Source organism: Mesorhizobium sp. LEGMi-168a, from assembly GCF_058312955.1.
Genome location: NZ_JBZEGV010000040.1, coordinates 1 through 46,008, shown reverse-complemented (window position 1 = coordinate 46,008; position 46,008 = coordinate 1). Strand labels below are relative to the sequence as shown.

The 46,008-nt window shown below is 64.8% G+C and carries 37 protein-coding genes, 1 pseudogene and 1 riboswitch; of the genes and pseudogenes, 20 read left to right on the top strand and 18 right to left on the bottom strand.

The genetic code is table 11. The features are described 5' to 3' along the window. The first annotated feature begins 265 nt into the window (after positions 1-265). Positions 266-1,441 carry a phosphoserine transaminase gene (locus tag AC4FWB_RS31250; RefSeq protein WP_491030077.1) on the top strand — a complete coding sequence of 392 codons (1,176 nt, stop codon included), beginning with the start codon at positions 266-268 and terminating at the stop codon, positions 1,439-1,441. A gap of 70 nt (positions 1,442-1,511) precedes the next feature. Then, positions 1,512-3,113: a phosphoglycerate dehydrogenase gene (serA, locus tag AC4FWB_RS31245; RefSeq protein WP_491030076.1), complete on the top strand. Its 1,602-nt coding sequence runs from the start codon at positions 1,512-1,514 to the stop codon at positions 3,111-3,113. Positions 3,114-3,216: 103 nt separating this feature from the next. Here the strand turns inward: serA and AC4FWB_RS31240 are convergent, their stop codons facing one another. Continuing rightward, the gene (locus AC4FWB_RS31240) at positions 3,217-3,633 is read right to left on the bottom strand and encodes an SH3 domain-containing protein (protein WP_491030075.1); all 417 of its coding nucleotides are present in this window, start codon (positions 3,631-3,633) and stop codon (positions 3,217-3,219) included. A 417-nt stretch (positions 3,634-4,050) separates the two neighbouring features. On the opposite strand from AC4FWB_RS31240, the gene AC4FWB_RS31235 reads away from it, so the two are divergent. Together AC4FWB_RS31235 and AC4FWB_RS31230 are read left to right on the top strand one after the other, a co-directional pair. Beyond that, positions 4,051-5,349: an adenylosuccinate synthase gene (locus AC4FWB_RS31235; RefSeq protein ID WP_491030074.1), complete on the top strand. Its 1,299-nt coding sequence runs from the start codon at positions 4,051-4,053 to the stop codon at positions 5,347-5,349. A 65-nt stretch (positions 5,350-5,414) separates the two neighbouring features. Continuing rightward, positions 5,415-7,190, top strand: a complete 1,776-nt coding sequence (locus AC4FWB_RS31230; RefSeq protein ID WP_491030073.1) for a hypothetical protein — start codon at positions 5,415-5,417, stop codon at positions 7,188-7,190. Positions 7,191-7,194: 4 nt separating this feature from the next. Here AC4FWB_RS31230 and AC4FWB_RS31225 read toward each other — a convergent pair whose 3' ends face one another. From AC4FWB_RS31225 to AC4FWB_RS31210, 4 genes are all read right to left on the bottom strand, one after another. Then, positions 7,195-7,497, bottom strand: a complete 303-nt coding sequence (locus AC4FWB_RS31225; protein ID WP_491030072.1) for a CcdB family protein — start codon at positions 7,495-7,497, stop codon at positions 7,195-7,197. Next, entirely contained in the window at positions 7,497-7,739 is a 243-nt protein-coding gene (locus AC4FWB_RS31220; RefSeq protein ID WP_491030071.1) for a type II toxin-antitoxin system CcdA family antitoxin, read from the bottom strand. The genes AC4FWB_RS31225 and AC4FWB_RS31220 overlap by 1 nt, the downstream gene beginning before the upstream one ends. Positions 7,740-7,813: 74 nt before the next feature. Further along, complete coding sequence (locus tag AC4FWB_RS31215; protein ID WP_491030069.1) at positions 7,814-9,628, bottom strand: ABC-F family ATP-binding cassette domain-containing protein; 1,815 nt, start codon at positions 9,626-9,628, stop codon at positions 7,814-7,816. A 1-nt stretch (position 9,629) separates the two neighbouring features. Continuing rightward, a complete protein-coding gene (locus AC4FWB_RS31210) occupies positions 9,630-10,274 on the bottom strand; it encodes a thiamine diphosphokinase (RefSeq protein ID WP_491030068.1) in 645 nt (214 codons plus the stop codon). Between the two features lie 146 nt (positions 10,275-10,420). After that, a riboswitch (TPP riboswitch) is annotated at positions 10,421-10,535 on the top strand. A 41-nt stretch (positions 10,536-10,576) separates the two neighbouring features. Between AC4FWB_RS31210 and thiB the strand changes: the two genes are divergently transcribed. From thiB to AC4FWB_RS31190, 4 genes are all read left to right on the top strand, one after another. After that, positions 10,577-11,587, top strand: coding sequence for a thiamine ABC transporter substrate binding subunit (gene thiB, locus AC4FWB_RS31205; protein WP_491030067.1), 1,011 nt, complete (start codon positions 10,577-10,579; stop codon positions 11,585-11,587). 238 nt (positions 11,588-11,825) lie between these two features. Further along, the gene (thiP, locus tag AC4FWB_RS31200; RefSeq protein ID WP_491030066.1) at positions 11,826-13,448 is read left to right on the top strand and encodes a thiamine/thiamine pyrophosphate ABC transporter permease; all 1,623 of its coding nucleotides are present in this window, start codon (positions 11,826-11,828) and stop codon (positions 13,446-13,448) included. After that, a complete protein-coding gene (gene thiQ, locus AC4FWB_RS31195) occupies positions 13,445-14,230 on the top strand; it encodes a thiamine ABC transporter ATP-binding protein (RefSeq protein WP_491030065.1) in 786 nt (261 codons plus the stop codon). Before thiP ends, thiQ begins: the two co-directional genes overlap by 4 nt. 216 nt (positions 14,231-14,446) lie before the next feature. Continuing rightward, positions 14,447-15,853, top strand: coding sequence for a M48 family metalloprotease (locus AC4FWB_RS31190; protein ID WP_491030079.1), 1,407 nt, complete (start codon positions 14,447-14,449; stop codon positions 15,851-15,853). Positions 15,854-15,944: 91 nt separating this feature from the next. On the opposite strand, the gene AC4FWB_RS31185 is transcribed toward AC4FWB_RS31190, so the two are convergent. Then, the gene (locus AC4FWB_RS31185; protein WP_491030064.1) at positions 15,945-18,002 is read right to left on the bottom strand and encodes a caspase family protein; all 2,058 of its coding nucleotides are present in this window, start codon (positions 18,000-18,002) and stop codon (positions 15,945-15,947) included. Positions 18,003-18,171: 169 nt separating this feature from the next. Then, positions 18,172-19,035 carry an RNA polymerase factor sigma-32 gene (locus tag AC4FWB_RS31180; protein ID WP_491030063.1) on the bottom strand — a complete coding sequence of 288 codons (864 nt, stop codon included), beginning with the start codon at positions 19,033-19,035 and terminating at the stop codon, positions 18,172-18,174. A gap of 306 nt (positions 19,036-19,341) precedes the next feature. On the opposite strand from AC4FWB_RS31180, the gene AC4FWB_RS31175 reads away from it, so the two are divergent. The 3 genes from AC4FWB_RS31175 to AC4FWB_RS31165 all read left to right on the top strand — a co-directional run bounded on the left by AC4FWB_RS31175 (position 19,342) and on the right by AC4FWB_RS31165 (position 21,692). Further along, on the top strand, positions 19,342-20,115 hold the full coding sequence (locus tag AC4FWB_RS31175; RefSeq protein WP_491030062.1) for an amino acid ABC transporter substrate-binding protein: 774 nt from the start codon (positions 19,342-19,344) through the stop codon (positions 20,113-20,115). A gap of 123 nt (positions 20,116-20,238) precedes the next feature. Continuing rightward, positions 20,239-20,919, top strand: a complete 681-nt coding sequence (locus tag AC4FWB_RS31170; RefSeq protein ID WP_491030061.1) for an ABC transporter permease subunit — start codon at positions 20,239-20,241, stop codon at positions 20,917-20,919. Beyond that, positions 20,916-21,692 (top strand): amino acid ABC transporter ATP-binding protein, encoded by a 777-nt coding sequence (locus tag AC4FWB_RS31165; RefSeq protein WP_491030060.1) that lies wholly within the window; start codon positions 20,916-20,918, stop codon positions 21,690-21,692. The genes AC4FWB_RS31170 and AC4FWB_RS31165 overlap by 4 nt, the downstream gene beginning before the upstream one ends. Positions 21,693-21,767: 75 nt before the next feature. Here AC4FWB_RS31165 and AC4FWB_RS31160 read toward each other — a convergent pair whose 3' ends face one another. The 6 genes from AC4FWB_RS31160 to AC4FWB_RS31135 form a co-directional block, all read right to left on the bottom strand. After that, the gene (locus AC4FWB_RS31160) at positions 21,768-22,349 is read right to left on the bottom strand and encodes a CarD family transcriptional regulator (RefSeq protein ID WP_040974338.1); all 582 of its coding nucleotides are present in this window, start codon (positions 22,347-22,349) and stop codon (positions 21,768-21,770) included. Positions 22,350-22,725: 376 nt separating this feature from the next. Then, the gene (gene fdxA / locus AC4FWB_RS31155; RefSeq protein ID WP_491030059.1) at positions 22,726-23,064 is read right to left on the bottom strand and encodes a ferredoxin FdxA; all 339 of its coding nucleotides are present in this window, start codon (positions 23,062-23,064) and stop codon (positions 22,726-22,728) included. Positions 23,065-23,214: 150 nt separating this feature from the next. Then, positions 23,215-23,601 (bottom strand): RNA-binding S4 domain-containing protein, encoded by a 387-nt coding sequence (locus AC4FWB_RS31150; RefSeq protein WP_292342648.1) that lies wholly within the window; start codon positions 23,599-23,601, stop codon positions 23,215-23,217. A 15-nt stretch (positions 23,602-23,616) separates the two neighbouring features. After that, positions 23,617-27,048 (bottom strand): helicase-related protein, encoded by a 3,432-nt coding sequence (locus tag AC4FWB_RS31145; RefSeq protein WP_491030078.1) that lies wholly within the window; start codon positions 27,046-27,048, stop codon positions 23,617-23,619. A 707-nt stretch (positions 27,049-27,755) separates the two neighbouring features. Then, complete coding sequence (phbB, locus tag AC4FWB_RS31140) at positions 27,756-28,481, bottom strand: acetoacetyl-CoA reductase (RefSeq protein WP_491030057.1); 726 nt, start codon at positions 28,479-28,481, stop codon at positions 27,756-27,758. 120 nt (positions 28,482-28,601) lie between these two features. Next, complete coding sequence (locus tag AC4FWB_RS31135; RefSeq protein ID WP_491030056.1) at positions 28,602-29,789, bottom strand: acetyl-CoA C-acetyltransferase; 1,188 nt, start codon at positions 29,787-29,789, stop codon at positions 28,602-28,604. A 306-nt stretch (positions 29,790-30,095) separates the two neighbouring features. Between AC4FWB_RS31135 and phaR the strand changes: the two genes are divergently transcribed. Beyond that, a complete protein-coding gene (gene phaR / locus AC4FWB_RS31130; RefSeq protein WP_491030055.1) occupies positions 30,096-30,689 on the top strand; it encodes a polyhydroxyalkanoate synthesis repressor PhaR in 594 nt (197 codons plus the stop codon). Positions 30,690-30,701: 12 nt separating this feature from the next. On the opposite strand, the gene AC4FWB_RS31125 is transcribed toward phaR, so the two are convergent. Continuing rightward, positions 30,702-31,847, bottom strand: coding sequence for a citrate/2-methylcitrate synthase (locus AC4FWB_RS31125; protein ID WP_491030054.1), 1,146 nt, complete (start codon positions 31,845-31,847; stop codon positions 30,702-30,704). 95 nt (positions 31,848-31,942) lie between these two features. Between AC4FWB_RS31125 and AC4FWB_RS31120 the strand changes: the two genes are divergently transcribed. Further along, positions 31,943-33,028 carry a citrate synthase/methylcitrate synthase gene (locus AC4FWB_RS31120; protein ID WP_491030053.1) on the top strand — a complete coding sequence of 362 codons (1,086 nt, stop codon included), beginning with the start codon at positions 31,943-31,945 and terminating at the stop codon, positions 33,026-33,028. A gap of 201 nt (positions 33,029-33,229) precedes the next feature. Then, positions 33,230-34,363, top strand: coding sequence for a patatin-like phospholipase family protein (locus AC4FWB_RS31115; protein WP_491030052.1), 1,134 nt, complete (start codon positions 33,230-33,232; stop codon positions 34,361-34,363). Positions 34,364-34,377: 14 nt separating this feature from the next. Here the strand turns inward: AC4FWB_RS31115 and AC4FWB_RS31110 are convergent, their stop codons facing one another. Together AC4FWB_RS31110 and AC4FWB_RS31105 are read right to left on the bottom strand one after the other, a co-directional pair. Beyond that, positions 34,378-35,610 carry an MFS transporter gene (locus AC4FWB_RS31110; RefSeq protein ID WP_491030051.1) on the bottom strand — a complete coding sequence of 411 codons (1,233 nt, stop codon included), beginning with the start codon at positions 35,608-35,610 and terminating at the stop codon, positions 34,378-34,380. Between the two features lie 19 nt (positions 35,611-35,629). After that, entirely contained in the window at positions 35,630-36,295 is a 666-nt protein-coding gene (locus tag AC4FWB_RS31105; RefSeq protein WP_491030050.1) for a peroxiredoxin-like family protein, read from the bottom strand. 109 nt (positions 36,296-36,404) lie between these two features. Here AC4FWB_RS31105 and AC4FWB_RS31100 point away from each other — a divergent pair, with 109 nt between their 5' ends. The 5 genes from AC4FWB_RS31100 to AC4FWB_RS31080 all read left to right on the top strand — a co-directional run bounded on the left by AC4FWB_RS31100 (position 36,405) and on the right by AC4FWB_RS31080 (position 43,881). Further along, positions 36,405-37,295 (top strand): LysR family transcriptional regulator, encoded by an 891-nt coding sequence (locus AC4FWB_RS31100; protein WP_491030049.1) that lies wholly within the window; start codon positions 36,405-36,407, stop codon positions 37,293-37,295. A 126-nt stretch (positions 37,296-37,421) separates the two neighbouring features. Next, positions 37,422-38,843, top strand: coding sequence for a coniferyl aldehyde dehydrogenase (locus AC4FWB_RS31095; RefSeq protein WP_491030048.1), 1,422 nt, complete (start codon positions 37,422-37,424; stop codon positions 38,841-38,843). 367 nt (positions 38,844-39,210) lie between these two features. Further along, positions 39,211-40,383 carry an efflux RND transporter periplasmic adaptor subunit gene (locus AC4FWB_RS31090; RefSeq protein ID WP_491030047.1) on the top strand — a complete coding sequence of 391 codons (1,173 nt, stop codon included), beginning with the start codon at positions 39,211-39,213 and terminating at the stop codon, positions 40,381-40,383. 65 nt (positions 40,384-40,448) lie between these two features. Beyond that, positions 40,449-43,625: an efflux RND transporter permease subunit gene (locus AC4FWB_RS31085; RefSeq protein ID WP_491030046.1), complete on the top strand. Its 3,177-nt coding sequence runs from the start codon at positions 40,449-40,451 to the stop codon at positions 43,623-43,625. Between the two features lie 97 nt (positions 43,626-43,722). Continuing rightward, positions 43,723-43,881 carry a DUF3309 family protein gene (locus tag AC4FWB_RS31080; protein WP_491030045.1) on the top strand — a complete coding sequence of 53 codons (159 nt, stop codon included), beginning with the start codon at positions 43,723-43,725 and terminating at the stop codon, positions 43,879-43,881. A gap of 55 nt (positions 43,882-43,936) precedes the next feature. Here the strand turns inward: AC4FWB_RS31080 and AC4FWB_RS31075 are convergent, their stop codons facing one another. Beyond that, the gene (locus AC4FWB_RS31075) at positions 43,937-44,896 is read right to left on the bottom strand and encodes an SDR family oxidoreductase (RefSeq protein ID WP_491030044.1); all 960 of its coding nucleotides are present in this window, start codon (positions 44,894-44,896) and stop codon (positions 43,937-43,939) included. A 96-nt stretch (positions 44,897-44,992) separates the two neighbouring features. Here AC4FWB_RS31075 and AC4FWB_RS31070 point away from each other — a divergent pair, with 96 nt between their 5' ends. Next, the gene (locus tag AC4FWB_RS31070; protein WP_491030043.1) at positions 44,993-45,886 is read left to right on the top strand and encodes a LysR family transcriptional regulator; all 894 of its coding nucleotides are present in this window, start codon (positions 44,993-44,995) and stop codon (positions 45,884-45,886) included. Here AC4FWB_RS31070 and AC4FWB_RS31065 read toward each other — a convergent pair. After that, positions 45,883-46,008, bottom strand: a pseudogene (locus AC4FWB_RS31065) (IS481 family transposase); the annotation flags it as partial. The gene AC4FWB_RS31070 and the pseudogene AC4FWB_RS31065 overlap by 4 nt on opposite strands.

Sequence of the window (46,008 nt, the reverse complement as noted above, 5' to 3'; positions counted from 1 at the left end):
TTCGACAGGCTGGGCCTGCCCCAGCTTGCCAGTTGACCTCAACCCAACGAACCGCCCGGTGCGGACCCGCATGCCGGGTGGTGTGGCAGGGGACGTGGAGATAACCTCCACGCCCCTATGCCGATTCACCGTGTAGTGAAAAACCTGACGAATATCCCGCCAGCGACAAAAACTTTGCTCTTGACGCCGGAAGGCTGAAAGCATATCGCCGTCCGTGGGCCACCCCTCCCCAACGAGGGGCCACTATCTGGAAGGATAGACCACGATGACGACGCTTACCAAGCCCGGACTCCGTCCGGCAAATCCCAATTTCTCCTCAGGTCCCTGCGCAAAACGTCCCGGCTGGTCGGCCGAGGCGCTGAAAGCTGCCGCGCTCGGACGCTCGCATCGCGCCAAGATCGGCAAGAGCAAGCTCGAGCAGGCGATCGAGCTGACGCGCGAGATCCTCAAGGTTCCCGCCGACTACCGGATCGGCATCGTGCCGGCATCCGACACCGGCGCGGTCGAGATGGCGCTTTGGTCGCTGCTCGGCGAGCGCGGCGTCGACATGGTCGCCTGGGAAAGCTTTGGTTCCGGCTGGGTGACCGATGTCGTCAAGCAGCTCAAGCTCGCCGACATACGCAAGTTCGAGGCCGGCTACGGCGAGCTGCCCGACCTGACAAAGATCGATTTCGACCGCGACGTGGTCTTCACCTGGAACGGTACGACCTCCGGCGTGCGCGTGCCGAACGGCGATTTCATTCCGGCCGCGCGCCGCGGCCTCACCATTTGCGACGCCACCTCGGCCGCCTTCGCGCAAAGGCTCGATTTCGAAAAACTGGATGTCGTGACCTTCTCCTGGCAGAAGGTGCTGGGCGGCGAGGGCGCGCATGGCATGCTGATCCTGTCGCCGCGCGCCGTCGAGCGGCTGGAAACCTACAAGCCGGCCTGGCCGCTGCCGAAGATCTTCCGCCTGACCTCAGGCGGCAAGCTGATCGAGGGCATCTTCAAGGGCGAGACCATCAACACGCCGTCGATGCTGTGCGTCGAGGACTATCTCGATGCGCTTCGCTGGGCGAAGTCGATCGGCGGCCTGGAGGCGCTGATCGCCCGCGCCGACGCCAACGCCGCGGTGCTCGACCGGTTCGTGGACAATTCGCCATGGCTCGGCCATCTGGCCGCCGATCCGGCGACACGCTCGAACACCTCGGTCTGCCTGTCCTTCACCGATCCCGATGTCGCGGCGCTCGATGCCGACGGTCAGGCGGCTTTCGCCAAAGGCATCGTCTCGGCGCTCGACAAGGAAGGCGTCGCCTACGACATCGGCTCCTATCGCGATGCGCCGCCCGGCCTGCGCATCTGGTGCGGCGCGACCGTCGAGACCTCCGATCTCGAAGCGCTGCTGCCATGGCTCGACTGGGCCTTTGCCTCGCAAAAGGCGTCGCTGAGAGCAGCGGCCTGAGATCATTTCACGGCGGCCTTCGGGCCGCCGATCCCCAAACGGATCATGTCCATTTTTGAAGGAGGCCGCCATGGCGCCCCGCGTTCTCGTTTCGGATAAACTTTCAACCACCGCCGTGCAGATCTTCAAGGATCGCGGCATCGAGGTCGACTACCTGCCCGATCTCGGCAAGGACAAGGAAAAGCTCGCCGAGGTCATCGGCCAGTATGACGGCCTCGCCATCCGCTCGGCGACCAAGGTCACCGAAAAGCTGATCAATGCTGCCACCAGGCTGAAGGTCGTCGGCCGCGCCGGCATCGGCGTCGACAATGTCGACATCCCGGCAGCAAGCCGCAGGGGCATCATCGTGATGAACACGCCCTTCGGCAATTCGATCACCACTGCAGAGCACGCCGTCGCGATGATCTTCGCGCTGGCCCGCCAGATCCCGGAGGCCAACGCCTCGACGCATGCCGGCAAGTGGGAGAAGAACCGCTTCATGGGTATCGAGATCACCGGCAAGACGCTGGGCATCGTCGGCTGCGGCAATATCGGCTCGATCGTCGCGACGCGCGGCGTCGGCCTGAAGATGCATGTCGTGGCTTTCGATCCGTTCCTGTCGGACAGCCGGGCGGAGGAACTCGGCGTCGAGAAAGTGGAACTCGACGAGCTCTTCGCCCGCGCCGATTTCATCACCTTGCACACGCCGCTGACCGACAAGACGCGCAACATCATCGACGCGGCTGCGATCGCCAAGATGAAGGACGGTGTGCGCATCATCAATTGCGCGCGCGGCGGGCTGGTCGTCGAGGCCGACCTGGTCGCGGCGCTGAAGAGCGGTAAGGTGGCTGGCGCCGGCATCGACGTGTTCGAGGTCGAGCCGGCGGAAAACAATGCGCTGTTCGGCATGGAGAATGTCGTGGCAACCCCGCATCTCGGCGCCTCGACCACCGAGGCGCAGGAGAATGTCGCCCTGCAGGTCGCCGAGCAGATGTCGGACTACCTGATCAAGGGCGCCGTCTCCAACGCCATCAACATGCCCTCGATCACCGCCGAGGAAGCGCCGAGGCTGAAACCTTTCGTCAAGCTCGCTGAGGTGCTCGGCGCCTTTGTCGGCCAGGTCACCGAGGATCCGATCAAGGAGGTCGAGATCCTGTTCGACGGCTCGACCGCGACGATGAACACGCGCGCGCTGGTAAGCGCCACGCTCGCCGGCCTGATCCGGCCGCAGGTGTCGGACGTCAACATGGTGTCGGCGCCGATCATGGTGAAGGAGCGCGGCATCATCGTCGCCGAGGTCAAGCGCGACAAATCGGGCGTCTTCGACGGCTACATCAAGCTCACCGTCACGACCGAGCACATGACGCGCTCGATCGCCGGCACCTGCTTCTCCGACCACAAGCCGCGCTTCATCCAGATCAAGGGTATCAACCTCGATGCCGAGGTCGGCCAGCACATGCTCTACACGACCAACGCGGATGCGCCCGGCATCATCGGCCTGCTCGGCACCGTCTGCGGCGAGAACGGCGTCAACATCGCCAACTTTCAGCTCGGCCGCAACCGGCCGGGCGGCGATGCGATCGCGCTGCTCTATCTCGACGCGCCGTTCCCGGAGAAAGTGCTGGATCAACTGCGCGCGCACGAGTCGATCGACTCGGCCAAGCCGCTGCACTTCGACGTCGGCGGCGCTTGAGAGTTGCGCCTGAACAAGTCTACCTAAGTGAAAAGCCCCGTGCGCGGTCGCGCACGGGGCTTTTATCAGGCCAGGTCCGTCGGGATGATTTTCCGCGCCGGCCTTACTTGCAGGGGAAGCCGGGCGCGATCTTGCACTGCGGCTTGTGAGGCTTGGGCGGGCGCGGCCGATGCGGTTTGTGCGGCCAATGCGGCCTGTGCGGGCGGTAATGCGGCGGGCGGATGACGATGTGCGGCTGCACGATGACCGGCCGCACGACATGGGAGCGGTCGAGATAGTTCGAGCTTGCCCAGCCATGGATTCCGCCAGCGCGGATGGAGCACCAGCTTCCCTCGCAATGGTATAGCGTCACCCTCTGGCCCGCCGGCAAGGTCGCGATCCTTGCATAGTGAGCGCCGGGGCCGCTTCGCACGTTGAGCGTGGTGGTAGCATGAGCGACGGTGGCCGCGGACGCCGAGACGGAGACGGCCAGCAGGCCGACAAAGGCGACGGCCAGCGCGATCAGCATCCTGAAATTCATGGTCCTCTCCATTTCTATTGAAGTCAGTCGATAGGCTTTGTGAAACTGGCCGCTGAAAGGTGAAAAAGTCAATCGGTCGGTGACTGTGACGTTTATCCAAATATCGGCATCCTTAATACCTTCGCCGCTATCTGCTTCTGCTTGAAATATCCGTTAAGGTGAGCGGTGCAGCGATGGCTTCGCTTTGGTTAGCGAAACGGGCGCCGGAAGGCTGATAGCCATTTGGTTACCCCGAGTCCCACTGGTCACCCCAAGTTTTGGTCCGCCAAACGATGCGAAAGCCGGAATTTGTTGTGCCTGGTCTGTTGCGCGCTGGGGTGGTTTCGGCGGCAAAGAAAGGGTCGCATCGGCCCGCACATGAGGTTATAGAGGCCTGTCGTTTCAAGCCGCCAAGGCGGCATCTCAAGGGAAAAGAACATGGCCAATGTGGTGGTCGTCGGCTCGCAATGGGGCGACGAAGGCAAGGGCAAGATCGTCGACTGGCTGTCGGAACGCGCCGACGTGGTCGTGCGCTTCCAGGGCGGCCACAATGCGGGTCATACGCTGGTCGTCGACGGCAAGGTCTACAAGCTGTCGCTTCTGCCGTCCGGCGTGGTCAGGCAGGGCAAGCTGTCGATCATCGGCAACGGCGTCGTCTTCGATCCGCATGCCTTCGTCGCGGAAGTCAAGAAGCTCAAGGAGCAGGGCGTGGACGTGACGCCCGAAAGCCTGAAAATAGCCGAAAACACCGCGCTTATCCTGTCGCTGCACCGGGAGCTGGACGGATTCCGCGAAGACGCCGCCTCGAATTCCGGAACCAAGATTGGCACGACCCGGCGCGGCATCGGCCCCGCCTACGAGGACAAGGTGGGCCGGCGCGCTGTGCGGGTGATGGATTTGGCGGATTTGGAAACGCTTCCCCTGAAGGTCGACAGGCTGCTGACGCACCACAATGCGCTGCGCCGCGGGCTCGGCCATGCGGAGGCGACGCATGAGGCGATCATGCAGGAGCTGACCTCGGTGGCCGGCGAGATCCTGCCTTACATGGACCGCGTCTGGAAGGTGCTCTACGACAAAAGGCGCGCCGGCGAGCGCATCCTGTTCGAGGGCGCGCAGGGCACGCTGCTCGACATCGATCATGGCACCTATCCCTTCGTCACGTCGTCCAACACAGTGGCGGGGCAGGCGGCCGCCGGCTCCGGAACCGGCCCCGGCGCGATCGGCTATGTGCTCGGCATCACCAAGGCCTATACGACGCGCGTCGGCGAAGGCCCGTTCCCGACCGAGCAGAAGAATGAGATCGGCGAGTTCCTCGGCACGCGCGGCCACGAATTCGGCGTCGTCACCGGGCGCAAGCGCCGCTGCGGCTGGTTCGACGCCGTGCTGGTGCGCCAGGCCGTCGCCGTCAACGGCATCAAGGGCATCGCGCTCACCAAGCTCGACGTGCTCGACGGGCTGGACGAGATCAAGGTCTGCACCGGCTATCGCCTCGATGGCGAGATGATCGACTATCTGCCGGCCAGCCAGGGCGCCCAGGCGCGCGTCGAGCCGGTCTATGAGACGCTCGAAGGCTGGAAAGGGACGACGGCCGGGGCCAGGAGCTGGAACGACCTGCCGGCCCAAGCGGTCAAATATGTCCGCTACATCGAGGAGCTGATCGGCGCCCCGGTTGCGCTGCTTTCCACCAGCCCGGAACGGGACGACACGATACTTGTGACCGACCCGTTTCAAGACTAGTTTCACAGCCCTTCCCGGCGTAACGGCTGATTTGCGCCGGGGAAAGAATGCAGGTCAACTGACGCATGGCAGATTTCGTTAGTGTTCTGAAAAAGCAGCTTGAGAAGCATGGCGAGCCCTCGCCCGAGCTTCGCAAGCGGATCTACGAGAACGTTCGTGCGGCACTGGTGAAGAAGCTCGCGGAGTATTCTCCGCCGTTGGCTCCCGATATCGTCAGCAAACAGAAACGCTCGCTGGAAGACGCGATTTCCAGCGTCGAGCGGGAGTATGCCCCGCCCGCTCCGGCGCCCAAGCCCGTCCCGGCGGAAGATCCGCTGGCGGAGCTGGAGCACATCTTCTCGTCGATCGACCGCAACAAGAACCAGCCGAGCCATGTCCGGCAGCCGCCGGTGGCGAAGCCCGAACCTGCCAAGCCTGAGCCGTTCAAGCCGGCGCCAGCGCCGGTGAAGACCGAACCGAGCTGGCAAAGCGCATCAAAGACGGAACCAAGCTGGCAAGGGGCAACGGAGACGGAGCCCGGCGGCTGGCACAAAGTGCCTTCGGCACCAACCCCGATGCCTTCGCCGCGAGAGGACGATGTCGGCCTGCCCGGCATGAACGCCGCTGAGCCGGAGGACGGCAGCGATGTCTTCGCCAATGACGAGCAGCCGGCGGCAGACACTTTCCAGCGGCTGCGGCCGCCGCCGCGCAAGCGCAGCTATGGCGGGTTGATCGCGACCGTTGTCGCCTTGCTGGTGCTGGCCGGGGGCGGTTACGGCATCTGGCTGAACAAGGATGCGTTCAGCTCGATGCTCGGCCTGAAAGGCGGTGGCAGCAAGACCGTCTCGACCGAGCCCCTGGTCAAGCCCGCTCCGGCAAAGCCGGCCACCGAGACGGCAGCAGCGCCGCCCGCTGCGGGCAACAACGCGGCGCCTGCCAATGAGCCAGCCGAAACAGCGAAATTCACCCAGCGCCTGACGCCTGAGGGCAAGGAGACCGATCCCGGTCCGGCCGGTGGGCAGAGCACCATCGGCGAGGGCGAATCCGTCGCCGCGCTGACCACGCCGCCGCCGGCAGCGCCTGTGACGAGTACTCCGCCGGCCCCTGCCGGCACGCCACCGGCTGCGCAAGCGCCGGCCGCGACCCCGCCTGCAGCGGGAACGCCGCCTGCCGAGGCCGCCGCCAATCCGCCTGCGCCGGCTGCAGGGACCACCCCTCCCGCCGCGGTGACCACGCCGCCTGCGGCGGGCACAGCCCCGCCCGCGGCAGGGACCACGCCGGCGCCTGCGACGGCGCAGGCGACCGTGCCGGTCGGCCAGAAGGCGATCTTCTATGAGGAGCGCACCAGCACGCAGCAAGGCACGGCGGAGCCCGGCAGCATCGTCTGGTCGCTGGTGCAGGAATCGCCGGGCGGCGACCTGCCGCCGGAGCCGGCGATCCGCGCCGAGGCGACAATCCCCGGCAAGGACATCCAACTGCGCATGACGATCCGGCGCAACACCGACCAGACGCTGCCGGCCAGCCACATCATCGAGATGATCTTCCTGACGCCGGAAGGGTTTGACGGCGGCGGTGTCGACAACATCCTGCGCATCGCCATGAAGAGCTCGGAGCAGGACGCCGGCAGCCCGCTGATCGGCATCCCGGCCAAGATCGCAGACGGCTTCTTCCTTGTCGCCCTCAACGACACCAAGGCCGACGAGGATGCCAACCTGACGCTGCTCAGGGGGCAGGACTGGATCGACGTGCCGGTGGTCTACAAGACCGGACGCCGCGCCCTGCTCACCATGGAAAAGGGCATCCCCGGCGAGAAAGTCTTCGACGAGGCGCTGAAGGCCTGGGCTGCGAAGACTTCAGGGTAGTACTTTAGAAGCCTTGGAATAACATATCGAGGGCGGCGACGATTTCGTCGTGGTGGTTGGTGAGGCTGGTTCTGTTCTCAGCGAGCTCTGTCGCGGCTACGGTGGCGATGAGATGGGTGGCCATGACCAGCTTCCGCCCGTTAATTTCGAAGACTGGGTGCAGCTTCCGCATTGGCGGAGGCGCTGACGAGAGCGGCAGAAGCGGAACGACCACTCGTGTCTTGAAGTTGTCGAGCAGATCGGACTGAACGTCGAGAAGGTAGCCGCCTTCTATGCCGCCGGCAGCGAAGACGTCATAGCGCGCCATCAGAACTGCCGATGTTCTTTGAGTGGAACGCCATGCTTTTCGACATAGTCATTCCAGGCGTCCATCGTGGCCCGGTTTTCAAGCTTCCACAGGCGCGTCTTCTCGGCAGATACGGCTTCGGCGATGCCGGCTTCGGCAGCGCGCGACATGTTCACATTGAGCCCTTTTGCTTCCTTCATGAGCTGTGAATCGATCGACAGATTTGCCGGCTGACGGACCGCATTTGCGGCTATCTTGCGCATGATGGCCTCCGCAACATGCGTATACTATATGCGCATTTCTTTAGTGGGACAATCAGCAGACACGTTCGGCGCGCCTAGCCCTCCATCTCTTCGCGTAGCATCTCCAGTTCCAGCCACTCCTCCTCGAGTGCCGCCAGCGTGGTGCGCTCCTTGTCCAGCGCGGCGATGGTCTTCTGGAACGAGACGGGATCGCGCTCATAGAAGGACGGGTCGGCGATGTTGTTCTCCAGCCTCTGGATCGAGGCCGTCACCGCCTCAATCTTCTTCGGCAGGGACTCCAGCGCGAACTTCTGCTTGAACGAGAGTTTCTTCGCCGGGCCTTTCGGCGCCGCCTGATCGGTCTTCGGCGCTGCGTCAGTCGTCTCGGCCTTCGACCTTGCCTTGCGTTCCTCAAGCCTGGAGCCGCCGCGCTGCGCCAGCATATCGGAGTAGCCGCCGGCATATTCGATCCAGCGTCCGCCGCCGTCTGGCGCGATCACGCTGGTGACGGTGCGGTCGAGGAAATCGCGGTCGTGGCTGACCAGGATCACCGTTCCGGCAAAGCCTGCGACCAGCTCCTGCAGCAGTTCCAGCGTTTCCATGTCGAGGTCGTTGGTCGGTTCGTCGAGCACAAGCAGGTTCGCCGGCCGCGCCAGCACGCGGGCCAGCAGAAGACGCGCGCGTTCACCGCCCGAAAGCTCGCGCACCGGCGTGCGCGCCTGCTCCGGCTTGAACAGGAAATCCTTCATGTAGGAGACGACGTGGCGCTGCTCGCCATTGACGACGAGGTTCTCGCCGCGACCGTCGGTGAGATAATGCGCCAGCGTCTCCTGCGGGTCGACGGCCTCGCGCTTCTGGTCGAGCGTCGCGATCTCCAGATTGACGCCGAGCCGCACGGTGCCCGCGTCGGGCGTCAACTCGCCGGTCAGCATCTTGAGCAGCGTCGTCTTGCCGGCGCCGTTGGGGCCGACCAGGCCGACGCGATCGCCGCGCTGGATGCGGGTCGAAAAGCCTTTGACCACGGTGAGGTCGCCAAAACTCTTCTCGATGGCCTTGGCCTCGATCACCAGCTTGCCGGATTCGGCGGCATCGCTCGCCACCATGGTGGCGGTGCCTTCGGCGCCGCGATGGCTGCGAAAGCGCTGGCGCATCGCTTGCAATTCGCCGAGGCGGCGCATGTTGCGCTTGCGCCTGGCGGTCACGCCATAGCGCAGCCAATGCTCCTCGCGCACGATCTGGCGGCCGAGCTTGTGCTGCTCGCGCTCTTCCTCCTCCAGCACCTGGTCGCGCCATTCCTCGAAATGCGCGAAACCCTTGTCCAGCCGCCGCGTCTGGCCGCGGTCGAGCCAGACCGTGGCGCGCGAGACGCGCTCGAGAAAGCGGCGGTCGTGCGAGATCAGAATGACCGCCGAGGATGTGCGGGCAAGCTCCTCCTCCAGCCATTCGATGACCGAGAGGTCGAGATGGTTGGTCGGCTCGTCGAGCAGCAGGATGTCGGGTTCGGGCGCCATCACGCGGGCAAGGGCGGCGCGCCGCGCCTCACCGCCGGAGAGGTCGTTCGGCCGTTCGTCGCCGGTAAGGCCGAGATGGTCTATCAGATAGGTGGCGCGATGCGGGTCGTCGGCCGGACCAAGGCCCGCCTCAACATAGGCGCGGACGCTGGCGAAGCCATCCATGTCCGGCATCTGCGGCAGGTAGCGAACCGTGGCCGAGGGCTGACGGAAGACTTCGCCGTCCTGCGGCTCGATCATCCCGGCGGCGATCTTGAGCAGCGTCGACTTGCCCGAGCCGTTGCGGCCGACAAGCGCGATCTTCTCGCCGGCGGAAGCGCTCAGCGCAGCGCCGTCGAGCAGCGGCGCGCCGCCAAAGGTCAGTTTTATGCCGTCGAGATTGAGGAGTGGCGGCGCCATGTCAGCTTTCGGGAAGAGGATAGGGGTGGGCCAGAAGCAGGGCCCGGCCGCGCTCCAGCGCTACCTCGAGCCGGCCCTTGACCTCGTTTGATATAGTGAGTGACGAGCCGAACGCCACCTCGACACGGTCGAGCGGCCATTTGGCGCCCGCAACTGTCAGGCCGGCGAGGTCGGAGAAGCCGAGCACCGAGAACAGCGTGCCGTCGGCGTAGTCGAAGCTGGCTTTGCCGGGCAGGACGGGCACGCCTTCCTGCGCGCCGCTGGTCAGCAACACCGTCGTGCCTGCCTCGGCCAGCCGCAGGCTGAGAGCCTGATGCAGGAAGGCATGGTCGGCGCGCTTACCGCCAAAGGCGCCGGCCAGCACCAGGCTGGTGGCGCCGCGCGCAAGCGCCTCGGCGATGGCGAGTTCGCCGTCGGTCATGTCCTTTTCGGCCGGAAAGATCTTTCGCGGCACGGCTGCGAGATCGTCCGGCAGATTGGCCGGCACCGAGTCGAAATCGCCGACCCAGAGCTCCGGCACGAGGCCGAGCATGTGCGCATGGCCGATGCCGGCGTCGGCGGCGATGACGCGCGAACCTTCGATCTGGCGTTCGAGCCGAGGCGTGCGGACGAGCTCGCCGCCAAGCAGGATGGTGAATGTGCCCATGGGCGTCGCCCTTACCAGCCCTGCCCGCGAAACGGAAGCCGGACGCATCCAAACGGAAGCGCGCTGCGTTATCGGGTAAGCCGTGATGCCTTGGATGCCCGGCAAACTTCCGCTTGCGCGGCACTTCGGCCGGGCCTATGTCTCGAAACGCTCTAACGGGGTGCCGGACGCTGACTTCGCGAACCGGCTGAGAGGCGACAATGCCAACCCGCTGAACCTGATCCGGTTTGTACCGGCGGAGGGATTAGACGTTTCGGACCATCCGACGCCTCAATTCCTTTAACACGAACGAGGAGGCGCCGATGCGCTCACTATTGTCCCAACTTGTTCTCGCAACTGGCGTCGTTTCACTTCTGGCAGGCGTTGGGCCTGCAGAGGCGAAGGACAAGCTCACCGTCTATACCTATGAGAGCTTCACCGCGGAATGGGGGCCAGGACCCGCGGTGAAGAAGGAATTCGAGGCCGAATGCGGCTGCGATCTCGAATTCGTCTCGGTGGCCGACGGCGTGGCATTGCTCAACCGCGTCAAGCTGGAGGGCGCGAGCACCAAAGCCGACGTCGTGCTTGGCCTCGACACCAACCTGACCGCCGACGCCAAGGCGAGCGGCCTGTTCGCGCCACATGGCGCGGTGGCTGACGTGAGCGTGCCCGGCGGCTGGAAGGACGACACCTTCGTGCCCTTCGACTACGGCTATTTCGCCGTCGTGTACGACACCGAGAAGCTGAAGGCACCGCCGAAGAGCCTGAAGGAGCTGGTCGAGGGCAATGCCGCGGACAAGATCGTCATCCAGGATCCGCGCACCTCGACGCCGGGCCTTGGCCTGCTGCTCTGGGTGAAGTCGGTCTATGGCGACAAGGCGCCGGAAGCCTGGGCCAAGCTCAAGTCAAAGGTGCTCACCGTGACGCCGGGCTGGAGCGAGGCCTACGGCCTGTTCACCAAGGGCGAGGCGCCGATGGTGCTGTCTTACACCACTTCGCCGGCCTACCACATGGTCGCCGAGAACACCGAGCGCTACCAGGCCGCCTCCTTCGAGGAGGGCGAATACCTGCAGATCGAGGTGGCGGGCATAACCACGACGGGGGCGAAGAACCCGCTGGCGGAAAAATTCATCGCCTTCATGACCGGGCCGAAATTCCAGGACGTCATCCCAGAGACCAACTGGATGTTTCCGGCAGGCAAGACCGACAAGCCGCTCAACCCGGCCTTCGACAAATTGGTGAAGCCGACCAAGACTTTGCTGTTCAGCTCCGAAGAGGTCGCGGCCAACCGCAAGGCCTGGGTGGATGAGTGGCTGGCGGCGATGAGCAAGTGACTTTGGCCAAGTGATCAAAGGATGATCGCTCTACGGCGCCCCTCTCTGTCCTGCCGGACATCTCCCCCACAAGGGGGGAGATTGGCTGTCATCGGCGATTTCGCCAATCTCCGACATTGCAGGTACAAGCGGGGCGCTGAAACTGCTGATCTCCCCCCTTGTGGGGGAGATGGCCGGCAGGCCAGAGGGGGGCGCGAAGGAGCGCGGCGTTCGCTAGCTCAAACCCAAGTGGTGCAGCGTGCAGTCCGCGCCGCGCTCTGACTCCCGCGTCGCCGCCGGCATCGTTGCCCTCGCAGCCATCGCCGTGCTCATCGGCGGCGCCTTCGCCGGGCTTATCCTCGAAGGCGCGCGCGACCCGTCCGGCGCTGTCGCCGCCTTCGATAACTATCTCTTGCGCGTCGCCCGCTTCACGCTTTGGCAAGCGTTGCTGTCGACGCTGTTGTCGGTCGCGCCGGCGCTCTTCGTGGCACGAGCGCTTTCGCGGCATCCGGCCTTTCCCGGACGTGGCCTGATCCTGCAGCTCTTCACCGTGCCGCTGGCGCTGCCGGCGATCGTCGCGGCGCTCGGCGTGCTGGCGCTCTATGGTCGCGCCGGTTATTTCGCCGGCGCCCTCGGTAAATTCGGCGGCGGAGAATGGCCTGGCATCTACGGCCTGTCCGGCATCCTGGTCGCGCATGTGTTCTTCAATCTGCCTTTGGCCACGCGCCTGTTCCTGGAGCCGTTGGGTACCGTGCCCACCGACCAGTGGCGGCTGGCGAGTCAGCTCGGGATGAGTGCTGCGCCTGCCTTCCGGCTGATCGAATGGCCGGCGCTGCGCGCCGCATTGCCTGGCATCGCCGGGCTGGTCTTCATGCTCTGCATCACCTCCTTCACCATCGTGCTGACCCTGGGCGGCGGGCCGGCCGCCTCGACGCTGGAGGTCGCCATCTACCAGGCGCTGCGCTTCGATTTCGATCCCGCGCGGGCCGTAACTCTGACGCTTCTTCAGATCGCACTCACCCTTATTGTAGTCGCCGCGCTCACGCGGCTCGGCGCCAACACGGTCGGCGACGCCAATCTGCCGGTGGCGCCGCGCCGCTATCTTGGCGTAGGCAAGGTCGAGGCCGTTCTGAATACCGGCCTGATCGCGCTTGCCCTGCTGTTCGTCGCCGGGCCGATGGCGGCGACCGTATTCGCCGGGCTGGAAGCGGATCTTGGCCGGTTGGCCGGCGAGGACGCCGTGCGCGGTGCGACGTTCACCAGCGCCGGGCTCTCTTTCCTCTCGGCGCTGCTTTCGGTGATTTTGTCACTCTCGCTCATCGCGGCCCGGCGTGCGCTGGCCTTGCGGCGCCGCGCGGGCAGCGCCATGTCGCTGCTCGAACATGCCACCGACACCGGCGCCGGTTTCGTGCTCGTCGTGCCGCCGATCGTGGTCGGCGCCGGCTGGTTCCTGGCGCTGCGCGGCGTCACGGATGTCTTCGCCATCGCGCCCGTCATGGTCGTCGCCGTCAACGCGGTGATGGCGATGCCGTTCGCCATCCGCGCCGTTCGTCCGGCCTACGATGCGGCAAGCGAACGCCATGAGCGGCTTTGCCTGGCGCTCGGCATTTCCGGCTGGAACCGGCTGCGCCTGGTCGACTGGCCGTCGCTCAGGCGGCCTTTGGCCACCGGCTTCGCCTTCGCCATGGCACTGTCGCTCGGCGATCTCGGCGTGATCGCGCTGTTCGGCAGCGATTCGGTGCAGACCTTGCCCTATCTTCTGCTCGCGCGCATGGGCAGCTACCGGACCGCCGACGCCGCGGGGCTGGCCTTGCTGCTCGGCCTCGTCTGCCTGATGCTGGTGGTCACCGCCGATTGGCTGGGGCGGGAAGCAAAGGCATGACGACGAACGATGGCATCGCAGCGGGGAAAGGGCTCGCCGTCGGGCTGGCGGACGTTTGGTTCAGCTATGGCGAGGCATCGTTCCGCTTCGGTGCTGAATTCGCCGCCGGCAGGATCACCGCCATCATGGGACCGAGCGGTTCCGGAAAATCGACGTTGCTCAATCTGGTCGCCGGCTTCGAAACGCCAAGCGCGGGCAAGGTGCTGATCGGCGGGATCGATGTCGGCAACGCACCGCCTTCGGCGCGACCGGTGTCAATGGTGTTCCAGGAAAACAACCTGTTCGCCCACCTTTCGGTTGAAGACAATGTCGGGCTTGGCCGCTCGCCATCGCTCAACCTCGCCTCCGGCGATCGCCACGCGGTCGCGGAAGCGCTGGCGCGCGTCGGCCTTGCCGGCAAGGAGAAGCGGCTGCCGCGCGAGCTTTCCGGCGGCGAGCGGCAGCGCGTCGCGCTGGCTCGGGTGTTGCTGCGCGACCGGCCGGTGCTTCTGCTCGACGAGCCTTTCGCCTCGCTCGGTCCGGCGCTGCGCGACGACATGCTGGATCTGGTCGCCGACATCCATGCCGAGCGGCAGATGACGGTGCTCTTCGTCACCCACCAGCCGGAGGATGCGCGCCGCATCGGCCAGGAGATCGTGTTTGTGGACGAGGGCAGGGTCGCAGCAACGGGGCCGGCCGCCGATTTCTTCGACCGCTCTGGACCGGACGCCTTCCGGCGCTATATCGGCGATCGAGGCGGCAGCGTTGCCGGATCACAACACATTGCCCGGAAGCGGACATAATTTACGGCCAAACCGGCAACGGGTGATCCGGCGTTTGCTTGCCTTGTCCGGGGGAGTGTGGCTAGGTCCGGCCATGCTGGTCCGGGTGGGCCGTGATTTGCCGAAAGAGTTCGAAAGGAAGCCGATCTGCCGACCGGCGCGGAGAAAGTGTGGATGAAGCCGCTGACGCGATTCTTCGCGTTGGCCGGCTTTGCCGTGGCGCTGGCGAGCTGCCAGATGTTCACGCCGCCCGATGTCCAGGAATCCGGCTTCCAGCCCTCCGACAAGCCGATCACGGTCGACAATGTCGTTGCCAACGCCAAGCTCGCCGACATGGCGAAGGCGCAGCACCCGCGCATCCTGGCGACCTATGGCGGCGAATATTCCGATCCGAAGCTCGAGCGCATGGTGGCCAAGGTCGTCGGCAACCTGACGGTGGTGTCGGCCAATCCGACGCAGACCTATCGCATCACCATCCTCAATTCGCCCAACGTCAACGCCTTCGCGCTGCCGGGCGGCTATCTCTACGTCACGCGCGGGCTGCTCGCGTTGGCCAACGACTCTTCAGAGCTTGCCGCTGTCATCGCGCATGAGATGGGCCACGTCACGGCGAATCACGGCTTGCAGCGGCAGCAGCTCGAGGCCGAGGAAGGTCTGGCGACCAAGGTCGTCTCCGATGTGCTCGGCGACAGCCAGACGGCCAAGGCAGCGCTCATCCGTGGCAAGCTGAGGCTGGCGCAGTTCTCGCGCAACCAGGAACTTCAGGCTGACGCCATCGGCATCAAGTCGATCGGCGAGGCGGGTTACGATCCCTACGCCGCCGGTCGCTTCCTGCAGTCGATGTCGGCCTATACTGATTTCCGCTCGGTCAGCGGCGCCACCGATGCCAGCCTCGACTTCCTGGCCACGCATCCCAACACGCCGCAGCGCATCGACCTGGCGCAGCGGCTTGCCCGCAACTTCGGCCCGCCGGGCGTCGGCACGCGCGACCGCGATGCCTTCCTCGCCGGCATAGACGGCCTGCTCTACGGCGACACGCCGGAAGAGGGCTATGTGCGCGGCCAGACCTTCATGCATCCCGGCCTCGGCGTCTCGTTCTCGGTGCCGGAAGGCTTCGTCATCGACAATTCGGCGGCCGCGGTGACCGCGACCGGACCTGGCGACATCGCCATCCGCTTCGACGGCGTGGCGATCGACAAGTCGGTGTCGTTGACCGATTACATCCGCAGCGGCTGGGTCGCCGGACTGGAAGACGCAAGCGTGCGCCAGGACACGGTCAACGGCAACGAAGCCGCGATGGCGCATGCCAGCGCGCAAGGCTGGCAGTTCGATATCGCGGTCATCCGGGCCGGCGGGCAGGTCTACCGGCTGCTGACGGCCGCCCCTTCGGCCAGCACCGCGCTGGAGCCGGTCGCGCGCTCGGTCAGCGGTTCCTTCCGCACGCTGAGCGCGGCCGAGAAGGCGGCGCTGAAGCCGCTGCATATCCGGGTGGTGACCGTCCAGGCCGGCCAAACCATGGGCACGCTTGCCGCGCAAATGGTCGGCGTCGACCGCAAGCTCGACCTGTTCCGCGTGCTGAATGCAATGTCGCCGGGCGCAACCGTGTCGGCCGGCGACAAGGTCAAGATCGTCACCGACAAATAGGGCCGATGTCCGCGTTCATGCGGCTTCCGCCAGGATTCAGCTCGACACAGTCTATTCGCCGGTCCGGGCATGCCGTCGCTGCTGCTATCCGTCAGAGCCCGCTGACGGTGTCAAAGCCGCCGCTGCTCGTTTCAGAGATGCCGGCGCTGCCGGTGTCAGAGCTGCCGGTGCTGCCGGTATCAGAGATGCCGGTGCTGCCGGTGTCAGGGCTGCCGGTGCTGCCGCCGTCAGAGCCGCCGCTGCCGCCGCGGGGCGCGGGATGATCGCCGTTATTGCCGCGCCAAGGCGCCGGCCCGGTATCGTTCCGTATCGGTTTGACCGGTGTCTTGAACACCTTCGGCGTTGGTGTGCGGACCACCTTTATCTTCGTGATTGTCTTCGTGATTACCTTGGGCTTGCACACTGCGACCGTTAAGGCGCTGCGCGCAGGAAGACCGAGAATGCTCATCGAATACACGCCTTGCCGCTCGATGCCGGCCTTAAGGAAAGCCAAGGCGCGGGCCGCGTCGGCGGGCACGCCATTGCGGCCTTCCTGGAAGATCAGCGCGAGATCGTTCATGGCATTGATATGCCCCATCGCCGCTGCCTTGAGCAGCAAGTCCAGCCCCTTGCCGGTATCGCGCTGGACGCCGAGACCATTGAACAAGGCGCGTCCCCAAGCGGCCATGGCGTAGGGGTCTCCCTTGTCGGACGCTTGCGAATAGAAGCCATTCGCTTTCGTGGAATCTACGGCGGTCCCTATTCCGGACGAGGCGATGGAGCCGAGCTCGAAGACGGCGCGGACATGCCCTTTGTCGGCGGCATCCTGAATGGCCTTCCTGGCCTCGTCGACCTTGCCGGCCGCCAGCAGCGCCCGCCCGAGCTCGTAGTGGAAGCGGGCGACATCGGGGTAGGCCTTCACCGCCGCCTCGCAGGCCTCGACAGCCGCGCCGCCGATCTCGTTCGGCAGTCTGCCGGGGACGACGCCTTGCAGGTCCAGCGGTGCGCCCGCGGCCTGGTCGCAGGGGTCGAGGCTTGGCGACAGCTTCATCGTCGCAGCCCTGGACGCGTTGCCGGCGCGGATTTCGAAGCCAACCTCGATAGGAGCCGCCGAGCCGATCTGCGGCTCGTAACGCAAATTGTCGACTTCATCGGCCGTCAGGCTCGATTGAGGCGGCAGTGTGCGATCCGGCAGGGACAGTGTGCCGGTTGCTGGATAGCTCGCGAGCTTCAGGTTGACCGCGGGATCCGTGGTCGGGAAGTCCAGCTTCAATGAAACCGGGCCAACGCCGACAGGAATGCTGATGTCGCGGCTTTCGATCGCCTCGGCGGCACCGGTGGGCAGGTTCAGCGCGACAGGCCCGACGCCCGACGGCTGGACTTTCTCCAATGCCGGTTGGCTCGCGCTGCGCACCAGCACCACGTCGTCGATCAGCGAGGAGTTTTCCCACGGAACCTGCTTGCCGTTGGTGGCCTTGACCACGTCGCGGCGCACGGCCGCCATGACAGTGCGTATCTCCTGGTTCGGCGCCAACGCGCGGCGGGAGAAGGCGGACGAGAAGGGGCTGAGGTTGCCGGTTCCGTCATAGGCGACAGCGCCGGGTTCGGTGGCGAAAGCAATCAGCGTGTTCAGCGAGCTTTTCACCTGCGCGAGACCCGCGTCGCCTGCGACGATCAGCTGGTCCCGCAGCCAATAATCCTTGCGCGGAAACGGATTGTTGCGGCAGGCGTCGAGGATGATCACCTGGATCTTCGATTTCGAGCGCAATTGCTGCAGCACGTCGTCGAGCTTGATGGCCTGGACCTCGATGTCGGACGGGGCCTTCAGCGAGGCATCGACCGGGATCAGGAAATTCTCGCCGCCGATCTGAAAGCCGTGGCCGGAATAATAGACGACCGCGAGATCGGCGCCGTCCGCCGCGGCGAGATAGTTGCGGAACCGCTCCTCGAACTGGAGCTTGGTCAAGTCCTTGGCGACGAACACGTCGAAGCCGGCCAGCCGGAACGTGTTCGCCACGTCACGAGCATCCTTGTCCGGGTTCTTGAGAGGCGGGATGTCTCGGTATTCGGAATTGCCGATGACAAAGGCAACCCTGCGATCGGCGTGAGCTTCGAACGCCGTAAAGCCCACGAGGATCAAGGCTGCAAGGAACGCGTAGCATCGCAGCATGGCAAATCCCCCATCCGCTATGGTCTGTTGGCTCCACAAAGACCAGTTGCGGCACGCGGGTCTGTTAAAGAATTCACAATACGCGGATATGCAAAAGAAGAAAGGCCGCTGCGATGGCGATATATTTTTATTTAATAGATATTTGACGCTAGCAACTTCAAGTTGCTGCTCAGGCTGCTTCGGCCAGGAATTCCGGGTTCTGCTTGACCAGTGCCGCCCGCAGTTTTTCCATGGCGCGCGCTTCGATCTGGCGGACGCGTTCCTTGGAGATGCCGAGCGCCTCGCCGAGCGATTCCAGGGTGGCGCCGTCGTCGCTCAGCCGGCGCTCCTCGATGATCCGGAGCTCGCGGGCATTGAGCGCGCCGAGCGCGCTTTTCAGCCAGATCGCGCGGCGCTCGACGTCGATCGTTTCACCGACCACCTCGTCGGGAAGCGGATCCTCCGAGACCAGGAAATCCATCCGCTCGGCGGCGCCGTTCTCGTCGGCTAAAGGGGTGTTGAGCGAGCTGTCGGGAGCCGAAAGACGCGAATCCATCATCGCCACGTCGGCTTCCGGCACGCCGAGCGCGGCCGAGACCTCGCGATAGAGCGAGGCATTGGAGATCGGCTCGGCGCCGTTGGCGAGCCGCGCGCGCAGCCGCCTCAGATTGAAGAACAGCGCCTTCTGCGCAGAGCTCGTGCCGCCGCGCACGATCGACCAGTTGCGCAGGATGTAGTCCTGCATCGAGGCGCGGATCCACCAAGTGGCGTAGGTCGAGAAGCGCACCTCGCGGGCAGGCTCGAAGCGGGCCGCCGCTTCCAGCAGGCCGACATGGCCTTCCTGGATCAGATCGCCGAGCGGCAGGCCGTAGTGGCGGAATTTCGACGCCATGGAAATCACCAGGCGCATATGGGCCACAGTGATCAGGTGCAGGGCGTCCTGATCGTTCTTTTCCTTCCAGCGTATCGCCAGGAGATGCTCCTCCTCTCGCTCGAGATAGGGAGCCTTCATCGCCGCCCGGACCAGTGTCCGTCCTGCCACGTCCTCGATCATGCCGGTTCCTCTTGGCGGTCGTTACGCTGATGACGGTTGAAAAGACGCTGCCGCGCCCTACAACAACCTGCAACGTGTCAGACGCATGGATGGTTCCGTCGCGGCGGAGACGCACGCCCGGCGTGCGGGCACGATTTTGTTGTCGGTCCGGCACGTTTGCCTGCCGTGATTTGCATCGATTTTGAGGATCGGATTTCTGGCCGAGCCAATTTTTGAAATCTGGTTCCTTATTTCGCGGACATCTATCTGCCAGTTTGCGGCTCTCACCATGCGCCGGGGCACCGGTCAAAACGGGATCACAGAAAAATGAAATGGCTTAAATCGCTTCTCGTCGCCGGAACCCTGCAGGTTCTGGCGGTTACCGCCGGCCATGCCGGCGCCAATCTCGACCAGATCAAGCAGGCAGGCGTCATCAAGGTCGGCACGGAAGGCACCTACGCGCCCTTCACCTATCATGACGAATCCGGAGCGCTGGTCGGCTTCGATGTCGAGATCGCCAAGGCGATCGCCGAGAAGCTCGGCGTCAAGGTCGAGTTCCTCGAAGGCAAATGGGACGGCCTGATCGCCGGTCTCGACGCCAATCGCTACGACGCCGTCATCAACGAGGTCGGCATCACCGATGCCCGCAAGGCCAAGTATGATTTCTCCGATCCCTATATCGCTTCCAAGGCGGTGCTGATCGTTCGTGGCGACGACAGCGACATCAAGACCTTCGCCGATCTCAAGGGCAAGAAGGCGGCGCAGTCGCTGACGTCCAATTTCGGCAAGCTCGCCGAAACCAACGGGGCCGAGCTGGTCGGCACCGACGGCTTCGACCAGTCGATCCAACTGCTGCTCACCGGCCGCGCCGACGCCACCATCAACGACAGCCTGTCCTTCCTCGACTTCAAGAAGCACAAGCCGGACGCCAATGTGAAGATCGCCGCGCAGGAAGAGAACGCCGACTATTCCGGCGTCATCGTGCGCAAGGGCGATCCGGAACTGGTCGCCGCGATCGACAAGGCGCTGGCCGACATCAAGGCCGACGGCACTTACAAGAAGATCGCCGACACCTATTTCGGCCAGGACGTCTCGCAGTAAACCATACGTATTTCCTTTTGAGTTCCGGCGGGTCGTCTTTGACGGCCCGCCGGTTTTTGCATGATATTCGTTCGGGCATTGCCGGCCGGAGTGGTCGCAGCATCCGGAAAGGAGAAGGGCTCCGTGCCGCACTGGTTGCAACTGATGCTGGAGTCGCTGCCGACCCTGCTGTGGGCGGCGCTGATCTTCACCGTGCCGCTGACGCTGCTGTCCTTCGCGCTTGGGCTGATCGCCGGACTGGTGACGGCGCTGATCCGGCTGTTCGGCCCGAAGCCGCTGGTCTCGCTCGTCCGCTTCTATGTCTGGATTTTTCGCGGCACGCCGCTCTTGGTGCAGCTCTTCCTGATCTTCTACGGTCTGCCGTCGGTCGGCATCCTGCTTGATGCCTTTCCCGCCGCGCTGATCGGCTTCACGCTCAACATCGGCGCCTACACGTCGGAGATCATCCGCGCCGTCATCGGCTCGGTGCCGAAAGGGCAGTGGGAGGCTTCCTACTCGATCGGCATGACCTGGAGCCAGGCGATGCGGCGCACGATTCTCCCGCAAGCAGGCCGCGTCGCGGTGCCGCCGCTTTCCAACACCTTCATCTCGCTGGTCAAGGATACCTCGCTCGCGGCGGCAATCACGGTGCCGGAGATGTTCCAGGCCGCGCAGCGCGTCGTCGCCACCACCTATGAACCGCTGATCCTCTATGTCGAGGCGGCGGCGCTCTATCTGGCGATGAGCTCGGTGCTGTCGGCGCTGCAGGCGCGGCTGGAAGTGCGGCTTAACCGCTATGGCGGTTTCCTGGAGGCCAACGCATGATCGGCTTCACCGACATCGAGAAGCGTTTTGGCGACAACCTCGTCCTGAAGGGCGTCACCGTCAGCATCGACGAAGGCAGCGTGACGGCGCTGGTCGGCCCTTCGGGCGGCGGAAAAAGCACGCTTTTGCGCTGCATCAATCTGCTGGAGATCCCGACCTCCGGCACCTTGCGCATCGGCGACGAGACGCTCCAATTCCGGCCGGGCGGCAAGGTGCCGGCGGCGGATGTCCAGCGCGTGCGCCTGCAGACCGGCATGGTGTTCCAGAATTTCCAGCTCTTTCCGCATCGCACCGCGATCGAGAATGTCATGGAAGGCCTGGTCACTGTGCTGAAGTGGCCGCAGGCGAGGGCACGCGAGCGGGCGATGGCGTTGCTCGAGAAGGTCGGCATGGCGCACAAGGCCGATGCCTGGCCGGCGACATTGTCGGGCGGCCAGCAGCAGCGCGTGGCGATTGCCCGGGCGCTGGCGCCGTCGCCGCGCGTGCTGCTTTGCGACGAGCCGACCTCGGCGCTCGATCCGGAACTGGCGCAGGAAGTGGTCGACGTGCTGGGACAGCTGGCCCGCGAAGGCACCACAATGGTGATGGCCACGCATGATCTCAGGCTCGCCTCCAAGATCGCGCACGAAGTGGTGTTCCTCGATGCCGGCTCGATCGTCGAAAAGGGCCCGGCTTCGGTCGTGTTCGACAATCCGGAGCGCGAGCGGACCAAGCGTTTTATTGCCTCGCTGCGGCAGGAGGAGGCGCAGAAGGAAGCCGGCGGCGGGGCGTAACCAACCTCGCCAGGTTTCAGCAAACAAAAAACCCGGCGCGAGGCCGGGTTTTTCGTATTCGGAAAGCGAAAAAGCTCAGGCAGCTTCTTCCTGCTCGGCTTCCTCGTTGTCGGCCTTGGCGCCGCGCTTCGGGCCCTTGTTGAGGTTGACCTCGATGAGGCGCACCGCCTCCGTCTCCGACATGCGGTTGACGGCGGCGATCTCGCGGGCCATCCGGTCGAGCGCGGCTTCGTAAAGCTGGCGCTCGGAATAGGACTGCTCCGGCTGGTTGTCGGCGCGGTAGAGGTCGCGCACCACTTCCGAGATCGAGATCAGGTCGCCGGAATTGATCTTGGCATCATATTCCTGCGCGCGGCGCGACCACATGGTGCGCTTGATGCGGGCGCGGCCCTGCACGACCTTCAGCGCGCGATCGACATAATCCTCTTCCGACAGCTTGCGCATGCCGATCGAGGTCGCCTTGGCGACCGGCACCTTGAGCCGCATCTTGTCCTTCTGGAAGTCGATGACGAACAGTTCCAGCTTGTGACCTGCGACTTCCTGCTCGTCGATCGCCACGATCTGGCCGACGCCATGCGCCGGATAGACGATGAATTCGCCGGTCTTGAAGCCGTGACGGGCTGCGGTGGACTTCTTCTGCGGGGTGATCGTTGCCATTACGCCCTGAACTCCTTAGTTGTAGCGCCGGCATGGCGGCGCCGGCTGAAACCCACGCGATCGGCGATAGCCGACCGTTAGCCGCACAACAGGTGAACCCACCGGAAAAACCGAGGCCGACAAATCGCACAAATGCGACCCGCCTGCCCCAGATCGCTCTGGTCCGGATTTGAAAAGCTCACCTTTCAGTGATTTGGGGCGTTAGCGCCATAAATCGACGTTGTGTCACCGGCATGTTTGGTTGATGTAACACAAAAAGTCGGAAGAATCAAGGTTTTGCTGCGTTCGCTAACGCCAAACGCCGTCGCTGCCTGTCAAGACAGCAATTGTATCGGGCCAGTTACGCAGCGTCATGCCGCCGAGGCCGGCCGTCGCGTCAGTCGCCTTCGCCGGGCTCGGCCGAGAAATATTTCTCGAACTTCCCGGTCTCGCCGTCGAAGTTTTTCGCGTCCGCTGGCGGCTCTTTCTTGGCGGTGATGTTGGGCCATTTCTCGGCGTATTCGGAATTGACCTGCAACCATTTGTCGAGGCCGGACTCGGTGTCCGGCTTGATCGCGTCGGCCGGGCATTCCGGCTCGCAGACGCCGCAGTCGATGCACTCGTCAGGGTGGATGACGAGCATGTTCTCGCCTTCGTAGAAACAGTCGACCGGACAGACCTCGATACAGTCCATGTATTTGCATTTTATGCAATTGTCGGTCACGACGTAGGTCATCGCAGGCTCCGGGACATCCCGTTTTTGTTGGGCTTTTCAGGGTGAGGTAACGCCTTTGCCCGTCGCTGGCAAGGGCAGGGCTTGCCGCCGGCGCCGGCGTTGCGGAACAGAATTCCAACCGGTTGCCGCGACGAGGTTCAGTCGTATCTTTCAGTCGTCGCCGAGCAGGCGGTCGGTTTGCCGGCGCTCCCGCTTGGTCGGACGGCCGCTGCCGGTCTCGCGCAGCGCCGGAATGGCGTCGGGAACAGCCTCGCCCTTGGGCGTGGGTGGGGGCGACATATCCTCGTAGAGCAGTCGCGCCTCCTCCGCCGGGCCGCGCCGGGTTCCCGGCCCAAGCACTTTCCAGACCATGATACGGCGGTCGAGCGTGATGGTCAGGACATCGCCGGCCTTGACCAGATCCGAGGCCTGCGCTGCTTTGTCGCGATTGATGCGGACGCGTCCTGCAATGACGAGCTTCGCCGCCAGGGAGCGCGATTTCACCGCGCGCGAGAAGAACAGCCATTTGTCGATGCGCTGGCGGCCTTCTCCAACCATCGCAACCGGCCGAGGCTATTTCTTCAGCTGGTCGCGCAAGGCGGCGAGCTTGGCGAAGGGCGAATCCGGGTCGAAGCGCTGCGGACGCTCCTCGCGCGGCTTGCCCTGGAAGGCCGGCTTGCCGGCGGACGCATTGCCCTTGCCGCCCTGCCGGTCGCCTTTCCAGTCCGGCCGCCCCTCGCGGCGGTCGGGGCGTTCGCCCTGCGGGCGGCCTTCGCGCCGTTCGCCGCCTTCGCGTTCCGGTCTCGGCTTGAACTTCGAGCGATCGAAGCGCGGTTTGCCGGAGCCGTCGCGGCGGCCCTCTTGGGCGGGCCGATCTCCGGCCTGGCCGGTAGTGGCGCCTGCCTCGCCATCGCGCGCCGGCTGCCCGCCGCGCTGACGATTGTCGCGGCGGTTGTCATGGCGATGGCGCGGACGCTGATGATCGAAACGCGCCTGCCGCCACAGAAGGATCGGCTTCGGCTCTTCCTGCTCGGCCGCAGCCTCGCCGGCCTTACCCTCCCCCTCGTGGGGAGGGTCGGCGCGCAGCGCCGGGGCGGGGGGACCGCCGGCGGTATCGGTGCTATCTGCATCGTCGGCGCCATCACCCCCACCCGCGTCGCCTCGCGCCGCGACCTCCCCCATCGAGGGGGAGGTGGGAGCCTCGGCGGCCTGTTCTGGCGCCGGAGCGGCTTCGCCGACAGCTTCAGTTTGGTGCTGTTCTTCCGACACGGGTCCTGCGTCAACCTCTGCGGCAGACTCAGCTGCTGTGTCGGCCACGGCCTCAGCATCCGCTTCGGCAGCAGGCTCAGCCGTGGTTTCGGCTACTGCCTCGTCGGCGGTGTGTGCTATCGGTTCCGAGCCCTCGGCAGACGCTTCGGCAGCAGCATCCACGGCCGATGCCTCGGCCGCCTTTGCTGCCCGCGCGGCCTCTTCCGCGGCGAGCTTTGTGGCGGCGGCCTCGCGGGCGGCGCTGTCCAGCGCGTCGAGCTTGGCCTTGACTTCGGCGGCCGGCTTCGGCTCGGAACGATAGCCCAGGCCCTTGAGGATCTCTTCCATGTCGTCGGCGGTGGCGCCGAGGATCGACATCATCGGCGGCGTCACCATGAAGGCGTGGCCGTCATAGGCGCCGTCCGGGCGCTGGCCGAGGCCGGGCTTCCAGTTGGTCGCCGGGCGGATGAGATCGGCGAGCCTTTCCAAAATGTCGACACGCACGGCGCGGCGGCCGAGATTGCGGTAGCCGGCGAGCTTGTAAAAGGTCTTGTCGAAAGCCGGGTCAATAACCACCGAGGTGCGGCCCGACGCCAGCGCATGGACGACGTCGCCGAAGCCCGGCTTGTCCTTGCCCTCGTTCTTCAGCGCCCAGAGCAGCGTCACCAGCCCGGCCGGCGCCGGCTTGATCAGCGCCGGCACGAAGACGTGGTAGGCGCCGAAGCGCACGCCAAGGCGACGCAGCGCGGCGCGGCCTTCCTGGTCGAGCGACTTCATTTCCTCGGCGATATCGCGGCGGTTGATGAGGCCGAAATGCTCGACGAGCTGGAAGGCGATGCCACGCGCGATGCCGGTGAGCTGCTCGGCATTCTTCAAGTCGACGAGCGGCTTGAGCAGCGACTCAATCTGGAAATTGACGAAACGCTCGGCGCGCGCGGCGACCTTGTCGCGGGCCGGCCCGGTGAGCTGTTCGTCGGCAAGCAGCACAAGCCGCGGCTTCAGCGCCTCGTCGCCGGCGACCAGCGTGCCGATCGGTGCGCCGATCCAGCGCAATATGCCGTCCGAGCCCAATGCCAGATCGCCGTTGGCGCAGGCGGCAAAGCGCTCTGAGCGCGCCTCGAATTCCGTGCTGAGCGCCTTCTGGGCGGCGGTGCGCACCGCCTTGGCATCCTCGCCGCCGGCGCTCTGGTCGGCGGTGAAGCGGAATCCCTGCAGCTCGCCGACGTGATGGCCTTCGACGAGGACGGTTCCGGTTGGGCTGATTTCGGCTTCAGGCATGGTATTTTCTCTAAGGCGCCGCATGAGGACGGAAGTCCTGCGGTCTACGAAGCGTTTCGTCAACCGCTCATGCAGCGCATCCGACAATCTGTCTTCGATTTCGCGCGTCTTTTCCTGCCAGTGTAGCTGATCGGCCAGCCAGCCAGGTCGGTTGGAGACGAAGGTCCAGGTGCGGATCTGGGCGATCCGGTGCGACAGCGTGTCGATATCGCCATCGGTCGTGTCGGCTCGCCGCACCTGCTCGGCCATGTAATTCTCATCAACATGGCCATGGCGCACAAGGTCCATGTAGATCGAGGCGATGAGGTCAGCATGCTGGGCGGGCGCGATCTTGCGGTAGTCGGGCAGCGCGCAGGCTTCCCAGAGCAGCGCCACGCGCTCCTTGCCGCTGGCGAGCGCGCGGATATCTGCGTCGCGCGACAGATGTTCCAGCGCCTGGGCGTCCACCGCCGGCAATGCCCGGGTCAGCCCTTCGACCGGCGCGTTGGTCTCGATCGAGCGCTTCAGGGCATCGAGGCTGGTGAAATCGAAATCGGCGGTGCGCCACTGCAGCACCTTCACCGGGTCGAAGTCGTGTCCCTCGATCTTCTTGACCAGATCCTCGTCGAACGGATCGACCTGACCGGTGACGCCGAAGGTACCGTCACGCAGATGCCGGCCGGCGCGGCCGGCGATCTGGCCGAGCTCGGCGGCGGTCAGGTTGCGGTACTGGTAGCCGTCGAACTTGCGGTTCTGGGCGAAGGCGACATGCTCGAGATCGAGGTTCAGGCCCATGCCGATGGCGTCGGTGGCGACGAGATAATCGACGTCGCCGGACTGGAAGATCTCCACCTGGGCATTGCGGGTGCGGGGCGAGAGCGCGCCGAGCACGACGGCAGCACCGCCCTGCTGGCGGCGGATCAGCTCGGCGATCGCATAGACCTCATCGGCGGAGAAGGCGACGATCGCCGTGCGCCGCGGCAGGCGGGTGAGCTTCTTCGAGCCGGCATAGGCAAGGTGCGACAGCCGCGGCCGCGTCACCACCGAGACGCCCTTCAGCAATTTCTGCAGGATGCCGTGCATGGTGGCGGCGCCGAGCAGCAGCGTCTCCTGGCGGCCGCGCAGATGCAGGATGCGGTCGGTGAAGATGTGGCCGCGTTCGAGGTCGCCGGCCAACTGCACCTCGTCGATCGCTACGAAGGCCGCATCGGTCTCGCGCGGCATCGCCTCGACGGTGCAGACAGAATATTTCGCAGCTGCCGGAACGATCTTCTCTTCGCCGGTGATGAGCGCCACCCTGTGGGCGCCGACCTTCTCGCAGACGCGCGTGTAGACCTCGCGGGCAAGCAGTCTGAGCGGCAGGCCGATGATGCCGCTCTCATGCGCCACCATGCGCTCGATGGCGAGGTGGGTCTTACCGGTGTTGGTGGGGCCGAGCACGGCCGTCACGTCGCGGCCCGAAAGGATCAGCGGCTGGGAGTGTTTCGGCTGGATATTCATCGGCTCGGAAATAAGGTTTCTGCCGCTTGTAGTCTGAAGCACGGCGGCGCCGCCGCATGTGACAGGCGACACATAGGCATTTAGAGCGCGAAGCGAAAGCGGAATGTTCCCATGAAGAGGTGGCGCGCCGACGGGCAAGGTCAAAATCTGCTGCCGATTAACCGTTGGAACGAGTCTGGAACGAATCGGCGACGAATCACTGACTCGCTCTGATTCAGGTTTTGTTCACGGCTATATGTGGATTTTTTGACGCTGAGTCTCACCACATGCTGAATCCGGGAACTGGCCCGTTTCATGCTTGGCTCGGGCGAGATCCGAAGGGCCGTTAACTTTTGCCGGTGAACAATCGTGGTCGGATCGAGCGTCGCCGCCAACATTATGAAATGGTTGACCTTTCCTAATCGCCGTTAATCATTTCGACGCCGTTTCCGGCTCGGCGCGTTAACTTTTCGGCCAAAGCCGGAACGAATCGGCGACGAATCAGCGATCTGCGAATTTTCTCGTTTTGTTCACCCCTAGATATGGTGTTGTCCACAGCTTGCGCACCGAAAATTCACAAGCTGCAAACGAGGTTTCGCACAGGGCGCGCGGAGGCCGTTAACTTTTGCGTGCCGAATTGAGGCATGCGTCACGCGTCCCGCCGGGAGCGCAGACAAAAACAGGCGGCCCGATGACGCCGGGCCGCCTGCCGTCGATGTCAAAAGATCTCAGGTGAAATATTGGCCGCCATTGGCGGTGATCGTCGAGCCGGTGATGAAACCGGCCTCGTCCGAGGCCAGGAAGACGACGCAGCGCGCGACCTCTTCCGGCTCGCCGAGACGGCCGACCGGGATCTGCGGGATGATGCGCTCGTTGAGCACCTTCTCGTCGATCGCCTTGACCATCTCGGTGGCGATATAGCCCGGACAGATGACGTTGACGGTGATGCCCGCGCGAGCACCCTCTTGAGCAAGAGCCTTACTGAAGCCGATGTCGCCGGCCTTGGCGGCGGAATAATTGACCTGGCCGGCCTGGCCCTTCTGGCCGTTGATCGAGGAAATGGTGATGACGCGGCCGAACTTGCGGTCGCGCATGCCGCTCCACAGCGGATGCGTCATGTTGAAGACGCCGGAGAGGTTGGTGTCGACAACCTCCTTCCACTGCTCGCGGGTCATCTTGTGGAACATGGCGTCGCGGGTGATGCCGGCATTGTTGACCAGCACCGAGACCGGGCCGAGATCGGCTTCGACCGTTTTGATGCCGGCGGCGCAGGCGTCGTAGTCGGCGACCGACCATCTGTAGACGGGGATGCCGGTCTCGGCCTTGAACTTCGCGGCCGCCTCGTCGTTGCCGGCATAGTTCGCGGCCACCGAATAGCCTGCGCTCTTCAAGGCGACCGATATCGCCGCACCGATGCCGCGCGATCCGCCCGTGACGATTGCTACTTTGGTCATGTGCTCCTCCCTGTTGGTCGGAGGAGCGAATAGGGAGTAGCGACTAGCGAGTAGGGAACCCAATGTCCCGTCGCGCCGGCGCCATTCTTCCCTATTCGCTACTCCCTGTTCGCTATTGGCTCAGTTCAGTGCCTCGACGCACATGGCGACGCCCATGCCGCCGCCGATGCACAGCGTCGCGAGACCCTTCTTGGCGCCGCGGCGGCGCATTTCGTAGACCAGCGTGTTGAAGACGCGGGCGCCGGAAGCGCCGATCGGATGGCCGATGGCGATGGCGCCGCCATTGACGTTGACGATCGAAGGATCCCAGCCCATGCCCTTGTTGACGGCGCAGGCCTGCGCGGCGAAGGCCTCGTTGGCCTCGACGAGATCGAGGTCCTTGACCGACCAGCCGGCCTTTTCCAGCGCCCTCTTCGAGGCCGGGATCGGGCCGGTGCCCATGATCGCGGGATCCACGCCGGCGGTCGCCCAGGAAGCGATGCGCACCAACGGGGTGATGCCGCGCCGGGCGGCCTCGGCCTCGCTCATCAGCAGCGCGCCGGCGGCGCCGTCATTGATGCCTGAAGCATTGGCCGCGGTGACGGTGCCGTCCTTGTCGAAAGCCGGCCTCAGCTTGGTCATGGCATCCAGCGTCGCGCCGTGGCGGATATATTCGTCCTGGTCGACGACGGTGTCGCCCTTCTTGCCCTTGATGGTGAAGGCGACGATCTCGTCCTTGAACTTGCCGGCTTTCTGCGCGGCCTCGGCCTTGTTCTGCGAGGCGAGCGCGAACTCGTCCTGGGCGTCGCGGGTGATCTGGAACTGACGGGCGACGTTCTCGGCGGTGTTGCCCATGTGATAGCCGTTGAAGGCGTCCCACAGGCCGTCCTTGATCATGGTGTCGATCATCTTGTAGTCGCCCATCTTGACGCCGGCGCGCAGGTGCTGGGCATGCGGCGACAGCGACATCGATTCCTGGCCGCCGGCGACGATCACCCTGGCATCGCCGGTGGCGATCTGCTGCATGCCGAGCGCAATCGCGCGCAGGCCCGAGCCGCAAACCTGGTTGAGGCCCCAGGCGGTGGTCTCCTTGGGCAGGCCGGCATTGATCGAAGCCTGGCGGGCCGGGTTCTGTCCCTGTGCGGCGGTCAGCACCTGACCGAGGATAACCTCGTCGACTTCACCCGCCTCGACCTTGGCCCGCGCGAGCAATTCCTTGATGACCACGGCGCCGAGCTCATGCGCAGGCGTGGCGGCGAAACTGCCGTTGAAGGAGCCGACCGCCGTGCGGGCGGCGCTGGCGACGACGATTGAATTGGAAGCGGCCATTTTCTTCTCCAGACTTCGAGGTTGTCGTGTTTTAGGCTATCCTCGAAGACTTTTCTTGCCCGTTCAAGGTGCTGAGTCAAACCGGAAATGGGCATGGCCGCCATGCGCGGCAAGCAGGTCGAGCGCTTATCGTGATGGCGCAGCCATCGGCGTGCGGCACAATTTGCTCCACCCATTCCGCATTAAATGATGCCGCACTGCACAAACCACTTGGAATTGTGAGGCTTTTGCGCATATCCTCGACAAATGGCGCAATCGTTACCGGCCGCTTGCTCTGAACGCGCCGGTATCCTGGGGAGGATACGGATGGCCGCAAAAGACGACCCGATCGTCATCAAGAAATATGCCAACCGCCGGCTCTACAACACCGGCACCAGCACCTATGTGACGCTCGAGGACCTGGCCGAGATGGTCAAGAAGGGCGAGGAGTTCACGGTGCAGGACGCCAAGACCGGCGACGACATCACGCACCCGGTGCTCACCCAGATCATCTTCGAGCTGGAGAACAAGGATGGGCAGAACATGCTGCCGATCCCGTTCCTTCGGCAGCTGATCTCCTTCTATGGCGATCAGATGCAGATGATCGTGCCTAGCTTCCTCGAACAGTCGATGATCGCCTTCTCCAAGGAGCAGGAGCGCTTCCGTGAGCAGCTGAAGGGCGCCTTCGGCAAGACGCCGATCGACATGATGAAGACGCCGATGAAGGCGCTGGAAGAGCAGACGCGCCGGAACGTCGAGATGTTCCAGAACGCGATGCGCATGTTCACGCCGTTCCCGTCGGCCGGCTCCAATTCCGCGGCGCCCTCCGAGCCGCCGAAGAAAGAAGAGAAAGCCGACGATCTGCAGGAACTGAAGGCGCAGATCGCCGCGATGCAGCGCAAGCTGGACACGATGTCCTGACGGCATTGGCCGTCAGTTGCTGCCGACCGGCCCGTCATAACGCGCGCGCGGCCTGATCGGCCTGTTGCTCGTCACCTGTTCGATGGCATGCGCCGTCCAGCCGACGCTGCGGCCGAGCGCGAACAGGCGGAAGGGCGCATCGGCGGGAAGACGCAGGCTGCGCGTCAGCGCGGCCAGCGCGAAATCGACATTCGGATGCATGCCGGTTGCGGCAAGGACGGCGTCGCGCAGGTGCAGGAGCCCGTCATCGATCTCGACATCGGGCAGCAAGGCCTCCGCGCGCGGATCGCCTTCGGGATAGAGCTGGTGGCCAAAGCCGGGCAGCGGCCGGTCGTGGGCCAGCCAGCGCGCGATCGCCTCGTCCGGGCCCAGCCGATCTGAATCCTCGACGAGGGCGATCGCCGCGGCGCCGGCGCCGCCATGACGCGGGCCGGTAAGGGTGGCCAGTCCTGCAAGCAGGCAAGCCGCGATCGGGGCGCCGGTGGAGGCTGCGACGCGCGCGGCAAAAGTCGAAGCGTTGAGCTCATGATCGGCAAGCAACACCAGAGCCTTGCGGATGAGATCGGCACCGGCCGCGTCGACTGACCAGGCGCGCGCCAGCCTTTCATGCACCGGCTCCGATCCGAAGATCGCGCCGAGCGCGGTGGCGATCACGCTTATCGCGTTGGAGCCGTCCTGCTGCAGCATGGCCGGCCTGCGGCCGAGCGACGGCCGGCCTTCGGCCGCAAGCGCCGAGAGTCTCGCAAATGCCGTCGCGGTGCCGCTCTGTCGCGCGGTCGAAGGGGTCAGCGAAGCGAAGGACACCGGGGCGCCGGATGCCCAGAGCAGGCCCGCTGTCTCCTCCAGCGTCGCCGTCGCTGAAAGCGCCACGGCATCCTTACCGCGATAGACGAGGCGGCCGTGCAGAACCGTCGAGATGGCGGTGGTGATGGCCGGCTCGCCCCAGGCGATGGCGCTCTCGGCAATCGCCTGCGGGCTGCGACCGCGCGCCCGGCGGGTGGCGAGCGCGGCAATGTCGTCGGCACGATACTGGCTGCGGCGCGGGTCGGTTCCATCCGGACGCATGCCGATGCGGCCGCGGCTGACATAGGCATAGAGCGTCTGCGGCCGGACGTTGAGCCGCGCCAGCGCTTCCTCCCGCGTGAGCCATTCGGACATGCCGTTCTGCGCCTTACATTGATTCAGTTGATCAAGATTGATGCATTGATTGCGCAGCATTAATTGCGTTGCACAAAAGGTCAAGGAGACAGGTCATGGCAAACGGGCTCGATGATGTTGTGGCGGCGGACACGGTGCTTTCCGATGTCGACGGCGCCGGCGGACATCTCACCATTCGCGGCCATTCGCTGACGGAACTGGCAGGCCGTTGGCGCTACGGCCAGGTGGTCCACCTGCTGTTCGACGGTTTCTTTGACGAGCTTCCGGGTGATAGCGAACTGGAAAAGGCGATCGGCCGCGCGCGCGTCGAGGTCTTCGAACGACTGCAGCCGATGCTCGCCGAGCTCGCGCCGCTCGACATCTACAGCGCCATGCGCGCCGGCATTGCCCTGCTGCCCGACGGCGATGCGCTTGCCGATGCGCTGCGGCTGATCGCGGCGCCGGCGGTGCTGACGCCGGCCCTGCTGCGGCTCGGCCGCGGCGAGAAGCCTCTTCGTCCGGACGGCCGCGCCGATCATGCCGCCGATATGCTGAAAATGCTTGGCGGCACCGCATCGCCGGCGCTTGCCAAGGCGCTCGACACCTATCTGGTGACGGTCTGCGACCACGGGCTCAATGCCTCGACCTTCGCGACGCGGGTGGTGGCATCGACGCAAGCCGGCTTGACCTCGGCGATCCTGGCCGGACTCGGCGCCCTCAAGGGCCCGCTGCACGGCGGCGCGCCGGGGCCGGTGATCGAGATGCTTGACGCCATCGAAGCCAGCGGCGACGCCGCCGCCTGGCTGCGCGACGAAATCGCGCGCGGCCAGCGCATTATGGGCTTCGGTCATCGCATCTACCGCGTGCGCGATCCGCGCGCCGACGTGCTGAAGGCGGTCGTACGGCAACTTGGCGGCAAGAGGGAGACCGGCAGCCGGCTGGCCTTCGCCGAAACGGTGGAGCAGGCGGCGCTCGAAGTGCTCAGGATCGCCAAGCCGCAGCGCTCGATCCAGACCAATGTCGAATTCTACACCGCGCTGCTGCTCGAAGCCGCCGGCTTCCCGAAGGAGGCGTTCTCCAACGTCTTTGCCGCTGGCCGCGTCGCCGGCTGGATTGCTCACGCGCGCGAGCAGCAGGCGACCGGACGTCTCATCCGGCCACAGTCGCGCTATGTCGGGCCGGTGCCCGATCTCGTCGCCTGACATTACGCCCAGACATTGATGCACCCTCTCTGCTTGGCAGGCAGAGAGGTTTTTCATGGCCGAAATTTCAACCGATCACGCGACCTTGTTCGTGTTCTTGCCTTGGTTCGTCCTTATATGCTGCGCTGCAACATAAACTGACCGAGCCTGCTCCGCTCCTATGACGCAGGGGTAGGCCGAAGCATCGAGACAAGGAACGCCATGGCGAAGAACGGCAAGGCGGAGGAAAAGAAGAAAATCAACGTCGCGCTCCAGGGCGGCGGCTCGCACGGCGCCTTCTCCTGGGGCGTGCTCGACCGCCTGCTCGAGGACGGGCGGCTGGAGATCGCGGCCGTGTCCGGCACCAGCGCCGGCGCCATGAACGCGGTGGCGCTGGCCGACGGTTTTGTCCGGGGCGGCGTGGATGGCGCGCGTAAAAAACTCGACGATTTCTGGCGCGCCGTGGCCTCGAAGGGCCGCTTCAGCCCCGTGCAGCGCATGCCGTGGGATGTCGTGTGGGGCAATTGGTCGATCGAGAACACGCCCGGCTATTTCTTCTTCGACACCATGTCGCGGGTGTTTTCGCCCTATGTCGCCAATCCGCTCGGCCTCAACCCGCTGCGCGACGTGGTCGAGAAGGAGATCGACTTCCGCAACGTGCGCGCCTGCAAGTCGATGGAGCTCTTCATCTCGGCGACCAATGTCGAGACCGGACAGCTGCGCGTTTTCTCCGACGGCGAGATCGACCTCGACACGGTGATGGCGTCCGCCTGCCTGCCGCAATTGTTCCGCGCGGTCGAGATCAAGGGGGTGCCTTACTGGGACGGCGGCTATGGCGGCAATCCGGCGCTCTATCCCTTCTTCAAGACGGCGGCGACCGAGGATGTGCTGCTGGTGCAGATCAACCCGGTGGTGCGCGAAGGCACGCCGAAGAGCGCCAACGAGATCCAGAACCGCATCGACGAGATCACCTTCAACGCCGGACTCTTACGCGAATTCCGTTCGATCGCCTTCGTCAAGGAGCTGATCGCGGCCGGCCGCCTGCCGCATGGCGAATATCGCGACATCCGCATGCACAGGATCGACGCCGACGAGGCCTTCAAGGATCTCTCGGCCTCGTCCAAGGTCAATGCCGAATGGGCCTTCCTCGCCTATCTGCGCGACCTTGGCCGAAATGCCGCCAGCGACTGGCTGGAGGAGAATTACGATGCCGTCGGCAGCCAGGCGACGCTCGATCTGTCGGGGGAGCTCGACGACGGCTTCAAGCCGGTACGCGGTCCGGCGCCGGGGCGGCGGGTCAAGGAATTCCTCGCGGCGCGGCTGAGGCCGGAAGCTGTTCGCAGGTCCAATGCCTGACGCGGCAGACGGCACTACCTCAACCCGTTCGCTATCTGCTTTGCCGTCGGCATGCGCCTCAGCATCAGCATCGCCACAACGCCAAGCAGCGGGCCGGGTGCGAGAACCAGGAAGCTCCAGCGCCAGCCAATGTTCTCGGCCACGAATGATGTCAGATGGATGGAGACGAACGTGAGGGCAATGCCGGCGCTCAATTGCAGGGAGAGCGCGGTACCGACATAGCGTGGATCGCTTAGTTCGGTCGCCATTGCCGAGAACTGGGCGGAGTCGCCGATCACAGTCATTCCCCAGACAATGGCGACCGCGATGAATAGCCAGAGCGGACCGTCAAAGGCCAGGCCTATCATCAGCGTGCAGAGAGCCGAGACCGCCATCATTGCCGCGGCGGTTGCCGTGCGGCCGATACGATCGGCCGCGACACCGCCAAGGATCGACCCGATCCCACCCGATGCCACGACCAAGAACGCCAGCAGCGACACGATCCTTGGGCTGCCGATGCCGAGGCCAGGGGCTCCCGCACGTATATAGGCCAATATCCAGCCCCACATCGCATAGAGTTCCCACATGTGCCCAAGGTAGCCGATGTTCGCCAGCGCCAACGCACGGTTGCGCAAGATCGTTTTAATCTGGCGAGGGTCGAAGGCCGACCTGGCAAAGGAATGGGGCCCTTCGGCGCCAAAACACAAGATGAGGCCTGCTCCCAGCGCTGCTGCCAACGACGTCGCAACGATGACATCCTGCCAAGCCAATTCAGTGGCCTGCGCCGACAACAGATGGGGGAAGGCGGATCCGAGCGTCAAAGCGGCAAGCAATGCACCAAGGGCAGTTCCCCGCCGATGGTTGAACCAGGTCGAGACCAGCTTGAGCGCGGGCGGATAGACACCCGCCAGCGCGACGCCCGTGGCCAGACGGGCAAGCAACAACAAGGTCACGGAGGGGACAAACAGCAAACAAAGATTGGCGGCGGCCGCGACCAGGGCGCTGATGCCGATCACCTTGCGAAGCGACACGACGTCCAACAGGCCGGCAATGCTGGACGCCAGTGCTCCGATGGCAAAGCCGATCTGCACGGCGCCGGTGATCCAGGCGCCCTGCGCCGGCGAGAGGCCCCACAATCGCGTCAGCTGCGGGGCGATCGCCGTCGCCGAAAACCATGTCGTCATGGGTAGGAAGGCACTGACCGAGATCAGGGCCAGCATTGGCCAGCGCCGGGCGGCGCCAGCCGATGCCGGGTTCGCGATTGCCATGGTCCACTCCGCCGGAATTTCACGCTGCGACGGAACCGCGCAACTGCTTCAGGACCGGGATAAGATCGGCCGGGTCGGGTCTGCGCGTGTAGTCCGGGCTGACCTCCGCATAGACAATGACGCCGTCCCGCCCGATCACGAATCTCGCCGGCATCGGCAAGGTCCATGACGGGTCCTCGTTGATCATCGGCAGGTCGACGCCGAAGCTCTTGTACAAGTCGATCAGGTCGTCCGGCAGCCGAAAACGCAGGCCGAAGGCATTGGCGACATCGCCATTCGGATCGCTAAGCATCGGAAACGTGACCCGCTTGTCGCGCTTGGCCTTGCGACCGTTGGCCAGGGACTGCGGAGAAATGGAGACAAGCTGCGCGCCCGTCGCCTCGATTTGCGGCCAGGCTTCCTGCAAGGCGTCGAGTTCGATGTTGCAGTAGGGGCACCAGACGCCGCGGTAGAAGCTGAGCACAAGCGGGCCGCGAGCGAGCAGGTCGCTGGATGCGATGGGACCGTCATCGGCCTCCATCAGTGTGAAGCCCGGGGCAACTGCGCCGGCTTTCAAAGCGCGCTCGGCCTGAGCCGAGGCGATCAGCTCCGCGGTCGCGCGATGCATGATTTCAACGGCCTGCCTGGGCGCCTTCTTGCCTTCGAAGTCGGCTTTGAAGGCATCGAGCTTTTCTTGAAGAGACATGGGACCACTCCAAAGGGTTGACCGCCGTCAGGGCGGCGGAGCGTGTCCTCGCCTATTTCCAAAAAGAGGGGTAGCATATCGAAAAGGATAGCAATCATCCGGAAAACAAATGGCTGACCGGCTGCAGGAACTGGAAGTCTTTGTTCGCGTGGCGGAGAGGGGCAATCTCTCGCAGGTCGCTCGCGAAATCGGCCTGTCGCAGCCTTCGGTGTCGCGCATCCTGAACGACCTGGAAGCGCGCATTGGCGCTCGCCTTCTCGTTCGCACGAGTCGCAAAGTGGTACTGACCGAGGCAGGGCAGGTTTATCTCGATCAGATTCGGCCGCTGCTTGCCGAGCTTGGAGCCGCCGCCGATACCGCCGCCGGCAACGAGGAATTGCGTGGTCTGTTGCGTGTGGAGCTATCGGTTACTTTCGCCTTGCGTGCGCTCATCCCACGCCTGCCCAGCCTCCTTGCCGAACATCCGAACCTCTCTGTCGAACTGATGATGGACGATCGCCGGCGTAGTCTTGTCGAGGAGGGAGCCGATGTCGCGATAAGGTTGGGTTTGCTGGACAATTCCAGCCTGATGGCCCGCAAGGTCGGGCAGACGCCGAGGTTGCTTGTCGCAGCCCCGGATTACATCGCCCGGCACGGCCAGCCGCGCCACCCTGCCGATCTGGCACATCACCAAGTCATCTTCGGTCCTTCCGATAGTTCGGGAGCGACTTTGCAGGGTCGGGTCGGTCCCGGCACCGACTTTGTCCTGCCGGAAAGCCCGCGCATCAGGGTATCGAGCTCGGCCGGTGTCACCGCATGCGTCGTGGCCGGGCTTGGGGTGGCATTCGGTTCGGGATGGATGTTCGATACGGAACTCAACGACGGCCGGCTTCTCCGGCTGCTGCCGGAGTTCCCGCTGCCGACCATCCCAATCCACGCCCTGTTCCCGGCCGGCCGTCAGCCCAGCAAGCGCGCTCGCGGATTTGCCGATTGGCTAAGCAAATCGCTAAGCTCCGATTGACATCGTCAGCGCCTGGCAAGGAAAGCGCGAATGGGTCCTGCGTTGCCTTCCGTTACGGAACCGGCGATGCGCTGGATTCACCTCCGCCAGGCGAGTAGTTTACCTCGACGTAAACGGGAGGTAGCGATGCTGCAGACCAGTCGGAACTCCCTTGGGGTCAGGTTTGAAGCGCAGTGCAGGGCCTTCGAGAAGGAACCTTTTCCCAGTCTCGAGGTGCGAAAGGACCGGCTGCAGCGCCTGCTCGCTCTCACCGAAAAGCATGAGGCCGAGATCTGCGCGGCGATCGACAGCGATTTTTCCGGCAGGGCTCAGCAGGAAACGCGGCTTGCGGAACTGTTCGTCGTTCGCGCCGGCATCAGGCACGCCATCCGGCATCTGCGGGGATGGATGCGCGAGCGCCGTGTCGCCACCAGCCTGCCGTTCCTGCCGGGGCGCAATCGGCTTTTGCCGCAGCCGCTCGGCGTCGTCGGCATCGTGTCGCCGTGGAATTATCCGTTCCAGCTTGCCATCGCGCCGGCGACCGCCGCTTTAGCCGCCGGCAACCGGGTGCTGATCAAGCCTTCCGAGCTGACGCCGAAGTTTTCGGACCTGCTCGCCCGGCTGGTGGAAGAGCATTTTTCGCCTGATGAGATGAGCGTGGTGGCTGGCGATGCCGAGGTCGGCAAGACATTCGTGTCGATGCCATTCGATCATCTCCTGTTCACCGGCTCCACCGCGGTCGGCCGGCAGGTGGCGCTGGCCGCGGCCGCCAATCTGACGCCGGTGACGCTTGAACTGGGCGGCAAGTCACCGGCGATCTTCGATCCGTCCTGCGATCTCGATGCGGCTGTCGCAAGCGTCGCTTATGGCAAGCTCTTGAACGCGGGCCAGACCTGCATCGCGCCCGACTATCTGATGGTCCCGCGGGGGCAGGGCGCGGCGATCGCCGCAAAACTCGCCGGCGCGATGGCACGGCTCTATCCGCGCCTGCGCGACAATCCCGACTACACGGCGATCGTCAGCGAACGACACCATCGGCGGCTGAGCGACATGATCGCCGAGGCGCGCGAAGGCGGCGCCGATGTCACCGAGGTCAACCCGGCAAATGAAGAGCTTGGCGTCATGGACCGCAAGATGGCGCCGGTCCTGGTCCGGAATGCCGGTGAGACCTTGCGCCTGATGCGCGAGGAAATCTTCGGGCCGGTGCTGCCGATCCTCGAATACGGCACGGTCGACGACGCCATCGATCACGTGAACCGGGGCGAGCGTCCGCTCGCCCTCTACTGGTTCGGCAAGGATGGCGCCAATCGCCAAAGGGTGATGCGGGAAACCATGGCCGGCGGCGTCACGGTCAATGACTGCATGATGCATCTGGTGCAGGAGCGGCAGCCATTCGGCGGCGTCGGCGAAAGCGGCATGGGCGCCTACCATGGCGAATGGGGCTTCCGGACCTTCAGCAAGGAAAAGCCGATCTTCGTCCAATCCAGGCTAAGCGCCGGCGGCCTGCTCAGACCGCCTTATGGCGGGACATTCGAACGGCTGTTCCGCTTGCTGAACTTGATCAGCTGACAGCATTTATTTTCGAAGTGGGCGCGTCCTCAGCGTTGTCTCATGCCAATGCAGCAAGCCGTTGCGCGAAAAAATTCCGCAGTATGCTGACGCCTACTGCCACTGAGTGCTCGATACAGCAGGAAATCTGTCCCGGCCCCCGAAAAGCCGGGCAGTCAGTGTCGAAAAAATAGAAAAAAGCCGGTCCGCTACAGCTAGAAGCGCAATGATGCTGCAATTTTTCTGACTATATTGCGCCGCAACTTTGCGGTAGAAGCGCGCTTCGCCGATCACGGGAAATTGAACATGGCTTTGCGCGCACCCATATCGGCCGCGCGCCGGGAAGTCGAAGCGCCGACCTCGCCAAGCCAGCAACGGAAAAACGACGATGCCGAAAATCAGGTTTCACAAGCTTGCAGCCATTGCTGTGCTCATCGGATTCGCCGCCTGGATGGCAACGGGCGAGTTCTCGTCCGTGGGCAGCGCCGCCGATCACCAGAAGGCAGGAGAGGCGGGCAAAGCCGCGCAATCCGGAGCCGAGAAGCCGAAGACGGCAGAGGCCGAGCCGAAGGCCGCATTGCGCACCGTCGCGGTGGTGACGCCGCCGCGCAAGACTTACGCGCGTGCCATCCGCATTTCCGGGCTGACCGAGGCGGACAAGCGCGCGGTGCTCGCCACGCGCGTCGCCGGCGTCATCGACAAGCTGCCGGTCAAGCAGGGCGATCACGTAAAGACGGGCGACCTGGTGCTGATGCTCGCCGCCGAAGAGAAGATCTCGAATGTCGACAACGCCAGGCAGTTGCTGGTGCAGCGACAGGCCGAACTCGACGCGGCGCTGCGGCTGATGAAGACCGGCAACCTGCCCAAGCTGCAGCTCGACACCGCGCGCTCGAACCTGACGGCGGCGCAGTCGATGCTGGAGACGGCGCAGGCCGAACTCGACCGCAACGAGGTGAAGGCGCCGTTCGACGGCGTCATCGACCGCGTGCCGGTCGAGCTCGGCAGCTCGGTGATGCAGGGCGGCGAGGTGGCCACCATCCTCAAGCTCGACCCGGTGATCGCACGCGGCGAGATCAGCGAGCGCGACCTGCGCTACATCAAAATCGGCGACGAAGCCAATGTGCGCCTGGTCAATGACCAGAAGGTCACCGGCACGGTGCGCTACATCAGCCGCGATGCCTCCTCGCAGACCCGCACCTTCCGGGTCGAGGTGGCGATCCCCAATGGGGACGGCTCCATCCCCGCCGGCATGACGGCCGAGATCGCGCTCAGCGCCGAGCCGACCGACGCGGTGCTTTTGCCGCGCTCGGTGGTGACGCTGGGCGACAAGGGCGACCTCGGCATCCGCGCCGTCGGCAAGGACGACAAGGTGGCGTTCTTCCCGATCGACCTCGTCGACGATACGCCGCATGGCCTGGTGCTCGGCGGCATCCCGCAGGACGCGCGCATCATCGTCGCCGGCCAGGAGCTGGTGAAAGAAGGCGATCTGGTGAAGCCGGTCGAGGCCGACCAGGCGACCATCAACAAGCTGATCAGCGAAGCCACCGCCGGCACGCAGTAGCGCGACCGGCAAGCCAGTCCCGCTGGCCAGCGTCGCCGCTTCCATAGAAACAGCAGGCATAGGTCATGGACATCGTCAGACTCGCCATCAACAACGCCCGCCTCACGATATCGGCGCTGATGTTCCTGCTCGCGGCGGGCTGGGTCGCCTATCAGTCGACGCCGAAGGAAGCGGAGCCGGATGTTCCGATTCCGATGATGTATGTCAGCCTGATCTACCAGGGCATCTCGCCGGAAGATTCCGAACGCCTGCTGCTTCGGCCGATGGAAAGTAAGCTGAAGAGCCTCAAGGGGCTCAAGGAGATGCGCTCGGCCGCCTTCCAGGGTGGCGGCTACGTGCTGGTCGAATTCCAGCCGCAGACCAATCTGGCCACCGCGCTCCAGGACACCCGCAGCAAGGTGCAGGACGCCAAGGCCGACCTGCCGCAGGCGGCCGAGGAGCCGACCGTCACCGAAGTCAACGTGTCGGAATTCCCGGTTCTGGTCGTCACGCTCTCCGGCGACGTGCCGGAGCGCGTGCTGACGTCGGCGGCGCGCGAGTTGCGCGACCGAATCGAGGAAGTGCCGGGCGTGTTGGAAGGCTCGTTGCAGGGCGCGCGCGACGATCTGGTCGAAGTCGTCATCGATCCGGTGAAGCTTTCCTCCTACGGGCTGCAGCTCGATCAGGTGATCCAGGGCGTCGGCGCCTCCAACAGCCTGGTCGCGGCCGGCAATCTCGAGGGCTCCGAGGGCAAATACGCGGTCAAGGTGCCGTCGCTGATCGAGACGCCCGAGGATGTCGCCAACCTGCCGGTCGTCGCCACGCCGAATGCCGTGGTGCAGGCCAAGGACGTCGCCACCGTGCGCTCGACCTTCAAGGACGCCGAGACGGTGACCCGGCTCGACGGCAAGCCGGCGATCGCCATCGAGGTGAAGAAGCGCATCGGCGCCAATCTGATCGATACGCTGACCCATGTCAGGGAAGTGTCCGACAACTTCATCAAGTCGATGCCGGAAGGCATGCATGTCACCTACACGCAGGACAAGTCGGTCTTCGTCAACCAGCTGCTCGGCGACCTGCAGAACCACGTGATGATCGCGGTCATCCTGGTGTTCATCGTCATCCTTTACGCGCTGTCGGGACGCGCCTCGCTGCTCATCGGCCTCGCCATCCCGTCGTCGTTCCTGATCGGCATCCTTTTGCTCGCCATGATGGGCTACACGATCAACATGATCGTGCTGTTCAGCCTCATCCTGGCGGTCGGCATGCTTGTCGACGACGCCATCATCGTCACCGAATTCGCGGAACGGCGCATGAGCGAGGGCATGGCGAAGGCGGACGCCTTCACGCTCGCCGCCAAGCGCATGGCCGGCCCGGTCATCGCGGCGACGATGACGCGCATCGCCGCCTTCTCGCCGCTCCTGTTCTGGCCGGGCATCATCGGCGACTTCATGAAATACATGCCGATCACGTTGATCGTGACGCTGTCGGCCTCGATGCTCTACGCGCTGGTCTTCGCGCCGACGCTCGGCGCCATCTTCGCCAAGGCGCCGGCGCATCATGAGGAGAGCAATCGCGACGGCTGGTACATGGCGCTGGTCAAGCAGGCGGTGCGCTTTCCGATCACCGTCATCCTGCTCACCGTCGGCCTGCTGGTCGGCGTCGGCTTCGCCTATTCGAAATATGGCGCCGGCGTCGAATTCTTCCCCAATGTCGAGCCGGATTACGGCCTGCTCTACGTGCATGCCCGCGGCAACCTTTCGCTGGCCGAAATGGACGCCGCCACCAAGACAGCCGAAAACCGGCTGCTCGGCTGGCCGGGCGTGAAATCGGTCTATACGCGCGTCGGCAAGACGCAAGGCGGCGGCCAGGACATTCCGGAAGATGTCGTCGGCGTGATCCAGTACGAATTCGTCGACTGGCGCGAACGCAAGTCCGCCAACCAGATCCTCGACGACCTGCGCGCGGTGATGGCCGGCATTCCCGGCGTCGATGTCGAGGTGCGCGTGCCGGAAGCCGGCCCGCCGACCGGCAAGCCGATCCAGATCAGGCTGTCGGCCGCAGATCCTGCCGGGCTCGACGACAAGGCGCGCGCGGTGGCGGCGCGGATCGCCAAGATCACCAACGTCATCGATGTTTCGGACGGCCTGCCGCCACCCGGCGTCGACTGGGCGCTCGAGGTCGACCGCGCCAAGGCCGCGCAATACGGCATCAGCCCGACCTCCGTGGGCACGGTGGTGCAACTGGTGACCAACGGCCTCAAGCTGTCGGAATACCGGCCGGCCGGCGCCGACGACGCGGTCGACATAAGGCTGCGTCTGCCGGAAGACCGGCGCACGCTGTCGACGCTCGACGAGCTTCGGGTGCAGACCTCGCAAGGGTCGGTGCCGATCTCCAACTTCGTGGTGCGCAAGCCCGAGCCGACGGTCGGCATCCTCAACCGCATCGATGGCGCGCGCACCGTGGTGGTGCAAGCCAATGTCAGCGCCGGCGCGCAGGTGGCGGCGGTGCAGCAGGAAGTCACCCAGGCCGTCGCCGACATGGGCCTCGGCAGCGGTATCCGCTGGAAGCTTGCCGGCTCCAACGAGGACAGCGCAGAAGCCAGCGCTTTCTTGAGCAAGGCCTTCGGCGCCGCGATCTTCCTGATCTTCCTGGTGCTGCTTGCGCAGTTCAACAAGTTCACCAGCGTGTGGCTTGTGCTGTCCTGCGTGGTCATGGCGACCATCGGCGTGTTCCTGGGGCTGCTTCTGACCGGCGAGGCCTTCGGCATCGTCATGTCGGGCATCGGCGTCATCGCGCTCGCCGGCGTGGTGGTGAACAACAACATCGTGCTCATCGACACCTATGACCGGCTGCGCGAGGAAGGCTGGGACAAGATGGACGCTGTGCTGCAGACCTGCCGCGAACGCGCGCGGCCGGTGGTGCTGACGGCCGTTTCGGCGATCCTCGGCGTGCTGCCGATCGCCTTCGGCCTCGGCCTCGAAATCTTCCATCACGAGACGACGATCAACGCGCCGTCGACGCAGTGGTGGATTTCGCTGTCCTCGGCGATCGTCTTCGGCCTGTCCTTCGCCACCTTGCTGACGCTGGTGGTGACGCCGTCGATGCTGATGGTGTTCACCCGCGCCAAGGTGAAGCCCGGCGCGCGGCGCGGCTGGTTCAGCCGCCTGTTCCGCCGCGGCAAGGGCGAGGCGTCGACCGATCAACCGGCTGCGGAGGCCGGCGCCGAGCCGGCGATCACCTTCCCGAAAGCCGCGGAATAGGCCGGTTTCGAACCCAAAGGCCAAAGCCGTCCGGGGGAACCACCGGGCGGCTTTTTGCATTGTTCCCTCGAACTCAACCAGACGGCGAGGGCTTTTCATGACGATCGCTACACTTCTCGTAATAATTCTGATCCTGATCCTGATCGGCGCGGTGCCGGCATGGCCACATTCGCGTGCCTGGGGCTACGGCCCGTCGGGCATCGTCGGCGTCATTCTGATAGTGCTGCTGATCCTCTTGTTGATGGGCAGGGTCTGAGCCAGACGATCTGAGGCCGGACCTTCGGGCCCGGCCGTTCTCATCTATTCGGCAGTCAAGCGGCCTGGCGCGAGGCGTTCGCAACGGCGATGCCGATATCCTGCATGGCTTCCGCCACCGCTTCGTCGAGCGGGGTATGCGGAATTTCGCCGATGACCTCTTCCAGCCGCGTCGAGACCAGCCGGTGCGCCTCGAAGCGCAGATAGGACATCGAGACGATCTCGCGCCACATGGCGACGAACGGGCTGCCGGCGCGCAGCACCCACCAGGGCATGAAGCTGAGCTTCAGCTTGCGGCCGAGCGCCTTCTCGGCGGCGGCCTTGATGTCGAGGTCGGTAACGGCGTGGCCAGGAAAATTCAGCGCCTCATAGGAGCCGAGCTTGTCGAGATTGCGCGCCAGGCCGACGAAGGCCACGGCGAAGTCCGGCAGATAGGCCCATTCATGCACGAGATCGGCCGGGCCGGGCGCGGTGTAGGTGCCCTTGCTCATCTTGGCGGCAACCACAAGATCGAACCAGCCGCCGCTGCCGGTGCCGCCGAAGAAGTCGCCGGCCCGCAGAACAGTGGTGCGCACGCGGCCGGCATCGGCCTCGCGGCGGAACAGCTCTTCCATGGCGCAGCGGATGCGGCCTTTCTCGGTGGTCGGATGGAAGGGCGTTTCCTCGGTGATCACCTGCGGCATCGGCGAGCCGTAATTGTAGACGGTGCCGGGGAAGAGATGCAGCGCGCCGTTCGCGCGGCAGGCGGCCATGACGTTCTCGGCCATCGGCAGGCACTTGCCCCAGTCGGTATAGATCGGGTTCAGACCGTTGAAGACGATGTCGACGCCTTCGGTGGCGCGGATCAGCGACTGGCGGTCGAGCGCATCGCCGGCGACCGCCGTGGCGCCCTTGAGTTCGGTCGGCACCTTGCCGGTGCGGGTGACGGTGCGGACGTCGAAACCGGCGTCGATGAAGGCCTTGGCGACCACGCGGCCGAGCCGGCCATTGGCGCCCAGAATTGCGATCTTGGTCATCTGTCTTCTCCGTTGCTTGCGTTTGCCCAATCAATCTGGCCTCTCCGCAAACGAATGAAAATTGGCTGACATCGGCGATCTGATATTCAAAAATGAATGAAGGAATTCGACTGGAACCTGATCAAGAGTTTCGTGGCGGTGGCCGAGACCGGCAGTCTTTCGGCCGCTGCCCGCAAGCTGGAGGCCAGCCAGCCGACGCTCGGCCGCCACATCGCCGAGTTGGAACAGGCGTTGGGCGTCACGCTGTTCCGGCGCGGACGGCGCGGCTATGAGCTGACGGAAGCCGGCAGCGCGCTCTATGAGCGCGGGCAGGCGGTGAGTGAGCAGGCCAACGCCTTCTCGCTTTTGGCGCTGGGCTCGGTCGAGGCGATCGAGGGCACGGTGCGCATCGCCGCAAGCGAAGTGGTTGCGGCCTGCGTGTTGCCGCAGATGATGGCGCGCCTTGGCGAGGAGGAGCCGGGCATCGAAGTCGAGATCGTCGCCTCGAACCAGGTCGAGAACCTGCTGCGCCGCGATGCCGACATCGCCATCCGCATGGTCAGGCCAGCGCAGAACGAGCTGGTGGCGCGCAAGGTCACCGACATCGCGCTTTGCCTTTGTGCGGCGAAATCATATCTCGACCGGCGCGGCCGGCCGGAGACGCCCGCCGACCTTGCCGACTACGCCCTGGTCGGGTTCGACCGCAGCGACGAGATCATTCGCGGCTTCACCGCCTTCGGCATTCCCGTCGGCCGCAGCCATTTCCGTTTCAGGACCGACAACCAGATCGTGCTATGGCAAGCGGTGCGGGCCGGAAACGGCATCGGCATCGGCCAGGAGCCGCTGGCAGACCGCGATCCGGAGCTGGAGAAGCTATTGCCGGAGGTGCCTTTGCCCAACCTGCCGGTGTGGCTCGCCATGCATCGCGACGTGCGGACCAGCATGCGCATCCGCCGCGTCGCCGATTTTCTGCATGAAGAGCTGAAGCGCTATTCCGCCGGCGCCGGCTAGCTGTGGAGCCTCAACAGGTTGTCCTCGGACAATGCGAGGCGACTGATGGGTGTTTTGGATTTTAGGCCGCCATGCGGGCGATGCCAATTGTAGCGATGCATCCAAACGGGCAACTCGGCAGC

Bases quoted from the DNA above. Each gene is read 5' to 3' on its own strand.
- AC4FWB_RS31250 (WP_491030077.1), top strand. From the start codon at position 266: ATGACGACGCTTACCAAGCCCGGACTCCGTCCGGCAAATCCCAATTTC.
- serA (WP_491030076.1), top strand. From the start codon at position 1,512: ATGGCGCCCCGCGTTCTCGTTTCGGATAAACTTTCAACCACCGCCGTG.
- AC4FWB_RS31240 (WP_491030075.1), bottom strand. From the start codon at position 3,633: ATGAATTTCAGGATGCTGATCGCGCTGGCCGTCGCCTTTGTCGGCCTG.
- AC4FWB_RS31235 (WP_491030074.1), top strand. From the start codon at position 4,051: ATGGCCAATGTGGTGGTCGTCGGCTCGCAATGGGGCGACGAAGGCAAG.
- AC4FWB_RS31230 (WP_491030073.1), top strand. From the start codon at position 5,415: ATGGCAGATTTCGTTAGTGTTCTGAAAAAGCAGCTTGAGAAGCATGGC.
- AC4FWB_RS31225 (WP_491030072.1), bottom strand. From the start codon at position 7,497: ATGGCGCGCTATGACGTCTTCGCTGCCGGCGGCATAGAAGGCGGCTAC.
- AC4FWB_RS31220 (WP_491030071.1), bottom strand. From the start codon at position 7,739: ATGCGCAAGATAGCCGCAAATGCGGTCCGTCAGCCGGCAAATCTGTCG.
- AC4FWB_RS31215 (WP_491030069.1), bottom strand. From the start codon at position 9,628: ATGGCGCCGCCACTCCTCAATCTCGACGGCATAAAACTGACCTTTGGC.
- AC4FWB_RS31210 (WP_491030068.1), bottom strand. From the start codon at position 10,274: ATGGGCACATTCACCATCCTGCTTGGCGGCGAGCTCGTCCGCACGCCT.
- thiB (WP_491030067.1), top strand. From the start codon at position 10,577: ATGCGCTCACTATTGTCCCAACTTGTTCTCGCAACTGGCGTCGTTTCA.
- thiQ (WP_491030065.1), top strand. From the start codon at position 13,445: ATGACGACGAACGATGGCATCGCAGCGGGGAAAGGGCTCGCCGTCGGG.
- AC4FWB_RS31190 (WP_491030079.1), top strand. From the start codon at position 14,447: ATGTTCACGCCGCCCGATGTCCAGGAATCCGGCTTCCAGCCCTCCGAC.
- AC4FWB_RS31185 (WP_491030064.1), bottom strand. From the start codon at position 18,002: ATGCTGCGATGCTACGCGTTCCTTGCAGCCTTGATCCTCGTGGGCTTT.
- AC4FWB_RS31180 (WP_491030063.1), bottom strand. From the start codon at position 19,035: ATGATCGAGGACGTGGCAGGACGGACACTGGTCCGGGCGGCGATGAAG.
- AC4FWB_RS31175 (WP_491030062.1), top strand. From the start codon at position 19,342: ATGAAATGGCTTAAATCGCTTCTCGTCGCCGGAACCCTGCAGGTTCTG.
- AC4FWB_RS31165 (WP_491030060.1), top strand. From the start codon at position 20,916: ATGATCGGCTTCACCGACATCGAGAAGCGTTTTGGCGACAACCTCGTC.
- AC4FWB_RS31160 (WP_040974338.1), bottom strand. From the start codon at position 22,349: ATGGCAACGATCACCCCGCAGAAGAAGTCCACCGCAGCCCGTCACGGC.
- fdxA (WP_491030059.1), bottom strand. From the start codon at position 23,064: ATGACCTACGTCGTGACCGACAATTGCATAAAATGCAAATACATGGAC.
- AC4FWB_RS31150 (WP_292342648.1), bottom strand. From the start codon at position 23,601: ATGGTTGGAGAAGGCCGCCAGCGCATCGACAAATGGCTGTTCTTCTCG.
- AC4FWB_RS31145 (WP_491030078.1), bottom strand. From the start codon at position 27,048: ATGAATATCCAGCCGAAACACTCCCAGCCGCTGATCCTTTCGGGCCGC.
- phbB (WP_491030057.1), bottom strand. From the start codon at position 28,481: ATGACCAAAGTAGCAATCGTCACGGGCGGATCGCGCGGCATCGGTGCG.
- AC4FWB_RS31135 (WP_491030056.1), bottom strand. From the start codon at position 29,789: ATGGCCGCTTCCAATTCAATCGTCGTCGCCAGCGCCGCCCGCACGGCG.
- phaR (WP_491030055.1), top strand. From the start codon at position 30,096: ATGGCCGCAAAAGACGACCCGATCGTCATCAAGAAATATGCCAACCGC.
- AC4FWB_RS31125 (WP_491030054.1), bottom strand. From the start codon at position 31,847: ATGTCCGAATGGCTCACGCGGGAGGAAGCGCTGGCGCGGCTCAACGTC.
- AC4FWB_RS31120 (WP_491030053.1), top strand. From the start codon at position 31,943: ATGGCAAACGGGCTCGATGATGTTGTGGCGGCGGACACGGTGCTTTCC.
- AC4FWB_RS31115 (WP_491030052.1), top strand. From the start codon at position 33,230: ATGGCGAAGAACGGCAAGGCGGAGGAAAAGAAGAAAATCAACGTCGCG.
- AC4FWB_RS31110 (WP_491030051.1), bottom strand. From the start codon at position 35,610: ATGGCAATCGCGAACCCGGCATCGGCTGGCGCCGCCCGGCGCTGGCCA.
- AC4FWB_RS31105 (WP_491030050.1), bottom strand. From the start codon at position 36,295: ATGTCTCTTCAAGAAAAGCTCGATGCCTTCAAAGCCGACTTCGAAGGC.
- AC4FWB_RS31100 (WP_491030049.1), top strand. From the start codon at position 36,405: ATGGCTGACCGGCTGCAGGAACTGGAAGTCTTTGTTCGCGTGGCGGAG.
- AC4FWB_RS31095 (WP_491030048.1), top strand. From the start codon at position 37,422: ATGCTGCAGACCAGTCGGAACTCCCTTGGGGTCAGGTTTGAAGCGCAG.
- AC4FWB_RS31090 (WP_491030047.1), top strand. From the start codon at position 39,211: ATGCCGAAAATCAGGTTTCACAAGCTTGCAGCCATTGCTGTGCTCATC.
- AC4FWB_RS31085 (WP_491030046.1), top strand. From the start codon at position 40,449: ATGGACATCGTCAGACTCGCCATCAACAACGCCCGCCTCACGATATCG.
- AC4FWB_RS31080 (WP_491030045.1), top strand. From the start codon at position 43,723: ATGACGATCGCTACACTTCTCGTAATAATTCTGATCCTGATCCTGATC.
- AC4FWB_RS31075 (WP_491030044.1), bottom strand. From the start codon at position 44,896: ATGACCAAGATCGCAATTCTGGGCGCCAATGGCCGGCTCGGCCGCGTG.
- AC4FWB_RS31070 (WP_491030043.1), top strand. From the start codon at position 44,993: ATGAAGGAATTCGACTGGAACCTGATCAAGAGTTTCGTGGCGGTGGCC.